The organism is Staphylococcus sp. GDY8P45P (genome assembly GCF_017892745.1).
GTDB classification, from domain to species: domain Bacteria; phylum Bacillota; class Bacilli; order Staphylococcales; family Staphylococcaceae; genus Staphylococcus; species Staphylococcus cohnii.
Map to the genome: position 1 here is coordinate 288,358 of NZ_JAESLS010000006.1, position 57,671 is coordinate 346,028.

Here is a 57,671-nt window from a genome sequence, read left to right on the forward strand (position 1 = left end):
TTGCAATCTCTCAGCTTCATCATGCCATGTTTCATTAGATGGATCTATTTCCAGTAATTGTTTTAAGATTTGTTGAGCTTGTTCTATATAACCAATTTCAACTAAATAGAAATAATAATCACTTAAAAATGCTGATTGCGTTCTCATAGTTGGATAAGCTAATTCAAAGAAATGTTGAGCTTCTTTATCTCGCTCTTCTTGACCTAATGCATGTGCTAAGTGCCACATAAATACTGGATCCAAATCTTCTTCATCTGCATATTGTAGTAAGCCAATAATTGACTCGTAATCTTCTTCTTGTCTATAGAAATCACTTAAGATTAATAGTGGTTCCTGATAAGCATTGTCTACATCTAATGCTTGTAGTAGTAATTGAACACCTTCATTAGCATCTCCGTGTTCGATTTGAATACTTCCTGTTGATACCATTAATTCTTTATAAAATTGACTCAATCTCAATCCTTCTTTACCAATTTCAATGGCATCTGCGTGATTATGCTCGTTTTCATACAATTGTTGTAGATAAAAGTAGCCTTGTAGGAAATCCGGATCTTTTGATAATAATGTTTGTACTAATTTGATAGCTTCTTGTGTTAAATCATTTTTTTCATAAGCAATCGCTTTTTTGAAGTAACTTTCTGAATCCATTTCATCTTCACTGATTTCATCGAACATCATGATTGCATCGCTATAATTTCCACTTTGCAAGCTACAATCAGCTAAACGTGAGAATAAATTAACATTATTGACCTGATATTCTCCCGTTTCTAGTACCGTTTCATATTCCGATGAAGCACGTAAATATTGTCCATCAAAATAAAGTAATTCTGCCAATGCGAAATGGATGATTGGGTCATTGGGTTCAATATCAATAGCTTCTACTAATTTATCAATAGCTACTTCTAGCATATTTAATTGTTGGTACAAATCTGCTTCTAACATCAAACGTTCCGTAGAAAGTTCAACAGTACTTAAATATTCTAATGCTTCATCCGTTTGGTCTTCCGCGATCAGCCCTTCAATAAAATAAATTAACAGTTCACTTTCATCTGGATATTTATGATAAAGTGTACGAAATACCTCAAGACCTTGCGGCATTAATCCATAATTATATAGTGTTTCACCAAGTATAAAGAGTGCATCATCTTTTGGAGAACTTAACGCGTCATTTACACGTGTATCTAAGTTGTCTAGTTTTTGTAAGTTGATATCATCTATAAGTTTATAGATATCTTCCATACTTTATCCCTCTTTTTCTAATTGTTTAAATTTAGCTAAAAAACCTGGGAAGGAAACATTGACTGCATCAAATTGATCAATCGTTAATGTATCATCAGTTAATAAAGAAGTTACAGCAAGCATCATTCCAATACGGTGATCAGTAAAACTATCCACTGTGGCAGTTTGTTCCAATCTTGATGGATGTATAATCATGCCATCACTTGTTGGTTGCAATGTAAAGCCTAATAAATTCAACATGTTTGCTGTAGTATCAATACGATTTGTTTCTTTGACCTTTAATTCTTCCGCTTCTTTTATAATACTTGTGCCATTTGCTTGAGTACAAAGTAATGCAATAACTGGTAACTCATCAATTGCTCTAGGTACTAACTCACCTTCGATATGGATAGGTTTCATGTTTGGCGTATACTGTACACGTATTGAAGCGGTAGGTTCTGAACCATTAGTTTGATTGAATAAAGTTATATTTCCACCCATTTGTGTCACGATATCAATAATACCTGAACGTGTTGGATTTATGCCAACATTGTGAATTGTAATATCACTGCCTGGTGTTATCAAGCCAGCAACAATGAAATATGCAGCAGAAGAAATGTCGCCAGGTACATGAAAATCAGTGGCAGTAATATGTTTGATACTATTTTCAGGTAATTCAATCGTTTTATCATTGGTAGTGATTGGAATTTGATAATGTTCAAACATCGTTTCTGTATGATTACGCGTAATACCGATTTCAGAAATAGTCGTTTTTTCGTTTGCAAATAAGCTTGCAAATAATATTGCACTTTTAACTTGAGCACTTGCGACTTCCATTTGGTATGTTATGCCTTTAATTTGAGCAGGTTTGATTATTAAAGGTGTATAATTATTATTTACACCTGAAATATTTGCATTCATTAAGGTCAAGGGTTTCATAATTCGATCCATAGGTCTTTTTCCAATTGAAGCATCACCAGATAACACTGTTTCAATACCAAGGCCACACAATAATCCAGCAACTAAGCGTGTAGTTGTTCCAGAATTACCAGTATAGAGTACTTGATGTGGTGTTTGGAAAAAATTATATCCAGGTGAATTAATTTCTATTTTATCTTCTAATATATCTATTTCCACACCTAGCAGACGGAAAATTTCAACTGTACGAATACAATCTTCACCAAGTAATGGTTTATATATCGTTGATTTACCAGATGCTAATGAGCTCAGAATAATAGCTCTATGCGTCATTGATTTATCTCCAGGAACTTCTATATCTCCAATCAGAGGACCTTTTATATCAATTGTTTTACTAATAACCAAATATGCCACCTACTTTTTAATATATGTTTGTAATGCATTAAAGCTCTCTAATAATATGGATTTATCAACATGTTTAACCACAGGGTTACCTAATCCTTCTAATAAAACCATCTGCACCCCTTGCTGATCATTTTTCTTATCTCTTAACATCAATTCATAAAGTGGATCAAAATCGAAGGTATTGATGATATTTAATGGATAATCTAGAGAATTTAAATAATTGATGTAATGTGAAATATCAAAATTTTGATTTAAAATATGATTTGACACAATAAATTGGAATAGGATGCCAATCATTACTGCATGACCATGTGGAATTTTAAATGCATATTCAACGGCGTGACCAAAAGTATGTCCTAAGTTTAAAAATTTACGAACGTTAGATTCTTTTTCATCTTTTACAATGATATTTAACTTAGTCTCTATGCCCTTAAAAAGATAATATTCCATTTCATTTAAGGAAGCTAACGTAGCTTTATCATAAAAATGCGCTTCAATATCTCGTACTGCGTTCGCACTATTTAATAATGCGTGTTTATATACTTCAGCATAACCACTCAATACTTCTGTATAAGGGAGTGTTGAAAGAAAATTCAAATCATAGATAACAGCATTTGGTCTATAAAATGCACCAATCAAATTCTTACCGTGTTTCGAATTGATACCCACTTTACCACCAACACTAGAATCGTGCGCTAATATCGTAGTAGGTACCTGAATAAAATCAACGCCTCTTAATAAGGTAGAAGCTAAAAATCCAGCGAAATCACCTGTGGCTCCCCCTCCTACTGCAATGATACACGTATTTCTGGTCAAATTTTTACTCAATAATGTTTCTATACTTTCGGCATAATAAGCTAGAGATTTTGTGGTTTCACCTGATGGAACCATCAGCTTGTGTGCATCGTATTCAGATGTAATAAATTCTAATGTGTCATCCCATTTGTTTGCGATTTCGGTATCAACGACAAGTACAATATCTTTATAATTTTCAATAAAATGACGTAGATCCTTTAATGCGTTATGTTCTATGAGGATGGGATAATTATTTGTCTCATACGTAGTTTGTAATTTCATAGATATCACCTGGCTAATCTTAAAATTTTAATAAAACTTAGTATTCTATATTCAACAAGCGACGTTCTTCAATTTGTGATTTTAATTGATCGATATGATTACATTGGAATTCTTCTAATAGTGCTTTTGCAAGTTCAAATGCAACAACATTTTCTACTACAACACTTGCAGCTGGAACAGCACAACTATCAGAACGTTCAACAGAAGCTTTAAATGATTCTTTAGTGTTAATGTCTACTGAGTTTAAAGGTTTATATAGTGTTGGAATTGGTTTCATCACTCCATTGACGACAATAGGCATACCATTAGACATACCACCTTCAAATCCACCTAAATGATTTGATCCTCTGTAATAACCATTGGTTGTATCATATAGTATTTCGTCCTGTATTTCACTGCCAGGTTTTTCAGCTGCTTTAAATCCTTCTCCAAAACTCACACCTTTAAAGGCATTGATACTTACGACACCTTGAGCAATTCTACCATCTAATTTACGGTCATAATGGACATAACTGCCGATACCAATTGGCACACCTTCAATAACAGTTTGCACAACGCCACCAATAGTATCTCCAGCCTTTTTAGCATCATCAATTTTATCTCTCATTTGTTGAGCGACGTCATCATTAATGACACGGACATCATTTTTATCAATATTAGATTTAATCGTTTCAAGATCATACTCTAAATCATCTTTAATACCACCAATTTCCATAACTCTACTATAAAAATGAATATCGAGTTGTTTAAGTAATATTTTAGATACAGCGCCAACAGCTACTCGCGCGGCAGTTTCTCTAGCTGAAGAACGTTCTAATACATTTCTTAAGTCTCTATGATTATATTTCATACCACCGATTAAATCTGCATGTCCAGGACGTGGTTTTGTAATCACACGTTTCATGTTTTCTTGATCTTCATCGCTAATAGGGTCAGCACCCATTATTTTTCTCCAATGTTTAAAATCATCATTTGTGACAATAAGCGTGATTGGACTACCAAGTGTATACCCGTTTCGCACACCAGACACAATTTCAACGCTATCTTTTTCAATTTGCATGCGTCTACCTCTACCATATCCACCTTGACGCTTAAACATTTCTTCATTTATATCGGCAACATTAATTTCTAAATTTGCTGGCACACCTTCAATAATTACTGTTAGCTGTGGACCATGTGACTCTCCTGAAGTTAAATATCTCATTATTTACCCACTCCGTTCTTTAGTACTTTAAATGATTATATGTTCCTTATCTTATCATATTCATTTGTTCAAATTAACAGAAAAATTTCAAATAACTAAACTTTATAAGATTTACCTACATTCAACTATAACATCTGGCTAAATTTTAGTAATAACTTAAGATATTAAACGACTTCACTATAGAATGCAATTGCAACTTTTACCCATAGAAAAAACACTTTCGTATCAATTCATATTATTATGAATTCAACGAAAGTGTTTTGATTTTAATCACACGACCAAGAATCGTGTTTTTAACTATCAGCTTTTTATCTATATTGTTGAAAGTATTAAAAGTTAATAACGCATGACATCTTATTTGCATTGGTTTGTCAATTCAAAGACAATTATTCATATAACCAAGCTTCACGTGATTCTGTGAAATCACTTAATTCTTCTGCGTTAAACCAAAGCTTGATTTCTTTATTAGCAGATTCTACTGAATCTGAACCATGAATAATGTTTCTGCCTACAGTCAAACCAAAGTCTCCTCTAATTGTACCAGGTGTAGCTTCTGATGGGTTTGTTGCTCCAATAATGTGACGTGCAATATGTACAGCATCTTCACCTTCTACAACCATTGCAAATACCGGTGCAGAAGTAATAAAATCTATTAAATTACCATAGAATGGTTTATCTGTATGTTCAGCGTAATGTTCTTCTGCAAGCGATTTTGGTACCGTCATTAGTTTAGCACCTACAAGTTTTAGTCCTTTACGTTCAATACGTGAAACGATTTCACCTATCAAGTTACGTTGAACCGCGTCCGGTTTAATCATTAAAAATGTTCTTTCCATTGTGTGTTTATCCCCCTGTTAATGATGTAAGTTTTATAAAAATATAAAACAAAATATTATAATGTCTTAAAGCACATTATAATATTAACAGTTAATTTAAGCGCTTTCAATGCTTTTCACACAATTATCCGTTTCTTTTTCCTACTTTTTTAATAATTTTTTTAAATATAGGTTTTGCTTCATCTCTTTCTAGCTGATCAATAAGATGTAAGGCTTTATCTAAATATCTATCACTGATTGCTTGCGATTGGTTTATGACATCAGAATGTTTAATTGTTTGAATACATTCATCAAATAATGATTGATCACTGTTAGGGCCAAGTTGTTCAATTTTTGATTTGAACTCAGGATTTTTACGCATTTCTAACAATACTGGTAAAGTTAAGTGACCATTCATTAAATCACTGCCTACAGGTTTTCCTAATTTTTTTTCAGAACTAGTAAAATCTAGAATATCATCTACGATTTGAAAACTCATCCCAATATAATGTCCAATCATTTTTAAATTACGAACTGTTTTGGTATCGGCGTGTGAAGCAATTGCGCCAACTTCTGTTGATAATTGTATGAGTAAGGCTGTTTTGCGATTGATTCTTCTTAAATAATTTGTAATTGTTTGATTTGCATTAAATTGATCTTGAAATTGATACAATTCACCCATACATACTTCAACAATAGCACTAGATATCACTTTATGTACTCGATTATCTTCTATATTTGAAATATATTCTAAACCGACTGCTAATAGAAAATTACCTGTAAGGATCGCAGTATCCTGATCCCATTTTTTAGCAATAGTTAAGCTACCGCGACGTTTATCACTTTTATCAATGACATCATCATGTACTAAAGTAGCCATATGTATTAATTCAAGTGCAACAGCTACACGATATACATCTTCATTCATTTCTTCACCAAATTGACTACTTAAGATTACAAAGGCAGGTCTTACACGTTTACCACCTGATGAAAACAAATGATAAGAAGCATCTTCTAAGATTTGATCTTTACTTATTAATGCTTCTTCTAATCGTTTTTCAATTATTTTAATTTCATTATTCATATTTAACTTTGACACAGTCATCACCTTTGGTTGTTTCATTTTATTTATAGCCTAGGTGCATCGCTGCAACGCCACCAGTGAAGCTACGTACCTTTATATTACTAAATCCTGCTTGTGAAAATAAACGTTTCAATTTTTCTTTATCTGGAAAATCAAAAGTGGATTGTTGTAACCATTCATATTCATCTTTTGATTTCGCAAATATTTTACCGAATATAGGCATAATAAATTTAAAATATAATTTATAACACTGTTTGAATATTGGTGCAGTTGGTTGGCTTGTTTCTAAACAAACAACCATACCACCAGGCTTTAATACTCTATTAAGTTCCTTAAGTGTTGCTAAATAATCAGGTACATTACGCAAACCAAAGCCGATTGTGACATAATCAAATTCATTATCTTCAAACGGTAAATTCATTGCATCACCATGAATAAGTTGGATGTTTTGCATATCCGTTGTCTTCTTTTTCCCTTCTTCAAGCATGTTCTCGCTAAAATCTACACCTATCACTTCACCAGAAGGACCGACTGCCTTGCTTAAAGAAATGGTCCAATCGGCCGTGCCACAACAAACATCTAATGCTTTGCTACCGTCTTTGACATTCATTTCTTTCATTACACGTTTTCTCCATGTTTTATGTTGTTCAAAGCTAATGATGTTATTTAAGCGATCATACTTTCCAGAAATATTTTGAAAAACGTTATGGACTTGTTCTTTTTTTGCTTTATTATCTGTCATCATTGATTACCTCTTTTTTAATAAATTTCTGATTTAATTTCATCTAAAAATGTAGTTAATTCATCTTTTGAATATTTCTTTAAATACGAAGGATGATTTTCTAATATGTTTGCTAATAATTTTTGGTTTATATTTACTGTTTCTATATTTGGTACGTATCGATTGATTGTTATAAGTGGAAATTTATTTTCTATCATTAAAATATAATGTCCAATTTTTTCTCTTGGAATCACTCCATTATGGATTGAAGATTTCATTTCGTTAATTTCAACAATCGCTGAACTAATTTGCTTTTGAAAAATTGGATCATGTAACTTCGCTAATAATGTATAAAAGTGAGCGCTTAGTAAATCACCAATTAATATGGCTTTCTTAGAGGATAAATTTTTGGAAACCTCATCTAAATGACGCATCGCAGTATCTATAGTGAGGCAAGCTAATTTAGCATCTTCAGGTATATCATAAGAATCAAGGATTTTTGCTAATACTTCATTTATATAAATAGCGTCATAATGATGTATACCTTTCAAGCGTTGGGTAATTTGTTTTTCAAAAATACTTAATGTCGTTTCCATGTTCACACCTCACGTTATTATCAATATACATATTAACATTATATAAGGAAAATTAAAATCAACGGTTTTCAAACTGATAAATATATACGTTTTATGTATTTTGTGAATAATAAAAATTATTCAAAGAAATGAATTATGTTTTGTTAATTATTTTAAAAAGCTCTTAATATCATATCATCATATCGAATGATACCATATTAAGAGACATAGTTTACAATCTATTTTTATTTGCGTTTAAAAGTTTTTACCAAAAGAAAAAAGCCCCTGTAACAAGGGCTTCACTTGTAAGTAAAGAATTATTTAACTGCATCTTTTAAAGCTTTACCAGCTTTGAACGCCGGTACTTTGCTTGCAGGGATATCAATTTCTTTACCAGTTTGTGGATTACGTCCTTTACGAGCAGCACGTTCACGTACTTCGAAATTACCGAATCCAATTAATTGTACTTTTTCACCTTTAGAAAGTGATGTTTGAATTGATTCGAATACTGCATCTACAGCTAAACCAGCTTCTTTTTTAGTTAAGTCAGCTTGTTCAGCAACAGCATTGATTAAATCTGTTTTGTTCATTATGAATTCACCTCCCCTAGGGTTTATAATGATAACTTAATATCATTATGGTATGACTTTAACACAACGAATACTGCAACTGCAATGATTTATGTGTAAAAAACGTTGAATTAATAGGATTTTAATATCAAATTGTTATATATTTGCTAAAAAGTGTAATACTTCTATCTTATTCAGCTTTTTTGCCACGTTCCATTAAATCTTTTACGCTTTCATCGACAGGTTGGTTTTCAAATAAAACTTTGTATAATGCAGTTGTAATTGGCATATCAATATTGTGTTCTTTTGCTAAATTATAAACTGATTTTGTCGTGTATACACCTTCAACAACCATATTCATTTCTTCCAATGCTTTGTCTAAGGATTTACCCTCACCTAATTTATAACCAAGTGTATAATTTCTAGAATGTGTAGAGGTACAAGTTACAATTAAATCGCCAATACCACCCAAACCTAAAAATGTGAGTGGATCTGCACCTAATTTTTCGCCAAGTCTACTTATTTCAGCTAAACCTCTAGTCATTAATGCCGCTTTAGCATTGTCTCCGAAACCCATTCCTGAAATCACACCGCTTGCAACAGCTATAATATTTTTCAAAGCACCACCCAATTCTACGCCAACTAGATCGTCATTAGTATAAACTCTTAAATAATCGTTCATAAATAAATCTTGAGCTAGCTTACTCACCTCTGTTGATTTAGAAGAAGCAGCCACTGTAGTTGGTTGTTTGATGACAACTTCTTCAGCATGACTTGGCCCTGATAATACACCAATACCTGCATTATGTTCAGGGCTGATTGAGTCTTCTAACATTTCAGAAACACGTTTATAAGTGTCGTTTTCTATTCCTTTAGCAACATGGATAAAGGTTTTTTTCGATGATAAATGTGAATCTATTTCACTTGCAACTTCTCTCATCGCTTTAGTAGGTAAAGCCATGAGATATACATCTGAATGTGTTACTGCTTTATTTATATCAGTAGTTGCGTTAATTGATAACTCAAGTTGTGCATTTTTAAGATATTTTGTGTTTGAATGTAATTCATTTATTTCTTTAACAGTCGTTTCATTTTTTCCCCACATTAATACTTGGTGTCCATTTTCAGCTAAGACATTTGCTAATGCCGTACCAAAACTCCCCGTACCAAAGACAGTTATATTAGACATGTAACCCCTCCATTTATTAATTTCTTCTTCTAGATATGATGTGTACAGGTGTACCTTCAAATCCAAAGGCAGCTCTTATTTGATTTTCAAGATAACGTTTATAAGAAAAATGCATTAATTCTACGTCATTTACAAATACAACAAATGTAGGAGGCTCTATTGCAAGTTGTGTAGCATAAAATACGTTTAATCGACGTCCTTTATCTGTTGGTGTAGGATTCATAGAAATTGCATCTGTGATAACTTCATTTAATGTTGAACTTTGAACACGTTTTTTATGATTTTCACTAGCTTCTAGAATATATGGGAATAGTGTAGATAATCTTTTCTGTTCTTTAGCTGAAACAAATGCGATTTGTGCGTAATCTAAGAATTGAAATTCTTTACGCACTTCGTCTTTAAATTTCTTCATTGTGTTTGTTTCTTTATCTACAGCATCCCATTTATTGACAACTATAACAATCGCTTTTCCTTCTTCATGCGCATACCCAGCGACACGCTTATCTTGTTCTATAATGCCTTGTTCTGCATCAATTACTACTAAAACAACGTTTGATCGTTCTATCGCTTTAAGTGCTCGTAAAACTGAGTACTTTTCTGTATTTTCATATACTTTACCTTTTTTTCGCATACCAGCAGTATCAATAAGGACGTAATCTTGATCATCATAGCTATATTCAGTATCAATAGCATCTCTAGTTGTCCCAGCAACATTTGATACGATAACACGATTTTCACCTAATATGGCATTAACTAAACTTGACTTCCCAACATTAGGGCGACCAATGATTGATAAACGAATTGTATCTTCGTCATATGGGTCTGGTTCTTCTTCTTTGAAGTTTTTAACTACTTCATCTAATAAATCACCTAATCCCAAACCATGTGAACCTGAAATAGGATAAGGATCTCCGAAACCTAGTGAATAAAAATCATAAATTTCATTACGCATTTCAGGATTATCAACTTTATTCACAGCTAATACAACGGGTTTTTTAGATTTATATAGCATTTGAGCTACCATTTCATCACTTTGTGTTAAGCCTTCTCTAACATTTACCATAAAAATAATGACATCAGCTTCATCTATGGCAATTTCTGCTTGTGCTCTTATCTGTGTTTGGAATGGCGCTTCACCTATTTCAATACCTCCAGTATCAATGATATTGAAATCATGAGTTAACCATTCGCCTGATGAATAAATTCTGTCACGAGTCACACCTGGTGTATCTTCAACAATAGAGACACGTTCACCTACGACTCTGTTAAAAATTGTAGACTTTCCAACATTCGGTCTTCCTACAATAGCAACTATAGGTTTAGTCATAACTAACTTCCTCTCTTTTTTAATCTCTATAATTCTATCATACGGGGTAAGTATTTCAAAAGAAATTATTAATGAAACCATTTAAATGATTTCCATTAAATACAATTACTTAATTGATTGATATGGACACTAAAAAAATAAATCTTGCCCTAACATAATATAGGACAAGATTTAGATTTGGTCTTATGATAACTATTAAAACTTAATATCTTTAAGTTTATCTCCGAAAACATCACCAAGTGTTGGATTGTCTTCATCTTCATTATTATCTAAATACGATTGCGTTGTTTCATTATCACTTTCAGCAACGTTTTCATCAGATAGTGTTGCTTTAATAGAAAGTGAAATACGTTCATTATCAATATCGACACTGAGTATTTTAACACTGACAACTTGTCCTGGTTCTAACACTTCACCAGGTGTACCGATGTGTGAATGACTGATTTCTGAAATATGAACTAAACCTTGAACTCCAGGTTTGATTTCAACAAAAGCACCAAAATTTGTAAGTCTGACAACTTTACCTTCTATTACATCGCCTTCATTGACTTCTCCTTTTAATGATTCGAATGGGCTTGGTAACGTATCTTTAATTGATAATGAAATACGTTCAGAATCTTTATCAACAGATTTTACCTTCACTTTTACTTGATCACCAATTGAGACAACATCTTCTGGTGATTTAACATGTTCATGTGATAATTCAGAAACATGTACAAGTCCATCTACGCCACCGATATCGATAAACGCTCCAAAGTTTGTTAAGCGTGCAACTTTACCTTCTATTACATCGCCTTCATTAAGATTATTTAGTAAGTCATCTTTTTTCTCCGCATTTTCTAATGCTTCTACAGCTTTACGACTAAGAATGACGCGATTATTTGCTGGATCTAGTTCTTCAACTTTTAATTTTAGAACTTGACCTTCAAAATGAGAGAAATCTTCGATGAAATCGGTTGAAATTAACGAAGCTGGTACAAACCCTCTTTGACCAACATCTACTACCAAACCACCTTTTACAACTTCAGTGACTTTAGCTTCGATAATTTCATCATTATCTAATTTTTCTTGTAAAAATTCATATGACTTTTCAGTTTCTAATTGACGTTTAGATAAGATATAAGTACCTGTCTCATTTTCTTCGTCATATTCCACTTTTGTAACATATGCACCGATTTCGTCACCAACTTTAACAGCATCACTCGGATTATCAATATGATGTGTTGAAAGTTGACTTATAGGGATAATACCGTTAAATTTACCACCGTTAACATGTACAATTACTTGTTTTTCTTCAATCTCTTGAATTTCACCAGTAACTTTATCCCCTTCTTTAATTTCGTTAATCATTGATTCATTGAATTCTTCAGTCATCTTGTCTGCCTCCTTATTACACTACATATTTATAACATCTTATAATTTGACAGAATTGTCAAGAAATTCCACTTTATAGTGAACACTCTAATTCCATACATTTAAAAATATTAATTGATACTTATCATGTAGACAATAGTTTTAATATCAATAGCAATTTACATTGACTTATATGTAGTACAAATTTTAAAAATCTACTACAATAATATACCCTAATTTTGATATTTTATAACTTTTTTACATTATTTTAACAAAAAGACAAAAAGAATAACAAATTGACCATGCATGCTTAATTATTTAAATTTTTTCTACTAATGTTAAAATTTTATCAGTAACTTCTTCGATACTCATACCAGTAGTGTCAATTGTTATTGCATCATCAGCTTTTTTCAATGGAGATATTTCTCTATTCATATCATAGTGATCACGCTCAGAAATTTCTTTTTTTAATTGTTCTACTGTTGATTGAATCCCTCTGATTTCATTGTCCTTTTGACGACGTACAGCACGTTCTTCCACAGAAGCAATCATATATATTTTTAAATCAGCATCAGGTAAGACAACAGTACCGATATCTCTTCCGTCCATTACGATTCCTTTTTGCTCTGCCAATTCTTGTTGTTTTTCAACTGCAAATGAACGCACTGATTCTTTTGAAGAAACATAGGAAACATGATTCGTTACATCATTTTCTCTTAAATAATCTGTAACATCTTGGTTGTCTAAAATAATTCTTTGCCCTTTTTCTTCATCATAAGTTAATGATAGCTCCGTTGACTGAACAAGTTCAGAAAAATTTTCAGTTTTATTTAATTGTAAATATTTATAAGTAATAGCACGATACATTGCACCAGTATCTACATAAACCATAGACAATTTGGCTGCCACAAGTTTTGCTATTGTACTCTTACCTGCGGCTGCAGGTCCATCAAGTGCGATATTTATTGGTTTCATTTTAGTAACCCTTCCTTGTTGTTTTATAGATATTATTTTATCATAAATATGTATTTTATAAATAGGAGGAATGCACACATGAAAAAACTTCTTGTCATACATACTGGTGGTACGATTAGCATGTCACAAGATGAATCAAACAAAGTTGTTACAAATACGGATAATCCAATTTCGAATCATCAAAATATTATTAATAAATATGCTGATGTAACTGAAATAACACCTTTTAATGTACCATCTCCACATATGAATATTGAGTATGTAGAAACATTAAAGCAAATTATTAACCAATCTGAAAAACAAGATGACTATGATGGTTATGTGATTACACATGGCACTGACACGCTAGAAGAAACGGCGTATTTATTAGATTTAACAGTGGATACCTCGAAACCAATTGTAATCACAGGTGCGATGCGTTCCTCTAATGAAATTGGTGCAGATGGATTATATAACTTTTTATCAGCAATTAGAGTTGCAATAAGTGATGAATCATTAAATATGGGGGTTATGGTGGTATTTAATGATGAGATTCATACAGCTAGAAATGTTACGAAAACACATACTTCTAATACGAATACTTTTCAAAGTCCGAATCATGGTCCTTTAGGTGTGATTACAAAACAAAGTGTACAATTTCATCACAGACCATTTGATCATTTAGTACTGACTGAAATAAATCAAACTTTAAATATCCCCCTTGTTAAAGCATATATGGGGATGAATAGTGATGTATTATCTTTCTACAGTGAAAAACAAGTGGATGGCATTATAATTGAAGCACTCGGACAAGGTAATTTACCTCCGACATGTTTAGAAGGATTGAATCAATGTTTAAGTAATCATATACCAGTCATACTTGTATCTAGATCTTTTAATGGCATTGTTGGCCCAATTTATGCCTATGAAGGTGGCGGAGCAACATTAGAGGAAAAAGGCGTTATTTTCTCTAACGGATTAAATGGACAAAAAGCGAGACTGAAATTATTAATCGGTTTAAGTAATCATTTAACGTTTGAACAATTGAAAAAGTATTTTGAAGCTCAGTTATAAAATAAAAAAAGAGTTGAGATAAGTAATATTGGATTTTTAGAATATTGAAGGAATTCTAAAATAATAATCACTTATCCAGCTCTTTTTTTTATATTATGACTCTAAAGGTGTTTGTTTTTTAGATAAAATATTTTGTGTAATGATGCCACCATGATATTTACCGTTTTCAATGAAAATCGTATTAGCATCATTCCCTGCTGCAATTACACCAGCAATATAACAATTTTCAACATTTGTTTCATAAGTTTCTTTGTTATGAACCGGTGCTGTACCATATTCATTTTCATTGATTTCAATTCCAATTGATTCTAAGAAATTATAGTCAGGGTGATAACCAATCATTGCAAAAATATAATCGTTAGGAATCTCAATTACTTCCCCATCTTGCTCATAAATAACACTGTCTTCAGTTATTTTTGTGACGTCAGCATTAAAAGCCATGTTTATTTTTTCATGTTTCACTAATGATTCAAAGTTAGGTAAAATCCATGGTTTAACTGCTTTTGGATAGTCAGAACCACGATAGATAACTGTGACATGTGCACCAGCTTTTTCTAATTCCAATGCTGCATCTACTGCTGAGTTTTTGCCACCGATGATAACAACATTTTGATCGAAATAAGGATGTGCTTCTTTAAAGTAATGTTTTACTTTTGGTAGTTCTGCACCTTCTACTTCTAAAGTATTATGTTGACCATAATAACCAGTAGCTACAGTTAGAAATCGACACTGATAAACATCTTTCGTAGTAGTAAGTGTAAAACGATTATTAATTTTTTTAACAGTAAGGACTTCTTCGAAAGCATTGATACGTAGTTGATGATGTTTAACAACTTCTCTATAATACACTAATGCTTGATTTCGACGTGGTTTGCTTTCTTCTACAATAAACGGAATGTCACCGATACTTAATTTATCACTTGAAGAAAAGAATGTTTGATGTGTTGGATAGTTATAAATAGCATCCACGACATTTCCTTTTTCAATTACTAATGTATCAATCCCTTTTTTCTTTTGTTCGATAGCGGCACTTAAACCACATGGTCCACCGCCAATGATTATACTTTCTACTGTTTGCATAGTATTTGTCCTCCTTTTACCACCCATTTATTATACCAGTAGATTTTAAAAAACCAAGTGATAGAATTTGAAAATTTGTTTACAATAAAAATTAATTCATTGAAATTAGCACAATACAAAAAGGACTAATCCATTTGATAAGGATTAGTCTCAGGCTGTCGACAAAGTCTCCGACTTTGTTGGCAGTTTTTATGCATGCTTTCCGCGGGCACTGCCTTAGCCTATAGTCTTCGGCTAGTGCTATTCCCGCAGGAGTCGGCATAAATCACTGTCAATATTATAATATATGTAAATTAAACAGTGATGTTATTTATGCTGTTGAATAAATCAATCAATAAAAGAGAGCAAGATTAAATAATTTCTTTTTCTGAATTTGTCTCTAATAATCATTTATTACGTAAAGTCGATGCGATATTAGATTTAAATTTTGTATATGAACTTGTCGAAGATAAATATTGTCTTGATAATGGTAAACCATCAATAGATCCAGTTGTTTAGTAATAATTATACAAGTCGTTTTCATGATGCAGATTTATTTGAACAAATATTTGAGAAAATACTAAAAATAGCTATCAAAAAGAAATCTATTAGATCAGTCATTTTTATTTATTGATTTTATGCATATTAAAGTAAATGCAAATAAGAATAAATACACCAAAAGAATTGTGAAAAAAGATACGCCCCACTTGCAGAAAGAATTGGACAATGAAATAAATAAACAAAGACGAGCACTAAGAAAAAAGCCATTAAAAAGTAAAAACAAGGAGGAAAATAAAACAAAAAAGTTAAGCACAACTGATCCAGAAGCCGGGTACTACGCTAATTTGTGGTGCCATGAATTTAATAAATCGCATTGCGACTAGTAAAAGTACCAGTAATGGTCTGAAAGACTACTACTATTTTGAAAAAACTATATAAATAGAAAATAAACAAACCCTTCGCAAATTAATGTGAAGGGTTTGTTTACGTTCAGTAACTAATCCATTTGATAGGGATTGTCCTTTTATGGAAATGGGCTTGATATTCAAGCTCATTATATTTGTACAGTGTGAATGATATTATTGAGGGATAACTAATTGTTGTCCATTATGAATATCATTACCTTGTAAACCATTGGCTTTTCTGATTTTTTCTACATTTTCAGGAGAACCACTTCCATAATATTGGATAGCTATTCTGTATAGGTTTTGACCATTTACAGTATGTGTTTGTTGTCCTGAATTGTTGTTTGAAGATTGATTGTTTTGTTGATTGTTTTGGCTGTTAGTTGCTTGGTCTTGATTTGCTGAATCATTACCTTGATTCGTAGCTTGGTTATCTTGTTGAGACTGATCGCTTTGACCACTTTGTGCATTTTGATCACTTTGATTACTTTGATTGCTTTGGTCTGATTCAGTAGCTTGATTTTGGTCGCTAGTAGCAGCATCATCAGAATTAGAATCAGTTTGATTTGAACTATCATTATTATCTGATTCAGCGCTATCGTCACTGTTTTTATTTGCTTTATCACTATCAGCATCTTTGTCTTTGTCTGAATCTTTCTTGTTGTCTTTATCTGAGTCAGCATTTTTATCTTTATTATCAGCTACTTTTTTATCGTCGTTGCTGCCACTATCATCATTATTGCCAGTTAGTGCCATACCACCAAAAATTCCAATTGCTGCTAAAATTAAAATTGCTGCTATAATAGGCAATATTTTTCCGAACAAGCCGCCTTTTTTCTTGTTATTATTGTTATCATCATTATTATTATTATCGTTGTTATTGTTACCGTTGCCATTATTTCCACCAGAGCCGTTGCCATTTGAATGTGCAGCTTTTGCTCCTGCAGCACCAGCACCAGCTGCGGCTGCTCCGCCAGCTACGGCAGCACCTTTTTTCTTGTTCTTATTGTTATCATCATCATTATTATCGTTGTTATTGTTATCGTTGCCATTATTTTCACCAGAGCCGTTGCCATTTGAATGTGCAGCTTTTGCTCCTGCAGCACCAGCACCAGCTGCGGCTGCTCCGCCAGCTACGGTAGCACCTTTTTTCTTGTTGTCTTTTTGCTCTTTATCTTTTTCAGATTTAGCACTAGTTTCTTCAGTATGTTGATCTTTATTATTAGATGCACCTACGTCTGTGCTAGCACCACTTTTTTCTTTATCTTTTGTTGATGTGATATCATCTTTTGAATCAACAGATTCGTCTTTTTTGTCATGATGTTTTTTAGTGGCATAAGCACCAGCACCAGCAGCTGCCGCTCCACCAGCCACGGCAGCACCTTTTTTCTTATCGTTTTTATCTTCAGATTGGTTGTCGTTATGTGTTTCGTTATCACTATCTTTTTCACTTCGATTTTGATTTATATTATTACTTTCTGAAGGGTCTTGATTCTTATTGATTTCATCTGTATGAGATGATGAATGTGTGTCTTGTTGTTGTTCATCATCTATTTGACTTGATTTATCATTATTTTCATCAACAGGTGATTGGTTTCCTTCATTTTGATGTGTTGCCGTATCTCTTCTACGTTGTCTTCTTTGAGCATTTCTAGGAGGGAATTGTTCGTCTTTTTTATCAGAAACTTCCTCTTTTACGTTGTCAACGGAATCGTTAACATAATCCTGTACATCATCTTGATGTTCTTTTGGATCAATAGATTGACGATTTTTCTCAAAATCATCTTTGAAATTATTATTAGACAAATTCATCATCCTTCCGTCATTTAATTTTAGTATATACTGTTTTACCCTAAAAGGTAGTATATATGTATAAATTTTATATGAAAAATAAATAAAACTTTAGTGTATATCTCGTATTATAGCTTGATTGAAAAAGTGAAGTAAAGCATTTATCTTTTATTTGAATATATTTTGTAATTTTTCTTTATAATCCATTTTTCTTTTCACTTTTTTACTATTAATTATATGAATTGATTTTAATTCTGAGTCATTATCGCAACACTGTGTTGGTTTAGATGTTAAATTTTCACCGAAAAATTCTATCATATATGCTCTGCGACATTGATCTAAGTTTTTATAACCTAACATTCGATAATAACCTCGTTGTTTTCGTTCAAAAGCTGCTTTGAAAATAGCACGCAATTGTTCAATTTTATAATAACTACTAAGAACGTCTAATATTTCATTTTTTTCAGGTGGTAAAAACATACCTAATTCAAATGAACTCACATCTTCTTCTGTAATGATATCGGCAAAGAGTAACGTTTCTAATAAATAGCTGTCATCTGGTTGATAAAGACTGATTGCTTGGCTTGACTTACCATCACGTCCTGCACGTCCAATTTCTTGCATATAACTTGATGGGCTCGTAGCTAAATGAAAATGTATGATTGTTCGAATATCTTTTTTATTAATCCCCATACCAAAAGCGCTCGTTGCTACAATAATGGGTATTTCATTATTTATAAACTGATGTTGTACTGTATGTCGTTCTTGATAGGTTAAATCACCATGGTATATTCCTGTTAAAAAGCCATATTGGTAAATTGCTTTGGCTAAAGTCAGGCACATTTTTTTAGATGAAACATAAATAATTGTTGGTCCTGATTGTTCTAACATTGGAAGTAGCCATTTTAACTTTCCGTGATCATCTTCGAAATTTTTGTGAGATAATGTAATATTCTCTCTATTCGTTGTTGTTTTCACAACAGTAAATGTTTTATTTAACATGTGATTTAAGTCGTATGTTAAATATGGTGGTGCTGTAGCAGTCAAAGCAAGTATGTTTGCTTTAGGAAAATGATTGATAATTTTCCCTACAAGGGCATAATGTGGTCTGAAATCATAACCCCATTCAGACAAGCAGTGTGCTTCATCTAAAACAATTAACCCTAAATCCAAACTTTGTATAAGTTTAAAATTATGTGGTTGCAACAAAAATTCAGGACTTAAAAATATAAAGCGACTATGTAGCAAAGATTGTATATTTTGTTTTTTTTCATTTTCATCTAATCCTGAATGGATACATGAAACGTAATGCTCGCCTTGAAGTTTTAATTGCATGACCTGATCATCCATTAAAGATATTAATGGTGAGATGATGAGCGTTGGTTTTTGCTTAATATAGGTTGGTAATTGATAACATAGACTTTTCCCGCTACCAGTAGGCAATATACCCAAAGTATTTTTATCATTTAATACATGTTCTATAATTTCTTGTTGCCCAGGTTTAAATGTATCAAAACCAAACCATTTTTTTAATTCATGATGCAACATTTAAATCACCTCTTTCATAACCGATGATTAATAGTTTTATTTCAAAGTAATTTAATTTTGGAAATTTTTCTTTGTAGTTTCTTAGTCTTTCGCTACGATTTTCTACATAATAACTTAAAAAATGTGTATACGACTTCTCATTGATAAATGTATCGTAGTGTGATAAATATCCTTTGATAAATAATTCTAGTATATGATCTTCGATTGTATTTGGTTTTACATTTTGCATCTTGGCTAATTGTTTAAAACTGAGCCCTTTTTTTATACCATTGTATGTTTCTTCTGTTTTAAAAAGTAAAGTAGGTAAAATAATCAATTGACTTAAAATAGGATATTTAGTTACATTTTCTAATTCAAACATCATTATTACTAAATCATTCATTTCAAGTACAAACAAATGTTGTTGGGAAATGTCTTCTATTAAGCTAACTTGTTGTCTTGTATACATGCTTTCTTTATATCCTTGTAAATAGTAATGTAAGTATGTTTTATTATTCTTTTCCGTAATTGAAGAAAATAAAATATTTAATTCGTTATTTAATTTGAATGATATGTCCTTATTTTTAAAGTTGTTATATACTTTTTTCACTCTATATTGAATTGTACTGTTGTGCGTTACAGGTACAAATTGAAATGAATCATGTGCGATATTCGAAATTGTTTGGGTTAATAATTGAATTGCCTTAAAAGTATTTAATAAACTATCGTATGTATACCTTGGATGAGTACGAATTAATTGCGTATCATCAACATCTTGTGTTTCATTTTGAGCATATCCAACAAATGATGGATATTTTAAGTTTGGTAAGCTATGATACAATGATAATAGCTGTTGACTACAGGCGTCAAAAAAGGTTTGATGGGACTTTTTGCCTGTGATAATATTATATATGCTTTTTTCTGTTTTGTAATTATGTGCTTGCGTTCGTGTAAAGTGAATTAAATTATACATGTGTGCTCCCTCATTTTATAAAACAAAAACATTTGAAAAAATTTAAAACAGTAACTACAATACTAATTGTGTTATTAGTGTAGCATGTTTGTTAAAGGAGGCGAAGAGTTTGGCTAAATATACAATTGTTGATATGGATACATGCATTGCATGTGGTGCTTGCGGTGCTGCTGCCCCTGATATATATGATTATGACGATGAAGGTATCGCATACGTTATACTAGATGATAACCAAGGTACTGCGGAAGTACCAGAAGAATTATATGAAGACATGGAAGATGCATTAGAAGGTTGTCCTACAGATTCTATTAAAATTGAAGAGGAATCTTTTGACGGCGATCCTTTAAAATTTGAATAATAAAATTAATCAAATAGATGTTCATTTTTGAATGAATTTAATTTATATAAGCTCAGTGTATTCATTGTATTAATGAAAATGCTGAGCTTTTATATTAGGAAAATGCAAACATTATGCAGATAATCATTTGGAAATGAACGAGTAAAGCTTTGTACATAAATCTTATTTTTTTAATATTTTACGATTTTGATCGTGCATGCTTGCCTGGGGATATGGTTCGAGCCAGTAGTCTCTCACTCATATCTTTCCCCTCGGGCGTCAGCACGATGCAAAATCTCTATAAGTGATGTGTTTTAATACAATAAAAAAGCCTCGTATTATTTAACTTGTACAACTAATAGAAAGTCATATTTTTAATTAAACAAAAGATATAACTTAAAATGAATACACATGCATGATGGATGAGTCCATTTTATATAAAAAACTTACGATTTTGACTGTGCATGCTTGCCTAGGTATGGTTCGAGCCAGTAGTCTCTCACTCATATCTTTCCCCTAGGCGTCAGCACATTACAAAATCGTTATGAATGAGGCGTTTAAGCACAACAAATAAAGAGACATTATAAATGGTAATAACTTCCTTCAAGTTTCAAATTTATCAAAATCTTTTAATAACGAAAGAAGCTGAGATATTAAATTTATCTCAGCCATTCTCGAGTCTTTTATTCTTATTTGTTTCATATTTTTAGACTTAAACGTGTAATTAACTATTAGTTAAGTAAAATTTTTTCCAAACGTTTGAATAGTAGCATAAATATTAAAGAAATTATGATACCTTTTATTATGTTAAAAGGTATAACACCTGAAACTATAACAATTTTAATATTTTCAACTACATTAGTTAAATTCATAATCATGCCATATAGTGGTAATAAAACAAAATAGTTTAAAATACTTAAGACAATAGTCATGACAATTGTCGCTATAGCAAATCCAATAATTTGTGTTTTGACAGTATGTTTATTTTTAATAATATAAAAAGCACTTAAAATAAAGCTGGCACCAGCTAAGAAATTAGCAATGGGGCCCACTGGATCACCTATATTAAATAAGAAATTAAGTAAATTTTTTATAAATAATATAATAATACCGGCTACTGGTCCTAAACTAAAAGTTGCTAATAAAGCTGGAATATCACTAAAGTCTAATGTCAAATACGGCGGTAAAAACGGAATTGGAAATTTTATAAACATCAAAATAAATGACACCGCACTTAACATACTTATTGTAATAAGTCGTTTGGTTTGTTGTTGCATATTCAATTATCTCCTTCCATTCATCTTACACAGAAAAGGAGGATTTAATTGCACAACAAAAACCCTCCATCTTCTCCCATCCAGACTATACTGTCGGCTCTAGATTTACACTAGATCAGCCATTTATCTCATTAATAGATAAACGGGTCGCAGGCTTAAATTACTGCCGGTTGGGAATTACACCCTACCCCGAAGATGAATTTGTTAAATTTTATAAATATATCATAGCCTATTACTCAGATAAAAACAATAGACGTGCTCTATTCTAATTAAATGATATTATTTTTAAAAAAGACGAGATTGGAAATCAATATTAAAATATTGATTTCTTATCTCGCCTTTTTCAGCACACTCATGCTTTATAAATATTCATATTTATAAACTAAATCAAATTTAACTTTATACTAATTAATTGATAATCAAGTGTTTTTATATTCATCTGTTGGTTTTGGTAGATTAATTATAAAAGTAGTGCCTTTGCCAAGCTCACTTTTAACGTCAATCGTTCCTCCGTGTTCATCAATGATCATACGACAGATAAACAGTCCTAAACCAGTCCCCTGTTTACCCCGTTTTCGAGCAGTATCAACTTTATAGAAACGATCAAATACTTGTTGTAAATGTTCTGGAGCAATACCAGATCCTGTGTCTGAAATGTATAAGATATTTTCACTTTCTGTTTCTCCATAACTAATTGATATTAAATCACCAGGTTCTGTATATCTGGTAGCATTATCAATGAGATTGGTCAACACTTGTTCAATTCTATCCGTGTCGAAATACCATAATTGATTGTGTGTATTTGGATTTAAATTCATTGTTAACTTTAAATCATTTGCTTGTTTTTGGTATTTTTGTTGCATTCTACTTAGCAGCGGATCAATGGGTTGTTTAACTTTTTCTACAGTTAGTCCTTCAGCATCCATTCGTGCAACATTGAGCAATTCATTTACTAATCGATTTAAACGTTTTGTTTCATCAAGGACAATTGACAAAGATTCATGTATTTCGTCTGGCTCTGTTACAATACCATCAACAATCGACTCTGTATATCCTTGTAATAATGAAATAGGCGTACGCAATTCATGCGATACATTAGCAATAAAATCTTTTTTCATTTGATCAATATTATGCTCATTTGTCATATCACGAATAATAGCCACAATACCACTTCGACCATCAGGTTGAATTTGTTCAATATAACTTGTAATAATGACAAAATAACGTGTGCTAATTTCATATTCTTCGAATTGTGTTTGTTGGGTTTTAAATGTTAATTCGTTTTGACGATCAAGCTTGTCTAAATCGTGAGCATCTAATATCTTTAAAATATTTTGTGCCATCTTGTTTGATATGATTATTTCTTGTTTATCATTAAAGCCAAGTACACCTTCAACCATAGAATTTATTAAACTATCTCTGATATTTTTAGATGAGGATAATGCGTCTATATGTTGTTGTATTTCGGAACTCATCGTGTTAAAAGCACGTGATAATTCTCCAATTTCATCTCGAGAATTAACAGGAACTACTTGAGCATAGTCTCCTTTAGAAACTTTTAATGCTTGTGTTCTTAAATTTCTAAGGGGCTTTGTAATTCGTGATGATAAGAAAAAGGCAAACACAGTTGTAATAGATAAAAAGATTATTGCAATAATTAATATAATGACTGTAATAACATTATTGGTATCTTCTATGGTTTTCAAATCTTGATAGATAAAAACACCACTATATTTACTATTATGAGGACTAGACTCTAGATTTTTAGATGGATAGCCTATTAAAACATAAGTCTTTTGCTGTTTATTCATATCAATTGTCACGTGCTCTGATATCTGTTTTCCTCGATCAAACACTTTTTCATAGTTTTTATTACTTTTAATTTCTTTGAACATCTTTTCTTTTGTCTCATCATTATTAATACTATCCATATGTTTATGGTTCATGATGATGAGTCCTACTGGCCCCTCGATAAGGGATTTACTATGTTTTATGGCAGTTGTTTTATCATCAGAATTCTCAACTAAATGACTTATTCTTTTAGCATCTTCAAGTAATGAATCTTCGGTTTCTTGCGTAAAGTAAGATTGTATAAACGTTATAAGTGCTGCACTTAATAAAATTAAAACTGTCGTTACTATAAAGATTATAGTTAACCACAGTTTTACTACTACGTTATTGAGTCGGTTCATTTTCAGATTTAACCTCGAATTTATAGCCAACGCCCCAAACAGTCTGAATCATTTGGGCAGCTTCATCAGAAACGCGATTTAATTTTTCTCTTAAACGTTTTACATGTGTATCAACAGTACGCAAATCTCCGTAAAATTCATAGTGCCATACTTCTTTTAAAAGTTGTTCACGATCAAAGACTTTATTTGGCGTTTTTGCTAAAAAGATTAAAAGTTCATATTCTTTTGGAGTTAAGTTTACTTGGTTGCCATCTGCTAGCACACGGTGTGCGTCATTATCAATCACAAGATGTTCAAACTCTATTAAATCTCGTGCATGTGGTTCGCTTTGTTCTGTATACGCAACTTGAGTTCTTCTTAATAAAGCTTTGACACGTAAAACCACTTCACGCGGTGAAAATGGTTTTACAATATAATCATCTGCACCGGATTCAAAACCTTCTACGCGGTTTGTTTCTTCTCCTTTAGCAGTTAACATAATAATTGGTGTTTCCTTTTGCTCTCTTAATCTAGATGCCACAGTAATGCCATCCATTTCTGGCAACATTAAATCTAATAAGATACATGCATAATCATGTTCCATTGCCATTTTGTATGCTTCTTGTCCGTCTCTAGCTTCATGAGTTTCAAAAGATTCTCTTTCTAAGTACAATTTTAATAATCGTCTGATTCTATCTTCATCATCGACGATAAGTATTTCGTTTGACATAGGTTCGTACCCTCCCACACTGCTAACTTTCAATTTCAACCATATTATATCATAGGTTGAGCTATAAAAGTGTTTATGAATGAAAAGTTTGTGAAAAAATTATCAATATCAAGTTTTTGTTAAAGTAAAGTCATAATTAATGTCCGTGTTCTGCAATTTGACGTATCGTTTTTACTTCGTGAGGTGTAAGTACGCGACCTTCACCTGCATTGAGTCCTTTTAGATTTAAAGGACCAAATTCTATGCGCTGTAATTTTGATACTTGATGACCAAAGTGTTCAAACATGCGTCTGACTTGTCTATTGCGACCTTCAGTTATTGTAATTTCAACAAGTGTAGTGTTTTTATCTTTATCTTGGTTTTTGACTTTAACTGTTGCAGGTTGTGTTTTTCCATCTTCTAAATTAATACCTTGTTCTAATGCTTTAACTTCTTCACGCATTAGATAACCTTTTAATTTAACTACATATTTCTTTTTGATTTTATAACGAGGGTGTGTCATTAAGTTAGTGAACTCACCATCATTGGTAAGTAAAAGTAACCCTGATGTATCATAATCTAAACGTCCGACTGGATAAATCCTTGTCTTAATTTGTTTAAAATAATCAGTAACGACCTTTCTACCTTTGTCATCTGATACGCTAGTGATAACTTGCGAAGGTTTATAGAAAAGAATATATAGTTTATCTTCTTGTTCTAATTTAATTCCTTCAACTTCTACTGTATCTGTCGGTTTTACTTTAGTACCTAATTCTGTTTCAATTTCACCATTTACTTTTACTTTACCTTCTGTAATTAATGTTTCAGCTTTACGTCTTGATGTATAACCACTATTTGCGATACGTTTTTGTAATCTTTCTGTTTCTTTATTCATTATTATCTCCTTTTTGATTTACTAAATTACTAAAGAAAGCTTCTATTTCTTCGTCTTCTTCATCAGTAGTTGGTAAATCATCTAATTGTTCAATACCAAATACATTTAAAAATAATGCTGTTGTATATAATTGTTGACTTCTGGAATCTTCCTCATCTTTAGCTTCAATTAAACCACGTGCTATTAGAGTTTTGACGGCTCCGTCAGAATTAATGCCTCTAATCATTTCGATATCACTTCGAGATAATGGCTGATTATATGCTATTATCGATAAAGCTTCCATTGCTGCTTGCGATAATTTCATTTTAGATTTTTGTTCTATTAACTTCTCAATGTATTCTGACGCGTCTTTTTTAGTTGTTAAGACATAATGTTCCCCATAATGTTGGATTTCTAAGCCACAAGCGTCATATTCTTTTATTAATGTGTGGAAACTATCTTGGTCAATGTCTAAAATTTCTAGAATTTGTTTTTCTTCAAGTCCTTCATCACCTGCAGTATAAAGTAATGCTTCCAGGATACCTTTATCGTTCAATGCCATAATTAACTCCTCTTAAAATATTAATATCGTCAAAGCTTTTTTGTTGTTCAATATTTACTATTCCAGATTTAGACATTTCTAGTATTGCAAGGAAATGAGTAACAACCATTTCCAATGGTTCAGTAAAATTAAATAAACTAAAAAAGTTGAATGATTCATGTTTTTGTAAACGTTGAGTTACTTGTGAAGTAGCTTGTTGAATTGTAAACGTTTCTTTTCGAATATCGACGGATTTAGGTGTTTGATATTCAACACGATTTTTCACCTTTTGGTAAGCTATGATTAACTCTGTTAAATCAATCGTATTATTAGGATCCCAAGTTTCATTTGATTCTAAGTGCGTTAAATCCGTTGGATGTTTAGAATAATACTTTTCTCTTTCCGCCCTTTTTTCGTTTAAGAGCACTGTGTATTCTTTATAGTTTTGATATTCAATTAATCTCTCAACCAAATTTTCGCGTGGATCATCATCTAAATCGTCAACTTCTTCTGAATGAGGCAATAACATTTTGCTTTTTATCATAAGTAATTCTGAAGCCATAACTAAATATTCACTTGCCACATTAATTTCTAATTGACTCATCGCATGTATATATTGCATATACTGTTCTGTTAAAGATTTCATTGGTATATCATAAATATCAATTTCAAATTTTTGAATAAGATGCAATAATAAATCTAAAGGACCATTAAAGGCATCGAGTTTTACTTCATACATTTTATCTACCTCATATTAGCAAGTTAAGTGCGTAATTCACTAAATTATTATAGCATGTTTATTATAAACATTTAAAATCGGAGTGATATTCATGTTGAAAAATGCACTAAAAGATTTTTATTTTCAATTTCATACAAAGCAACATTATTTTCTTTGTCACGATATTTTAGAAGAAGCTTGGAAAACTAACCCAAATTACAATAAGAATGATGCTGTTGTGAGTCTTATATTGATTGCAACTGGATCTTATCATTACCGTAGACAAAATTATGTAGGCGCCCACAAATCTTTTAATAAGGCATTAAAAGTTATTGAAAACTATGATTCAGCGATTAATATTGGACTAGATATACAACCGTATAAAAGTCTGCTAGTTGGATTAATTAAAGCTGCAAAAAAAGAGAAATCTTTTGAGCCAATTCATCTACCTTTAACAGATACAATGGAACAAATTGTATTAGAACAGTACCCGAATTATGTGCTGACATATTATAAAATTGAAGATGATTATATCATAGACCACCATTTAAAAAGGGATAGAACTGAAGTTGAAGCGGCAAGGAAACGTGCATTACAAGCGCGAAATAGATCAGTATAAACACTTTACTTACGTAGATGATTTGTTACATGCTATGGCATCAATAAAAAAACACAGTCCAGTTATTCAATCGAATAAACCAGTCTGTGTTTATGCTCTTGGATGAAATTCGTTATACATCTTACGAATTTGTGATTTCGAAACGTGTGTATACAATTGTGTTGTTGATATATCAGAATGACCGAGCATTTCTTGTACTGCACGTAAATCTGCTCCGTTTTCAAGTAAATGGGTAGCAAATGAATGTCTTAATGTATGTGGTGTTAAAGTTTTTAATATATTTGCTTTGATACCATTTTGTTTAATCATTTTCCATATCGCTTGTCTCGATAAAGGTTTGCCGTGCATGTTTAAAAATAGTGTATCAGTGACCGTATTTTTTAATAATTGTGGTCTTACCGTTTCTAAATAAGTGTTTAAGTATTCAATCACTGTATCGCCTAATGGCACAATTCTTTCTTTATTTCCTTTACCAAAAACACGTATAAAGCCCATAATTAAATTAACGTCTTCTAATTCAATCTGAATCAGTTCTGATACACGCATGCCGGTAGCGTAAAGTAATTCTAACATTGTGCGATCTCTATAGCCGTTGTTTTTGGATAAATCAGGTGTTTCTAATAGTCTCAGTACTTCATCTATTTCTAAAACATCTGGTAATTTACGATCATATTTAGGTGTTTCTATTAATACCGTTGGGTCTTTTGCTGCATATTTTTCTCTTAATGCAAACTGATGAAAACTACGAATGGTAGAAATGAAGCGAGCTAATGATTTTGAAGATGCGCCTTCATCATGTAAGTGACCCAAACATTCTTGAATAAGTTGTCTATCCACAAAATTAATATGACTAATTTTGTGTAATGTTAAAAATTCATCATATTTCTTTAAATCTCTTCGATATGCACCAATTGTATTTACACTTAACCCTTTTTCTAATTGTATAAATTTCAAATATTCATCTATAATATTTTTCACTGTACTACCTCTATTTCTGAAATAGTATTTTTAAATTTATTTCCCTTTTGCTTGGCATGACGCACAAATACCATGGAATGTTAAACGATGGTCTAATATTTTAAATTCAAATTCATTTTCAACTCTTTCCTCTACACGAGGTAATAAGTCTTCTTCGATTTCTTCTACTTTACCACATTCCATACAAACAAGATGGTGATGAAAATGTTTTGCTCCTTCTTTTCTCAAATCGAATCGAGCAACACCATCTCCGAAATTTATTTTATCTACCACTTTCAATTCTGCTAGCAATTCTAAAGTACGATATACAGTTGCAAGTCCAATTTCAGGTGCTTTGTCTTTAACTTTCAAATAAACATCTTCAGCACTTAAATGGTCTTTTTCATTTTCAATTAAAACTCTTAAAGTTGCTTCACGTTGTGGTGTCAATTTATAAGATGATTGCTGTAATTGTTGCTTCACGCGATTTAATCGTTCTTCCACGGAAGCCTCACTCCCCTACTAATAATTATAATCATTTTAATTTAGTTATGATATATATATATAAAATACCAATAATTGATAAAATTCGCAAGTATTCTCGCACCTTATTTATAATGATTATAATTAAGTAATAAATGTTGTAAAGCAATTATAGTTTTTGCGTCTTCTATTTCTTTATTGTCTAACAAAGTTTTAATTTCGTTCATATCATAATATGCTAATTCTAAAAATTCATCTTCATCTAATTGCATTTTACCTTTTGTTAAATTTTCAGCTATATAAATTGATAATTTCTCATTTGAGAAACCTGGAGAACCATACATTTCAGTTATATGTTCTAATTCATCAGCAATATAACCTGTTTCTTCTTCAAGTTCACGTTTGGCAGCTGAAATTCGTTCTTCACCTTGTTCCAATTTGCCTGCAGGAATTTCTAAAAGTGGTTTTTCACAAGCTTTACGAAATTGTTTCACTAATATCACTTTGTTTTCAGGTGTAATTGGACAAACTGCGACAGCACCATTGTGGTATATCAATTCACGTTTAGAAGTTTGTCCATCGGGTAGTTCAACATCGTGGACTTCTAAATCAATGATTGTCCCTTTATAAATAGAAGTACTATGTAAAGTCTTTTCAAATAGGTTCATAAATAATCACAGTCCTTTTAATTGATTTAAGATATTGTTAAGATGTACTCATTAGTTATTATGGGAATAGCGAATGAACATATACTTGTTTCATTTTGTTATGTATAGATTTAATATTGAAAATCCATCTTACTTTATTACGTCTACGCCCTATTATTCAAGTGTATCGAAAGGAGATAAAACATGCAAAAAAATGTTTTGAAAAGCGGTATAGAAATTTCAGAGTTAGGTTTAGGTTGTATGAGTCTTGGAACAAGTAAGAAACAAGCAGAGCCTATCATTGAACGTGCAATTGAACATGGTATCACGTATTTTGATACAGCTGATATGTATGACAAAGGTGTAAACGAAACAATTGTTGGTGAGAATTTAAAAAAATATCAAAATAGAGATGATATCATTATTGGTACAAAAGTAGGAAATCGTTTAACAGAAGATGGTTCTACAACTTGGGATCCTTCTAAATCTTATATCAAAGAAGCAGTGAAAGGATCCTTGAAAAGACTCGGATTAGATCATTTAGATTTATATCAGTTACACGGTGGTACAATCGAGGATCCAATTGATGAAACAATTAGTGCTTTCGATGAATTAAAGAAAGAAGGTATTATCCGTGCTTATGGTATTTCTTCAATCAGACCTAACGTGATTGATTACTATTTAGAACATAGCGATATCGAAACGCTAATGTCTCAATTTAACTTAATTGATAACAGACCAGAGCAACTTTTAGATGATGTACATGCTAAAAAAGTTAAAGTACTAGCACGTGGTCCAGTATTTAAAGGGTTATTAACTGCTAAAAGTAACAATGTGTTAGATTCAAAATTTAGTGATGGTATTTTTGATTATACTTATCAAGAACTTGGAGAAACAATTGCATCAATTAAAGAAATTGAAAGTAATTTATCTGCACTTACTTTTAATTATTTAACTTCTCATGATGCATTAGGTTCTATCATTGTAGGTGCAAGTAGTACAGATCAACTAGATGAAAATGTAAAAAATTATCAACGTTCAAAAGACATAAGTTTAGAAGCATTAAAAGCAGCGCAAAATCGAGTGAAAAATTTAGAATATACCCAACATTTAAAATAAATCTCTTTTCGTTGTCCTAAAACATGTATGTCTGAGCAAAGATAAAAATATAAATAACTTCTATCAAAGCAAAAACGTCAATTTCTCTTATGATTTTATAGAAATTGACGTTTTTATTTTTATAAAGCTTCATAATCCATGACATTGCTGTCTTCTATTTTAATGCTGTAGTCAAAATGAATATTTCCAAACTTTGAAGAAGTGCTAACCTTTGTTCTTAAATAATGAAGTAAAGTTTTTTTCTATAAACCGTGGCATCAATTGATAAATTTTTAATAAATGGTGCATCCATCTAGGTTGATTGATTTCTAATTTTTTCTCAATTATACCATTGATAATTTGGTTTGCTAATTTTTCAGGGTCAAGCATCATGTCCCTGTATTTTTTGGCAAATTTCATAGATGGATCTGCTTTTTCATGAAATGGTGTCGCTATTGGCCCAGTATTAACAGTCATAATATGATAATTTGGTTTCTCGATACGCAGTGCATTTAATAATTGGTTAAAAGCTGCTTTACTTGCACCATAATGTGCAGCATAACCTTGACTTATAAAGGCAGCTTGGCTACCGATACCTACTATTATTGGATTTTTTGAGAATGCCGGTTGTAGAACTTTCATTAATATATTGAAATGGAGCACATTTAATTTATATGTTTCAAGCATTTCTACAAATGTATGGTCTTCAATAGATTTAAAATACCCAAGGCCAGAACTGTATATAAGTCCATCAATGGTTTGGTATTGAAAGTATTCCTTTAAATCAATGATTTCTTGTTGTGATTGTAAATCGCATTTAATGATATTTAGATGTTCCGTATCATATTGCGTTGCGAATTGTTTTAGTTTATCTGGATTTCGGGCAAGTACAGTAACATATGCTCTTTTAGATAATAATGCTTTTAATATAGCTTTACCTAATCCACTTGTACCACCAGTTAACACAAAATGTTTACCTATCATAGTAAATTCTCCTTGCTTTAAATTCATAGTTTAAGTATATGAGTGTAAACGATATTTTGCCACAGGTCTTTAAAAATTCTTAGCCATAATTTAAATCTATGTTAGTATGGAAACATAAAAAGCAAAGAGGAAGTGAAGTCTTCACATGAAACTAGTATTTTATGGTGCCGGAAATATGGCGCATGCAATTTTTACAGGTATTGTTAGTTCTAAAGTGATTGATTCTAATAATATTTATTTAACGAATCGTTCAAATGAAGTTGCATTAAAAGAATATGCTGACGAGTTAGGTGTTAATTATAGCTATGATGATGCAACATTGTTAAAAGATGCAGATTATGTATTCTTAGGAACGAAACCATATGATTTTGATGATTTAGCAGAGCGTATTAAGCCATATATTGCAGAAAAAAATAAATTCATTTCTATTATGGCTGGTTTACCGATAAACTATATTCGTGAAAAATTGGCTTCTAACAACCCAATTGCACGTATCATGCCAAACACAAATGCCCATGTTGGACATTCAGTTACTGGTATTAGCTTTTCTAATAATTTTGGCGCTAAGTCAAAAGAAGAAGTTGATAATTTAATAAACGCATTTGGATCTGCGATAGAAGTTTCAGAAGATAATTTGCATCAAGTTACAGCAATTACTGGAAGCGGTCCAGCTTTTTTATACCATGTCTTTGAGCAATATGTCACAGCGGGTACACGTTTGGGTTTGGAAAAATCACAGGTAGAAGAATCAATTCGTAATTTAATCATAGGGACGAGCAAAATGATAGAACGCTCAGAATTGAGTATGGAACAGTTAAGAAAAAATATTACTTCTAAAGGTGGTACAACACAAGCAGGCCTTAATGCACTTGCAGATCATGATATAGAAGCTATTTTCGAAGATTGTTTACGTTCTGCAGTAAATAGAAGTATTGAATTATCTAACCAAGACAATGATTAAAATTTAAAAAGCTTAAATTATTATAAAAAGTGGGACAGTAATCTAAATTGTAAAATACTACAATTTTTAGAAAACTGCCCCACTTTTCATTTATTAAAATTGCCAAGAATCAAAATCACCGACAAAACTAAATGGTGGTGTATTACTCAAAGCTTTAAGCGATTTACTAATATCGCACACCTCTTCTTTAGTATAACGATTGCTGATATGTGTTATTAAACTATAGTCAACATTTGCTTCTCTCATCAATTCAAAAACGTCATCAATATGGCTATGGTGATAGCTATTAGCTAATGATTTATCTCCTTCTATATATGTACTTTCATGTACCATGATATTTGCATCACGTGCAATTATCATTTCATTTTTACAAGGCATAGTATCTCCAAAAATTGCTACGACTGGGCCTTTAATTGCTTCATCTTTAAAATCTTTAGAGTTATAAATCTCACCTTTGTATTCAAATGTTTCATTGTTTTTTACATCTTGATATTTAGGTCCTGGTTCTAAACCAATGTTTCTGAGCGCTTCAACATTGATTTTACCAGATTTATATGGCGCTTCTACCCTATATCCAAAAGAAGGAATACCATGATTTAACATATGTGCTTCAACATTAAATCCATTGTGATGATAAGAAAGTTGTTCCTCTATTTCAATATAAGTGATTGGATAATTTAATTTTGATTCTGATAAAGTTAAAGTAGTTTCTATATATGATTTAATACCTTTTGGACCAATAATAGTAAGAGGCTTATCTTCGCCCCCTTGAAAAGATCGACTTGTGAGTAACCCAGGTAAACCAAATATATGATCACCATGCATATGCGTAATAAAAATGTGATCTACTTTTCCTAATTTGATTGAATGGTGTAATATTTGATGCTGTGTGCCTTCACCAACATCAAAAAGCCAAATGCTATTGGAGTATGGTTCCAAATTTAATGCAATCGCTTGGGTATTTCTTTCTTTAGTTGGCAGACCAGCACTTGTCCCAAAAAACGTAATTTCCATGCATATGCCTCCTCTTCTTGTTCATATTTTATCATATAAAAGTATTAAAAATATAATAAAATATGATATTACAAGCAAAATTGTGGGAAGATACTGGTGTATTGGTCTATAATAAATACAGATTTAATAAAGAATTGAGGTTTTGATCTTGAATACTAGAAATAAAGATATCCCATGCTTAATTACAATTTTTGGAGCAACTGGTGATCTTAGTCACAGAAAATTATTTCCATCATTATTCCATTTATACCAACAAGAAAATTTGAATGAGCACATTGCAATCGTTGGAATTGGTAGAAGAGACTTAACAAACGATGATTTCCGTAGTCAAGTGAAGTCGTCAATTCAAGAACACGTTAAAGATACTAAACACCTAGATAAGTTTATGGAACACGTATTTTATCACAAACACGATGTAAGTGACGAAGCAAGTTATCAATCACTATTAGAATTCAGTAATAAATTAGATCACGATTTCCAATTACAAGGTAATAGACTCTTTTATTTAGCTATGGCTCCAAATTTCTTTGGTGTTATATCTGATTATTTAAAATCTTCTGGATTAACAGATACAACTGGTTTCAAACGTTTAGTTATTGAAAAACCATTTGGTTCAGATTTAGAATCTGCTGAAAAATTAAATGAACAACTACGTCGTTCATTTAAGGAAGAAGAAATTTACCGTATTGACCACTATCTTGGTAAAGATATGGTGCAAAATATTGAAGTACTTCGTTTTGCTAATGCAATGTTTGAACCATTATGGAATAACAAATATATTTCAAACATTCAAGTTACTTCTTCGGAAGTACTTGGAGTTGAAGACAGAGGTGGCTACTACGAATCTAGTGGTGCATTAAAAGATATGGTCCAAAACCATATGCTGCAAATGGTTGCTTTGCTAGCAATGGAAGCACCTATAAGTTTAAATAGTGAAGATATCAGAGCAGAAAAAGTTAAGGCTTTAAAATCATTACGCAAACTAGAACCTGAAGAAGTTCGTCAAAACTTTGTTCGTGGTCAATATGATGAAGGCATCATAGAAGGACAGCAAGTTAAAAGATATAGAGATGAGGATCGTGTTGCAGAAGATTCTACAACGCCAACTTTTGTTTCTGGTAAACTAACCATTGATAATTTTAGATGGGCTGGCGTACCGTTCTACATAAGAACTGGTAAACGAATGAAGAGTAAAACGATACAAGTAGTCGTCGAATTCAAAGAAGTTCCAATGAATTTATACTATAAAACAGATAAAAAACTAGATTCCAACCTATTAGTTATTAATATTCAACCAAATGAAGGTGTTTCTTTACACTTAAATGCTAAAAAGAATGTACAAGGCATTGAAACTGAGCCAGTTCAACTATCATACGCAATGAGTGCACAAGATAAAATGAACACAGTGGATGCTTATGAAAATTTATTATTTGACTGTTTAAATGGAGATGCAACTAACTTTACGCATTGGGAAGAATTAAAATCAACTTGGAAATTTGTTGATGCAATACAAGAAGAGTGGAACCAAAATGAACCAGAATTCCCTAATTATACAGCTGGAACAAATGGTCCATTAGCGAGTGATTTACTATTGAGTAGAGATGGCTTCCACTGGTGGGACGATATCCATTAATCAACTTTTTAAAAATAAGGCAATGATACAAGTTTCAATCTGAGCTTGTGTTGTTGCTTTTTTATTATTCCTTATTTGTGTTATGATTTAGACTATTGATTAAATCATTCATATACAATTTTAGGATGTTTACATTTTACCCTATTTAATATTTTTGAGATGTAAGTCACATGAAAATGATGTAAAATAGAATTAATCAACAATGATTCATAACATTATGTATAGAAAAGTAACGAGGTACATAATCATTTGTATTTCGTTATAATTTAGGAGTGAAAGTTTTGGACGTTATCAAGCAAATCCAACAGGCAATTGTATATATTGAAGATCATTTGCTAGAGCCTCTACATTTGCAAGCACTTAGTGATTACGTTGGTCTTTCACCATTTCATATTGATCAATCATTTAAAATGATTGTAGGTCAATCACCAACAGAATATGCAAGGTCAAGAAGGTTGACTTTAGCAGCACAAGACATTTTAAGTGGTTCAGCTCGCTTGGTAGATGTTGCAAAAAAGTATAGCTATAAAGACGCTAATGATTTTGCTAATGATTTTAGTGATTTTCATGGTGTTTCTCCTATTCAAGTCAATACAAAACGAGACGAATTAAAATTGCAATCAAGGCTTTATATTAAACTTACTACTACAGAACGTGCCCCTTATGCGTACCGTTTGGAAGATACACAAGGTTTGTCTTTAGTAGGTTATGCTAAGTTCTTAAATTCAGAAGAAATTGATAACCCTTTTAAAGTGCCTGATTTTTTAGAGGATTTATTAATTGACGATAAAATTAAAGAATTACAACGATATAATGATACGAGTCCACATGAACTCTTTGTGGTTAATTGTCCGCTTGATAATGGAATGGAAATTTTTGTTGGCGTACCGAGTGAAAGATATCCTGCGCACCTTGAAAGTCGTTTCTTACCTGAAAGACAATATGCTAAATTTAATTTACAAGGTGAGATGGATTATGTAGTCAATGAAGCGTGGTATTATATAGAGACTAGCCTTCAAATGACTTTACCCTATGAACATAATAGTTTGTACGTTGAAGTTTATCCATTTGACATTTCATTCGATGATCCATTCACTAAAGTTCAATTATGGATGCCTGTTGATCAAGAACAATATGACATATTAGAATAAAACCATAAAAATACGCTTAAACAATATATAGCGAGCAAGCAAACATATTTTTATATAAGTTGCTTACTCGCTATATTTTTGTTAGTTAATCATTATCTTAATTGCTAGATAATTGTTTCTAAAGTTTAATTACAAATGCTTCGTATGGTTGTATATTTTCAAAATCAATCGTGTTATTTTTGTAGTTATGTAGTAATATGTTTTCTTCTAGGAAGCTTGCATCAAAGGATAATGCAGCTTTTTTATTTGTTAAATTACCAACAATTAGTACATATTGCTCATTTAATTCTCGTGTATATGCAAATATTTGGTTATTTTTTGAATCAACCAAATTAAATTCACCATATGTAAAAACATCATGAGATTTTTTTAACTTTATTAAAGCTTTATAGAAATTTAATATTGAATCTGGATCTTTTTGTTGATGTGCAACATTAATGTTTTTGTAGTTTGGATTTACAGGAAACCAAGGCGTTACATCTGAAAATCCTGCAAAGTAAGAACTATTCCACTGCATAGGCGTTCTAGAATTATCTCTATTTTCTTTTTTATGCTTATCTAATAGTTTTGAGACATCGCCACCTTGTTGTTTGACAATTTCGTATTCATTGACCACTGCAACATCATTAAAGGTTTCAATATCATCAAATGGATAATTGGTCATACCAATTTCTTGACCTTGATAGATAAATGGTGTGCCTTGCTGCAAAAAATATACGACTGCATGACTTGTAGCAGATTCAAACCAATAATGAGTATCATCACCCCAAGTTGATACACGTCTTGGCTGATCGTGATTTTCAATAAACAATGCATTCCATCCAACATTTTCAAGTTTCTTTTGCCATTCATTGAGTACATTTTTATATGCATTGACGTCAAATTTAACATCGCCTGAATTCCACAAGCTTAAATGTTCAAACTGAAAAATCATATTGAATTTGCCAGTTGTCTCACCTACCCAAGGTTCAGCGTTTTCTGGACTAACACCATTTGCTTCTCCTACGGTCATAATATCATAATGACTTAAAGATTTATCTTTCATTTCTTGTAACCAAGTTTGTATGCCAGGCTGATTCATATCTACTTCAAAAGCCGGCGCATAAACTTTTCCTTCTGGTAGTTTTAAGTCACCAGCTTCAAATGTTTTTTTAATATGTGTTATAGCATCTACTCTAAAACCATCTATACCTTTATTAAACCACCAATTCATCATTTCAAAAATAGCATTTCTGACTTCTTGGTTTTCCCAGTTTAAATCTGGTTGCTTTTTACTGAATAAATGAAAATAATATTGACCTGTTTGTTCATCAAATTCCCATGTAGATCCATTAAATATACTTTCCCAATTATTTGGCTCCGATCCATCTGGTTTCGGATCTCTCCATATATACCAGTCACGTTTAGGGTTATCTTTACTTGATTTTGATTCTATAAACCATTGATGTTCGTCTGATGTATGATTAACGACTAAATCTAATATTAACTTCATATCTCTTTGGTGTACTTCATCTAATAATTGATCAAAATCGTCCATTGTTCCAAACTCATCCATGATATCTTTATAGTCACTTATATCATAGCCATTATCATCATTTGGCGATTTATACATTGGGCTAAGCCAAATAACATCAATTCCTAAATCATCTAAGTAATCTAACTTTTCTATCACACCTTTTAAATCTCCGATACCGTCGCTATTAGTATCATTAAAGCTTCTTGGATAAACTTGATAAGCGATTGCTTCTTTCCACCATTCCCTTTTCATATATATCCCCCTTTAAAGTTATTGAATTTGTTAAATCCTATCAATATTTATATCTAAAATTTTAACTATGAACAATCATGTCATATAAATATAGCATGAAAAATAGTATCAATGTTTAAACTGTCATAGGTTAATACAATATTAAATATAATAGACTTAATCACATATATTAATAGATTAATTAATGTACGTATAAAAGTCAAAATTTTAGCGCAATCGCTTACAAATGAATATATTTATTATTTTTGAAAAAGCATATAGATAATTGATAAAACAATATAATGTTAAAAAATTAGTAACTTATATTAATAATTATTACTCGAAAGCAAGTGAAATGGGAGAAACAACAATCTCATGTTTAAAATATTAAGATAACTTTATGAAAATGCTTTCTATTTTGACTATGCATGCTTGACTGGGGATATGATTTACATAATCCGAATCTGTAGTATCTATCTCTTAACACACCACTACGCGTCAGTAGGTTACAAAACGTAGAAATTATTATGTATTTATAATACGAGAAAAAACACTTCCGTATAAATTCATTTTTTATTATGAATTCAACGAAAGTGTTTTAATTTCACTCCATTATTTGAAGTTATTATATAATTTAAAGTCTGAATTGTGTATATCTCTGACAATTTTTAGGTCTTCTAAGTTAGTTATTCAAAACTGACCATTATAATATATCTAAATTATTCTTCAATCCATTGTGTATGGAAAATACCAGAACGATCTTTACGTTCATAAGTATGTGCACCAAAGTAATCACGTTGTGCTTGGATTAAGTTTGCTGGTAGATTTTCTGAACGATAACTATCATAGTAGTTAATACTTGCAGAAAAACCTGGTGTCGGAACGCCATTTTGTACGCCTGTTGCAACAACGTCACGTAAAGCTTCTTGATAATTCGTAACGATATCTTTGAAATAAGGATCTAATAGTAAGTTTTGTAGATCACTATCATTATCGTATGCTTCTTTAATTTTTTGTAAAAATTGAGCACGGATAATGCAACCTTCACGCCATATCATAGCAAGTTCACCAAGTTGAAGGTTCCATGCATTGTCTTCACTAGCTTTTCTCATTTGAGCAAAACCTTGTGCATAAGAACAAATTTTACTCATGTATAGTGCTTTACGGATTTTTTCAAGGAATGCTTCCTTATCACCTTCAAATTTTGCATTTGGTCCATTTAATTGTTTTGAAGCATTTACACGTTCTTCTTTAATTGAAGAAATAAAACGAGCAAATACTGACTCAGTGATAATTGTTAAAGGTATTCCTAATTCTAAAGCATTTATAGATGTCCATTTACCAGTACCTTTTTGGCCAGCTGTATCTAATATTTGTTCAACTAATGGACCATTCGTTTCATCATCTAATTTATTGAAAATATCACCAGTAATTTCTATTAAATAACTTGATAATTCACCAGCATTCCAATCTTTAAATGTTTGAGCAATATCTTTATGTGACATACCTAGCAAGTCTTTCATCATTGCATAACTTTCTGCAATTAATTGCATGTCAGCATATTCTATACCATTATGAACCATTTTAACGTAATGACCAGCACCATTTGGACCAATATAAGCTACACATGGTGCACCATCTTTTGCTTTTGCTGATATAGCTTCTAATATATGACTCACTTTATTAAAAGCTGCTTCTTGTCCGCCGGGCATAAGTGAAGGTCCAGTCAATGCACCAACTTCACCGCCAGATACACCCATACCAATAAAGTTAACACCACTTTCAGCTAAAGCTTTGTTTCGTCTGATTGTATCTTGATAATTTGTATTACCGCCATCAATTAAAATATCGTCATCATCTAATAATGGTAATAGAGTATCAATTGTTGCGTCTGTCGCTGTACCAGCTTTTACCATTAATAAAATTTTACGGGGTTTTTCTAAGGAATTTACAAATTCTTCCATTGAATATGTTGGATGTATGTTTTTTCCTTCAGATTCTTTTACCATTTCATCTGTTTTTTCTGAAGAACGGTTAAAAACTGATACGCTGTATCCGCGTGATTCAATATTCCAAGCAAGGTTTTTACCCATTACGGCTAAACCTACTACACCTATTTGTTGTGTCATTTAACTAACCTCTCTTATTAAAGTTTTCTAGTACATTGTATCACAAAGGTATCTTTAGATTCACTTAATCAGTTTATAGATTGTTTAATAACCACATCGTTGATACTTAAAAGTTGATTAGCTAACTGATTTAAAGATTTAATTGATATTCTTTCTTCTGTAGTGTGAATGTTTTCATAACCGACACCTAAAATGACTGTAGGTATACCAAGTTGATTGATTATATTACCATCTGATCCGCCACCAGCAATGACGGTATTTGCTTCTAAACCTAAAGATAAAGCGCTAGATTTTGCTATAGAAGTAACCGTTGCATCATCAGAAATTTTAAATCCTGGATAACTTTTGATGATTTCTACTTCTGCATGACAATGATACTTTTTTGCAGTTGTTTCAAATACAGATTTCATATGATTCACTTGTTTGATAATACTTTCATCTGAATGCGAACGTGCTTCTGCATTTAATGTTACTTTTTCAGCCACAATATTGGTAGCTGATCCACCTTCAAAGCGACCGATATTAGCTGTAGTATATTCATCTATTCGACCTAAGTTCATCTCACTAATTGCTTTTGCTGCTACATTAATTGCGCTAATCCCATGGTTAGGCGTACTGGCGTGTGCTGTTTTTCCAAATATTGTGGCATTCAGTTTCATTTGTGTTGGCGCACCTACTACTCTTGTACCGACTGGAACACTTGCATCAATCGCAAAGCCATAATTTGCATCTAGTAAAGTTTTATCTATAGCTTTCGCACCCTCTAAACCTATTTCTTCTCCTACAGTTAAAATAAATTGTATTTGACCATGAGGCAAATTTTGTTCGTTAATGACACGGATAAATTCTATAATAGCTGCTAAACCTGCTTTATCATCTGCGCCTAAAATTGTAGTTCCATCTGAGTATATGTATCCATCTTCTTTTACAGTTGGTACAATTTTTTGACCTGGTACAACTGTATCCATGTGACTTGTAAAATATATTTTCTCAAGATGCTCAAAATTTGGAGTAGCCTTTAATGTGCATATTAAATTATTAGCACCTAATGCTTCATTTTGAATACTCGCTTTGTCTTCGCTGATATCTATATTTTGTTGCTCCATCAATTTTTTTAAATGGTTTTGTATAGTTTGTTCATTTCCACTTTCTGAATCAATTTGAACGAGTGTTAAAAATGTCTCTAATAGACGTTTTTCATTTATCATATTTATCCCCTTTTCTATAATCACAATTTATTTTAGTTTACATAAGTTTAAAGTTTAGTAAAACAAATATGTTTATACGTGTTAGACTTGTTATGTTATAATATACATTGATAAAATAAAGATACTTAAAATTATTGTGGATGCTTCAAAGTACAATAATGATTAATAAAACGCATTGGATATATTATGGAGGAATAAAGATTGAATAACAATAAAGTGCTTAGATTTATAATTGTAGTTATGTTGGTAGCAGTAGTACTTGCATTAATCTTGACAAGTATAGTTCCTTTAACGAATTAAAATCAAAGCTTAACTTTTAAAAATTTTTGTCTATCGGATTGAGACATAAATCCGTTAAAAATAGCACTTAGGTGATTTAATTCATTTCATCTGAGTGCTTCTTTTTTATTCCATACTTCGTATTGTAGGCTCACTTTCTTAGGCGACAGCTTCAGCCTGTAGTCTTCAGCTTGTCCTGTTCCCTCAAGCGTCTCGCCAAAATACGTGGCATTTATATGTGTTTGTCACGACATGTTAATGAAATCGTTGAAACTATCCCTGCAAATGTATTCGATGTATTCAAACATCATCGTGGTAATACATCATATCATCAACCGTAATCAAAACAATAATGAAAAAGGCAATTTCTATGTTATTTCAATAGAAATTGTCTTTTTTCAATAGTCCAAGAACTTTATATCACAAGCTCTTTTTCTGTACAATTTTAATTAAAATGGCCTAGGTATAAAGAAAATAGATGTCATTCTCTTACCTAGGCCAAGGTGATTATTATTTATGCTTTCTATGAAAAAATTGTTGATTTTGTATCTTTATGTAATTTTAAGGATCCAAATTGTGATTTAACTTCTAAATATTCTTCTAATTCATTGAGTAGTTGTTTAATACTTGCTCTAGTTCTAAATGAAGCATGTGTTTTTGGTAACTCTAATTGTTCTAACTCTATTTTAATTTCATAGAGAGAATGCAATCGTAACACTGTATAGTCATTACTATTTACGTTATGAGCCACTTCCAAAAATAAACTGCTGATTTTAGTTAACAGCATATCTTTCGTTTCAATGTTTTGTATCATTTTAGACATTCTTTCAAGTAGTTCTAACTGCTCTTCTCTCATATCAAAATAATGATAGTAAGAATTTTCATTACGTACGAAATGATTTTTAACATCTCTAAATGCAATTGATTTTGCCTTTTGAATCGTAAGTTGTAACTGGTTGAAAGAAATATTTAATGAAGCATTGGGTTCTTTACAATTATTACTAAATGTTTCAAAAATTGTTGTAAATTGATTTTCTATTTCTTCTTTATATTGTTTAAGTTTAAAGTCTAGGCTAGGCATGATTAAATTCATTATGAATGCAATACCAAGACCCACAATTAATAATAAAATTTCATTGATAAACAAGTGCATGTCAATCACTTCAGCATTAAATACATGCAGCAAAATGACACAACTTGTAACTACGCCTTCCTGTACTTTGAATACAACAGTGAGCGGTATAAAAAATAATACGATTAGACCTAAAATAATAGCATTTTGACCGAAGTAACTGAAAGCTATTGACCCTATTATAAGGATTAATATACAAGATACAAATCTTGATATAATCGCTTGAAGTGAATGCACTTTGGTATGTTTAATACAAAGCACTACTAAAATGGCACTAGAAGCAAAATTATCTAATCCCATTAATTTAGCAATGATAATTCCTAGTGCCATACCTACAGCAGTTTTAATTGTTCTGAATCCGATTCGATATGGATTTAATCGCATCATCGGTGTCAACCTCTATCTTTCATCACAATAAGTATCAAATAAATTTTGTAATTGATTAATAACGTCCATCACATCATGGCCTTCGATTTGATGACGTTCTATCATTTGTGTGATTTCACCATTTTTTATTAATGCAAATGATGGGCTTGATGGTGCGTATCCTTTAAAATAATCTCTTGCTTGTTGTGTAGCTTCTTTGTCTTGTCCAGCAAACACTGTCACTAGTCTGTCTGGTAATTTATCATAATGTAAAGCGTGCGTAGCTGCTGGTCTAGCAATCCCACCAGCACAACCACAAACTGAATTAACCATAACAAGTGATGTACCTTCTTGACTTAACACTTTATCAACTTCATCTGCTGTTGTTAATTGTTCATAACCCGCTTCCTCAATTTCATTTCTTGCTTGGCTTACTACATCATTCATATATAAATCAAAATTTAAATCCATATTCAAATCACCTTTCATTATCAATTTATTAATTTCATTTTACTAATATATAGACAATAGTTCAACATGTGTGTTTAATGAGAAAGTAAGTTCGCTTTTCGTGAAATGCTTGAACAATAGTTATTTAAAAAAATAAGTTAGAAATCAAAATAATCAAATTTGATTTCTAACTTACCATTTTCATATAAATTACCATTTGTTTATACTATAAAAACTAGTAAATACTTGTATTTTCTATAGAGTATTGCTCAATTCTTGTTTTAACGAAATTCATAAATCTACCTGCTTGCAAACCATCTAATATACGATGATCAATAGAAATACATAGATTAACCATGTGTCTAATAGCTATCATATCATCAATAACAACGGGCTTTTTGATGATGGATTCAATTTGCAGTATAGCGGCTTCTGGGTGATTGATAATACCCATAGATGATACTGAGCCAAATGTACCAGTATTATTGACCGTAAATGTACCACCTTGCATATCTTCAGATTTTAATTTTTTATTACGTGCTTTTTGTGCTAAATCATTTATTTCTCTAGCAATGCCTTTTAAAGATTTTTCATCTGCATTTTTGATTACAGGAACATATAATTTTTCTTCATCAGCTACTGCAATTGAAATGTTGACATCTTTATGCATAACTATTTCGGAATTTTGCCAACTACTATTGAGTAAAGGATATGCTTTTAATCCTTCTGCAACCGCCTTTACAAAGAACGCAAAATAAGTAAGGTTATAACCTTCATTTTCTTTGAAACTATTTTTATGATAATTTCTTGTTTTAACTAAGTTTGTAGCATCTGCCTCAACCATCATCCAAGCATGTGGGATTTCATTAACACTGTTCACCATATTTTCAGCTATTTGTTTGCGAACACCATTTACTGGAATTGCAGAGCCAGGAGATGGTTCGTTATATTGAACTTGCTTATTGACTTTAGGAGAGTCTTTAGGAGCGATGATTTCTGAACCTAGTTTATTAGTACCTTCTTTGATTACTTTCTCTATATCTTTTTTGGTTACTCTACCTTCAAAGCCAGTCCCTTTGACTTGTGAAAGGTCGATTTGATGTTCAGACGCAAGTTTAAATACTACCGGTGAAAAGCGTCCGTTATTTTTCGGAAGATTATCTGACGCATCAGTCGTGCTATCATTTACATTAGAGGAATTAACCATAGTTTGTGTTGATTCTGATGTATATTCATCTTGTTCATTTGTAGTATTATTATCGGTGTTTTCATTAGATACTTCTTCCTCAGTATCTAAATAACAAATTACTTCACCTACTTCTACTGTTGTACCTTCCTCCACAATAATTTCGCGGATTGTACCAGCGTATGATGAAGGCACTTCTGCAGTTACTTTATCCGTAATAACCTCACAAAGTGGGTCATACTCTTCTACTTTATCGCCTACTGAAACGAGCCATTGTTCTATTGTGCCCTCATGCACACTTTCTCCGAGTTTAGGCATTTTTATTTCCATCATTGTGCCTCCTTAAAATTCTGCGAGTTCACGCATTTTAATTTTTATCTTATCTGGATTAATCATAAACTCATCTTCGAGTGTTGGTGCAAATGGCATTGAAGGAACATCTGGTCCAGCAAGTCTCATTATCGGTGCATCTAAATCAAACAGACAATTTTCAGCAATAATTGCAGCAACTTCAGATATGATACTACCTTCTAGGTTATCTTCAGTGACCAATAAAACCTTACCAGTTAATTTAGCTCTCTCAATAATCGTTTCTTTATCTAAAGGATAGACTGTGCGTAAATCAACTACTTCAACATTTATATCATCTTCAGCAAGCATATCAGCTGCTTGAATACAGTAATTGACACATAGTCCATAAGTAAATACAGTAATATCGTCGCCTTCACGCTTAACATCAGCTTTACCAATCGGAACTGTATAATACGATTCTGGCACTTCTTCTTTAAGTAAGCGATAAGCTTTTTTATGTTCGAAATATAATACTGGGTCATTTGATTCGATTGAAGCTAATAATAAGCCTTTCGCATCATATGGTGTGGACGGAATAACAATTGTGAGCCCCGGCGTAGAAGCAAAAATGGATTCAACACTTTGTGAATGATAAAGTGCACCATGTATGCCTCCACCAAATGGAGAACGAATAGTAATAGGACAATGCCAATCATTATTAGAGCGGTATCTCATTTTTGCTGCTTCACTCATAATTTGATTCGTTGCAGGTAAAATATATTCAGCAAATTGAATTTCTGCAACTGGTCGTTTACCTAACATAGCAGCACCAATACTAGTACCCACAATATTCGATTCTGCAAGTGGTGTATCTAACACTCTTGCTTCTCCATATTTTTGCTGTAAACCTAATGTGACACCAAACACGCCACCTTTTTTACCAACATCCTCACCTAATACAAAAACGTCATTGTCTTTTTCCATTGCTTGATCTAGGCCTTGATGAATTGCTTCTAAATAAGATAATTTAGCCATTATTTAAGCTCCCTTCTTCGTAGACATATGTGTAAGTTTCTTCTGGTGATGGATAAGGAGCTTTTTCAGCTTCTTTTGTTGCTTGATTTACAATCTCTTTATGTTCTTTTTCTATTTCATCCAACCATTGTTCATCAATGATACCTTCTTCTAATAAAAAAGATTTGAATTTTAGGTTGCAGTCTAATGATTTTAACCCATCACGTTCTTCTTGTGTACGATACTTGTCATCATCATCTGATGAGTGTGCAGTCATTCTTGTACACATTGCTTCGATTAATGTCGATCCCTCTCCATTCAATGCGCGTTCTCGTGCTTCTTTCATTACTTTATACATTGCTATTGGATCATTACCATCGACATGCTCGCCATGCATACCATAACCAATAGCACGATCAGATAATTTTTCTGCACCATATTGTAGCGTGTCGGGTACTGAAATTGCATATTTGTTGTTTTCAATCACGCAAATAAATGGAAGATTGTGAACACCAGCAAAATTGAGACCTTCATGAAAATCACCTTGGTTTGAACTACCTTCTCCCACAGTTGCCATAGCAATATTAGGCTTATTATCCATCTTTAATGCTAATGCAGCACCTACAGCGTGTAATATTTGTGTGCCAACAGGAGAACTTTGTGATAATATACCTTTTTCTCTTTTTCCAAAATGAGAAGGCATTTGTTTCCCACCGGAATTTATATCATCACGTTTACCGAATGCAGCTAGCATTGAGTCTAATGCTGTCATACCCATATAAGTTACAAACGCTAAATCTCTATAATAAGGTGAAGATATGTCTCCCTCATGCATAGCATATGCCATACCTATTTGTGTCGCCTCTTGCCCCTGGCAGCTTATGACAAATGGGATTTTCCCAGCACGGTTTAAAAGCCACATGCGCTCATCTATTTTACGACCTAAGTCCATCCATTTATACATGGTTTGTAAGTCAGACGCTTCAAGTCCAACTGATTTATAATCAAACATCTTATTTCCTCCTTATTTAAACATGAATCGATCTGTTTTCAACTTTTAAGCCTAACTCCATTAACACTTCAGACAGCGATGGATGAGCATGAGTAGTTAATCCAAGTTCTAGAGTGGAGCCATTCATAAATTGCATTAATGATACTTCATTAATTAATTCTGTTACATGTGGACCAATCATATTAAGTCCAAGTACAGTATCATTATCCTGATCGATTATGATTTCACAAAAGCCATTTTGATTTGTAACATTTTCTATAACAGCTTTGCCGATTGCTTTAAACGGAACTTTAAAGGCTTTTGCATTAAGCTTATTAGATTTTTCTTGTTCTAAATTTTGCCCAATACTTGCAACTTCAGGTTGCGTATAAACACATTTTGGCATTTTATCATAGTCAACTGATATTGGTGAAGCATCAAACATATGGTCAATTGCTGTTATGCCTTCTTTGGATCCTACATGTGCGAGTTGTAATTTACCGATACAATCACCTGCAGCATATATATGTTTGTCTTCAGTTTGTTGATATTCATTTACAATTATATGATTGGCATCTGATAATTTTATTTTTGTATTATTTAAGCCAATATCATCCGTATTGGGCTTTCTACCAATTGCGACTAAGCATTTTTCAAAATGAGTCGTTTCATCATTCAATAAAATATTGATACCAGAGTCTTCAATTGAAACTTGTTCTTTTGATAGTTGTGTATTTTCATAAAATTTCACACCACGTTGTATTAAATCATTTTTTAATGTATTTGCGATGGATTTACTTTCAGTCGGTAAGATTCGTTTACCTGCTTCTATGACAACTACTTCAACCCCAAAATCCGTCATTAAAGATGCGAATTCTAAACCTATGACACCTCCACCAATGATCGCAAGTGATTGGGGTAATTTATCTAGTTTTAATATATCGTCACTGGATAGCACAGTGTTTCCATCAAATGGTAAAAAGGGTAAAGGCATTGGAGATGAACCGGTACAGATTAATACATTATTATTTGGAATTAATTCTGATTCACCATTTTCGTATTCTACTGAAATAGTACCGCTTTGAGGTGAGAAAATAGATGGACCTAATATTCGTCCCACCCCATTAAATACATCAATTTTATTATGATTCATAAGTTGTTCAACACCTTTGAACATTTGTTGGACAACTTCATTTTTACGTGCTTGAATTCGTGAAAAATTTAATTTAAATGCATCTACATCTACACCAAATCCACTCGAATTTGCTACTGTTCTTAATACATCAGCTGATTTCAAAAGTGCTTTTGTTGGTATGCATCCTTTATGTAAACATGTGCCGCCTAAAAGTGACTTTTCTACAAGTGCAACTTTTTTCCCTAATTGAGATGCTCTAATTGCTGACACATACCCAGCAGTGCCCCCACCTAAAATTACTAAATCATATTTTTCGTCTGCCATATTTTTACTCCTAACTGTAATCTTAGTACTATGTCAATAATCATATTTAAACAAAAATTTAGCAAAGTAATTGAAAATCAATATACAATATAAAAATCAAATTCATAACAAATTTTAATTTTTTATTAAACTAAATTGTTTGATATTAATTATTTTAAACATGCGAATAAAATCACCTTTGAGTTTTAAAAGTGATTTCAATGCGTGTTTTTAAAATTTCTAAAATCCTTTATTTTTCAAATGCTTTAATTTTATATTTTAAAAGAATTGTCTAGATAATGAAATATTGATGGTTACTATGATTACAATAAGTCTTTTATAGAAAAATCGTATGCTTCATACTTTATTTAAATACAAGCGCAAAAGAAATAGTTTTCTATTAATTTATATCCTTTACTATCTTACATCAAAATTCAATATTATAAAATTAATAACCTAAATAATAGTGTAAAAATTCAAATATAATTAGAAGTTAAATTTATTTTGTGATTTCAAAGCAAGTAATAAAGAGTTTAATTTATTTTGTTTACTTTCTGTCCTAGATGTGAAAACAATAGGGAATTTTGCTCCGAGTAACAAACTAGAAACAGAAGCATTTCCAAAATAAGTTAAAGATTTTAACAATGCACTCCCAACATCTATATTGGAAACTAGAAGTGCATCAACGTTACCAGCAATACTAGATGTATTATTTTTTTCAATTGCTCTTTTTTTACTGATTGCATGATCAAAAAGAATGGGTCCGTCTATTTTCGCATCTGTATCTGATGTTCGATTGAAAATATTTTTTAATTTTTCAGCATCTATAGATGACAAAATCTTTTTAGATGCTTGTTCTACTGAAGATAATAAACCTATGTTAAATTCATCATAACCTAGTGCTTTGCTGAAAGTAGTTAAATTTTTAATGATTTGTTTTTTTTCTTCAATTGTCGGAGCTACATTATATGCAACGTCACTAATCATTAACGTTTTGTGATAATTAGGAATACTAAAGCACGCAACATGATTTAAAAAGCCATATTGATCTATAAAGTTTTTATTGCTTAAAACAAAAGAAATCATTGATGTGGCTTTCATTTTTCCTTTCATTAAAACAGTAACTTTTCCTTGTGATAGATCTTCTGAACATTGTTTTAGTAATTGGTAATCACTTGAAAATGTTAGCACATGAATCCTATTCAAGATTTGGGGTTCTAAATCAAAAGAACGTATGATTTCCGTAGTGTCTTGGGTATCATAAATAAAAATATCTATGTTAGTTAATTTTAATGCTTTAACTAATACTGCTATCATTTTTTCATCATTTGCATATAAAACCGCTACATTTCCAGTCATTGTTTCACATGGTTCAACTAATTGTTGGAATCGCATAAAATCAACATCCTTCACTGATTATTTATCAAATTCAGCTAGCACTAAAAATAACAATAATGAATTTAAATTTTTATTATAAATTGTGATTCTGTTCTATCATTTCCTTAGCATTTTGTTTGGTTAATTTTGTCACAGTAGCGCCTGAAATCATTCTCGCTACTTCATCGATACGCTCTTCTCCTGTCAATTCTTTAACTTGTGTTGTTGTTCTTTCATCATCTGTATTTTTACTAATAAATAAATGATGGTCACTCATTGATGCAACTTGTGGTAGATGCGAGATGCATATCACTTGAATGTGTTCAGCCAGTCCTTTCATTTTTTCTGCCATTTTTTGAGCAGCCTTACCAGACACACCAGAATCTACTTCATCAAATAAAATGGCTGTTTGGCCTCTAGTTTTTACAAAGATAGTTTTTAGCGCTAACATAATTCTGGACAATTCTCCTCCAGAAGCTATTTTATTTAAGCTTTTTAAAGGTTCGCCTTTATTTGGACTGATTAAAAACTCTACAAATTCTATACCTTCTCGATTAGGTGTGTCTAATGGTTTAAATGAAATTTCTAAATTAGCATCGTTCATCTGCAGGTTTTGGATTTCATCTACAATATGATTACGCAAAGATTGAGCGACAATTCTTCTTTCTTGTGATAACTTTTCCCCTAATTCCATAACATTTTTATATAAATCATCTATTTCTTGACGTAATTGAGCTGTACTTTCTTCATAATTTTCAATCTTATTAATTTCGTCAGCCATTTTATCTTGATACATAATAAGTTCATTGATATCTTTACCATATTTACGCTTTAAACTATTTAATAAATTCATCCTAGATTCTAATTCATTTAAATATTGTTCATCAAATTCTGTATTCGTTAAATCATCGTATAATTGATGTTTAGCGTCCTCAAGTGTGTAATAAAACTGGTCGACATCTTCTTTTAGTTCATCGTATTTTTCTGGTAAAATTTCACTGATTGATTGTAATTGATGACTCAATTCGTATAAACGGTCTGTAATAGCATGCTCATCCGTTAATGTAATATGTGCATTGTTTAACGCTAAACTTAGACTTTCGGAATTTTGAATACGTTTGATATCGGTTTCAAGTTGTGGGACTTCGTTTTCAATAAGATTCGCTTCTTGTAATTCATCATATTGAAATTTCAACAAGTCTAACCTTTGTAATAATGCTTGATCAGCAGACTCTAAATCGGCTAATTCTTTTTTCTTAGCTTTATATTTATCAAAAGTATCAACATACGATTCAAGTAGCGTTTGATATGTATTTTCAGCATAACTATCTAATAAATGTAAATGATATTTTTGTTTTAATAAAGTTTGTGTTTCATGTTGGCCATGTATATCTAGTAATTCTTGCATTATTTTTCGCAAATCTTGTAAAGTAACTGTTTGATTATTAACTCTACAAATACTCTTACCAGAGCTGAATATTTCTCTTTTTACTAATAAAAAGTCCTCATCTATATCGATTGATAAATCATGAAGTATTGAAATGGCTTCTTTACTATTATCAATATCAAAGATACCTTCAATCACTGCTTTTTTCTCACCGTGTCTAACATAGTTTGATGATGCACGCATGCCAATTAGTTGCCCAATTGCGTCTATAATAATTGATTTACCAGCACCAGTTTCACCACTTAAAACAGTTAAGCCATCACCAAAATTCACTTCTAATTCATCTATAATTGCGAATTGTTTAATCGATAAGGTTTGTAGCATTCATAATCACTTCCTTATACTTATAATAAATTAAAGATACGCGTTTTAATTTTTTCGCTTGCAGATTCATCTCTGCATATAATTAAACAAGTATCATCACCACAAATTGTGCCTAGCACTTCATCCCAGTCTATTTGATCTAGGATTGCTCCAATTGATTGAGCGTTACCAGGTAATGTTTTAAGTACTAAAAGATTTCCTGTACCATCAATGTTTACAAATGAATCCATTAAATAACGACCAAGTTTTTCTAATGGATGATATTTTCTGTCATTAGGTAAACTATAAACATATTGACCAGAAGGTGTAGGTACCTTAATTAATTGTAATTCTTTAATGTCACGAGAAACAGTTGCTTGAGTTACATTTAACTCATATTCATTTAAACGCTTTACCAATTCATCTTGTGTTTCAATTTTTTCATTAGATATAATTTCTCTTATTTTAATATGTCTTACTGATTTTTTTGCCATGTGTAGCACCTCTATAAACGAATATTTATACAATGATTTTAACACATGGATGATGATACTACTACTAAAGTTAATCTAATTGAAATACTTTTATTCACTGTTATATATACTGCTTGCCTATTTTCTTAGATTGTTTAATATTGCACATACTTCTATTTTATACTGCTAATACTGTTACAATTTTAGTAGCAAATGAATATTTATTTATAAAATTATAAATTCTTATAAATAAAAAATCATGCTACGATCAGTAGCATGACTTAATATTTGAAATAATATAAAAGTATCAAAAACAGTTAATAAGTTTTTTTAAGATTCTCTATTATTAAATAATTCAATTATAAATTTTAGATTACTTGTGTCATACTGCTCAGGTAAACGAGCTAAACAAGCATATGCAGATTCAGTATGTGACTTTAACTTCTCTTCTGCACCATTTTGTCCTAACAATGAAACGTAAGTACTTTTATCATTTTCGATATCACTACCTGTAGCTTTTCCTAGTTTTGCTTCATCACCGTAAATATCTAATAAATCATCTTTTATTTGGAACATTAATCCTAAATGTTCACTATATGATTCCAATAAACTGGCGACATTGGTTTCGGGCTCAGCAATATCTACTGCAGCCATTACAGCAAATTTTAATAACGCTCCTGTTTTAGCATGATGTATATGTTCTAAAGTATTCAGGTCTACTGCAGATCCTTCACCTTCGCTTTGCATATCTAGCGTTTGACCGCCCACCATACCTAAATGTCCACTTGCAGATGACAAGCGCTTGATAAGTTTTACTTTAACATCATCTTTCAGATTGTCATCATTAATAATAATATCAAAAGCTTTTGTGAGCAATGCGTCACCAGCAAGTATTGCTTTCCATTCACCATACACTTTATGATTTGTCAATTTACCTCTTCGATAGTCATCATTATCCATTGCAGGTAAATCATCATGAATAAGAGAATACGTATGTACCATTTCTAATCCAAGTGCTGAAGAATAGCCAAGTTTGTAATCCTTTGCTAACATGTCCAGTGTTAATAAAAGTAAAACAGGCCTAATTCGTTTGCCACCTGCTTCTAACGAATATCTCATACTATTTTCTAAATCTGTATTTAGTGATGAATTCGGAATTGATTTTTGCAATAATTTATTTATTTCATCAGTTAAATTGTCAATTTTATGATTCATCATGATTTTCTTCCTTTTCAGTTTCTTCATCGCCTTCAACATTTTCTTCAGACATAAGTTCATTCACTTTTTTTTCAGCATTTTTCAATGTTTCATCACAATTTGCTGATAATGTCATACCTCGTTGATATAAGTTTAAAGATTCTTCTAAAGAAACATTTTCATTATCTAATTTTTGAACTATATTTTCTAATTCTTTCATCATTTCTTCAAAACTTTGTGATTTATTCGTCATCATTACACCTTACTTTCATAACTTGTGCATCAACAGAACCGTCTTTCATTGTTAATACAATATTATCATTTTCAGTTAAATCACTCGTGCTCGTTACTATCTTATCCTCTTTATTCACAATCGTATAACCACGTAACATTGTATTGGTTGGACTAAGATTATTCAAATTCTCTATTTTATTAGTTAAATTATTTCTTTGTTTTACAATGAGGTGATTCATTAATTTTACAAGATTCGTTTGTTGTTGATTGATCGTTGTTTGTTCTCTCTGAATACTTTGTTTGAAATGTTTTAAGTTGAAATTCTGTTTTATTAATTGCAGTTTTTGTACCTGTTGATTAACTTTAAAGTTTATTGCTAAATTAAGTTGTTTTTCTAAATCATCACGTTTTTGAATCTGTTGATCATATAACAAAGTTGGCGTTTTAAATTTATAGTATGAAGCAACATGTTGTAGATACTGTTTTCGATGTTGAATTTGTTGTTTCATAAACCTAGTTAGAGAAAATTTTTGTTGTTGAATATATTGTCTTAATTCATATTGATCAGGTGTAGCCATCACTGCTGCTTGTGTAGGTGTTGCTGCACGTGCATCTGCTACGAAATCACTAAGTGTAAAGTCTGTTTCGTGACCTACTGCTGATATAATTGGTGTTTCACATGTATAAATCGCTTTTACAACATCTTCTTCATTGAAGTTCCATAAATCTTCTATAGAACCACCACCACGCCCAATTATAATAGTATCTACATTTAACTCATCAGCTTGTTTTATTTTTTCAATGATATCATGCTTAGCCTGCTCACCTTGTACTAAAGTATTAATTTGAATTTGTTCAACTAAAGGATATCGACTATTGATAGTTGTATGGATATCCCTTATTGCTGCACCAGTACCTGCAGTCAACACAGCAATTTTTTCAGGAAACTTAGGAATCATTTTCTTGTGGTTTTGATCAAAATACCCATCTTTAGTTAATTTCTTTTTTAATTGTTCTAATTTTTGATATAAATTACCAATGCCATCTATATGCATTTTATTAACATAAACTTGATAATTGCCACGTCTTTCATATACAGAAACACGTGCTTCTAAAAGCACTTCGTCACCTTCTTTAGGCTCGAAGTCAATTTTTGAAGCATTTCCTTTAAACATCATTGCACTGATTACACTATTTTTATCTTTAACATTAAAATAAAGATGACCACTACTATGTTTTTTAAAGTTAGAAAGCTCGCCTTTGAGCAATACATTTTGTAGGTGTGGATCCTGATCAAATTTATATTTAATATATTTAGTTAAAGCTGACACACTTAAATAATCTGACATATTATATCACTCTTTTATTCAATATTACTTAATACACCATTGATGAACTTATAATGATCATCATCACTAAATTGTTTTGCTAATTCAACTGCTTCATTGATGATTACTTTTTGTGGCGTTTCGCTATTTAACAACTCAAAAGTTGACATTCTTAATATGATACGGTCAGATTTTAATAACCTATCGATCGTCCAATCTTTTAAATGTGGCGCAATTTTGTTATCTAACACAGATTCATGATCTTTTACACCAGTAACTAGCCAATTAATAAAATCAAATTCTAAATCTGGATTATCATCTTTAATAAAACTAATTGCTTCATCAATCGTTAAATCACTATTTTTCATTTCTAATTGAAATAGTGTTTGAAAGGCTTGTGTTCTTGATTCTTTTCGACTCATTATAAACTCCTTTTAGCATTGTACGCTTTATGACTAATATAAAATAGAATTTTGTTAATCACTTGATTATGGAACTCCTGTTTTATGACTACATTAAAGTCATAGTGCTATTTTTAATTTGTAGATACGATATGTGTAATGTGAACATTAATTTGACTTGGTATGATGGTTGTCATCGTAGATAATGAGTTATAAATGGCATTTTGTATTTTTCTTGCAGTTTCTGAGATATTAATGCCGTATGAAAATGAACAATAAACATCTATATGAATACCATCATCTTTTGTATCTACTTTAATGCCACGTGCTAATTGTTTTTTTGTAACTTTTTCAACACTTAAGTCTTTAATTTCTTTAAAGTGGCCTTCTAAGCCTTTTATTTCTGAGGTTGCTATACTAGCTATAACAGTCAAAACCTCAGGTGCTATTTCTATTTTTCCTAAATTGGAATGTGATGATTCTGCTACTTTGACCATTTCACAAACCTCCTATTTAGATTATTCATCCATTATATTATATGTTTCTAAGAAGTTAGTATTAAATTTACCACTTCTAAATATATCGTTATTTAAAAGTCGAATATGGAACGGAATTGTAGTGTCAATTCCTAATACTAAATATTCACCTAACGCTCTCAATCCAGTCATAATTGCTTCATCTCTCGATGGTTCATGAACAATTAATTTTGCTACCATAGAATCATAATATGGAGGGATTGTATAATTAGTATAACATGCTGATTCGATTCTTACTCCAAAACCACCTGGTGCTAGATACTGTGTAATCTTTCCTGGTGAAGGCATAAAGTTTTTATATGGATTTTCGGCGTTAATCCTAAATTCGATTGCGTGTCCTTTGATTTCAATATCTTTTTGTGTGAATGGTAATTTTTCACCCATTGCAACTTTAAGTTGCAGTTTTACTAAATCAATACCAGTTACCATTTCTGTAACGGGATGCTCTACCTGAATACGCGTATTCATTTCCATGAAATAAAATTCATTAGTGTTTAAATCATAAATGAATTCAATAGTACCAGCATTTTCATAATTAACAGCTTTTGCTGCTCTTACTGCTGCATTACCCATTTCTTGTCTTTTAGCATCAGTTAAGATTGGAGATGGTGCTTCTTCCACAAGTTTTTGCATACGTCTTTGTATTGTACAATCTCGCTCTCCTAAATGGATGACGTTACCATAACTATCTCCCATCACTTGTATTTCAATATGTCTAAAGTTTTCTATAAATTTTTCAAGATACAAGCCACTATTACCAAAAGCAGTTTCTGCTTCTTGTTGCGTCATTTTGAAGCCAGTTTCCAATTCTTTTTCATCACGTGCGACACGTATACCTTTACCACCACCGCCTGCAGTAGCTTTGATAATAACAGGATAACCTATATCTTTTGCAATTTTCTTAGCTTCTTTAATGTCTTTAACTAATCCTTCACTGCCAGGAACTACAGGTACTTCAGCACGCTTCATTTCTTCTTTAGCTACGTCTTTAATACCCATTTTTTGAATTGATTCATAACTTGGACCAATAAATTTAAGTTGACAAGCTTCACAAAGTTCAGCAAAATCGCCATTTTCTGCTAAAAAACCATATCCAGGGTGAACACCATCACATCCTGTAGAAGTCGCAATGGATAAAATATTAGGGATATTTAGGTAAGAATCTTTAGATTGAGTGGGACCGACACAATATGCTTCATCAGCAATTTGAGTATGTAATGCATCTTTGTCTC

General features: G+C 31.6%; 54 protein-coding genes, 1 pseudogene and 1 riboswitch (2 of these 56 only partly in view). Of the genes and pseudogenes, 9 read left to right on the forward strand and 46 right to left on the reverse strand.

Annotation, left to right across the window (positions count from 1 at the left end; genetic code table 11):
* From KA873_RS06085 to cmk, 13 genes are all read right to left on the reverse strand, one after another.
* Positions 1–1,239, reverse strand: the 5' portion of a protein-coding gene (locus KA873_RS06085) for a tetratricopeptide repeat protein (protein ID WP_107384493.1). It extends 9 nt beyond the left edge of the window; 1,239 of the gene's 1,248 nt are visible here — the first part of the coding sequence; its start codon is at positions 1,237–1,239; its stop codon lies beyond the left edge, outside the window.
* Positions 1,240–1,242: 3 nt separating this feature from the next.
* Positions 1,243–2,541, reverse strand: a complete 1,299-nt coding sequence (gene aroA, locus KA873_RS06090) for a 3-phosphoshikimate 1-carboxyvinyltransferase (protein ID WP_107504969.1) — start codon at positions 2,539–2,541, stop codon at positions 1,243–1,245.
* A 9-nt stretch (positions 2,542–2,550) separates the two neighbouring features.
* Entirely contained in the window at positions 2,551–3,618 is a 1,068-nt protein-coding gene (gene aroB, locus KA873_RS06095; RefSeq protein WP_107504970.1) for a 3-dehydroquinate synthase, read from the reverse strand.
* Positions 3,619–3,655: 37 nt separating this feature from the next.
* Positions 3,656–4,822, reverse strand: coding sequence for a chorismate synthase (aroC, locus tag KA873_RS06100; protein ID WP_107504971.1), 1,167 nt, complete (start codon positions 4,820–4,822; stop codon positions 3,656–3,658).
* Positions 4,823–5,208: 386 nt separating this feature from the next.
* Positions 5,209–5,658: a nucleoside-diphosphate kinase gene (gene ndk / locus KA873_RS06105; RefSeq protein WP_019468918.1), complete on the reverse strand. Its 450-nt coding sequence runs from the start codon at positions 5,656–5,658 to the stop codon at positions 5,209–5,211.
* A gap of 124 nt (positions 5,659–5,782) precedes the next feature.
* On the reverse strand, positions 5,783–6,736 hold the full coding sequence (locus tag KA873_RS06110; protein ID WP_181187624.1) for a polyprenyl synthetase family protein: 954 nt from the start codon (positions 6,734–6,736) through the stop codon (positions 5,783–5,785).
* Between the two features lie 25 nt (positions 6,737–6,761).
* On the reverse strand, positions 6,762–7,463 hold the full coding sequence (locus KA873_RS06115) for a demethylmenaquinone methyltransferase (protein ID WP_107384503.1): 702 nt from the start codon (positions 7,461–7,463) through the stop codon (positions 6,762–6,764).
* Positions 7,464–7,480: 17 nt separating this feature from the next.
* Positions 7,481–8,038, reverse strand: a complete 558-nt coding sequence (locus KA873_RS06120; protein WP_107384497.1) for a heptaprenyl pyrophosphate synthase subunit A — start codon at positions 8,036–8,038, stop codon at positions 7,481–7,483.
* 296 nt (positions 8,039–8,334) lie between these two features.
* Complete coding sequence (locus tag KA873_RS06125; protein WP_019468914.1) at positions 8,335–8,607, reverse strand: HU family DNA-binding protein; 273 nt, start codon at positions 8,605–8,607, stop codon at positions 8,335–8,337.
* Positions 8,608–8,776: 169 nt separating this feature from the next.
* Entirely contained in the window at positions 8,777–9,775 is a 999-nt protein-coding gene (locus KA873_RS06130; protein ID WP_107504972.1) for an NAD(P)H-dependent glycerol-3-phosphate dehydrogenase, read from the reverse strand.
* A 16-nt stretch (positions 9,776–9,791) separates the two neighbouring features.
* Complete coding sequence (der, locus tag KA873_RS06135; RefSeq protein WP_210140190.1) at positions 9,792–11,102, reverse strand: ribosome biogenesis GTPase Der; 1,311 nt, start codon at positions 11,100–11,102, stop codon at positions 9,792–9,794.
* Positions 11,103–11,297: 195 nt separating this feature from the next.
* Positions 11,298–12,476 carry a 30S ribosomal protein S1 gene (rpsA, locus tag KA873_RS06140; RefSeq protein WP_107384499.1) on the reverse strand — a complete coding sequence of 393 codons (1,179 nt, stop codon included), beginning with the start codon at positions 12,474–12,476 and terminating at the stop codon, positions 11,298–11,300.
* A 297-nt stretch (positions 12,477–12,773) separates the two neighbouring features.
* A complete protein-coding gene (gene cmk / locus KA873_RS06145) occupies positions 12,774–13,430 on the reverse strand; it encodes a (d)CMP kinase (RefSeq protein WP_107386677.1) in 657 nt (218 codons plus the stop codon).
* 78 nt (positions 13,431–13,508) lie between these two features.
* Between cmk and KA873_RS06150 the strand changes: the two genes are divergently transcribed.
* Entirely contained in the window at positions 13,509–14,483 is a 975-nt protein-coding gene (locus tag KA873_RS06150; protein ID WP_107386676.1) for an asparaginase, read from the forward strand.
* 93 nt (positions 14,484–14,576) lie between these two features.
* Here KA873_RS06150 and ypdA read toward each other — a convergent pair whose 3' ends face one another.
* Entirely contained in the window at positions 14,577–15,563 is a 987-nt protein-coding gene (gene ypdA, locus KA873_RS06155) for a bacillithiol disulfide reductase YpdA (protein ID WP_107384502.1), read from the reverse strand.
* A 411-nt stretch (positions 15,564–15,974) separates the two neighbouring features.
* Here ypdA and KA873_RS13750 point away from each other — a divergent pair, with 411 nt between their 5' ends.
* Positions 15,975–16,061, forward strand: a complete 87-nt coding sequence (locus KA873_RS13750; RefSeq protein WP_481906410.1) for a hypothetical protein — start codon at positions 15,975–15,977, stop codon at positions 16,059–16,061.
* A gap of 560 nt (positions 16,062–16,621) precedes the next feature.
* Here KA873_RS13750 and ebpS read toward each other — a convergent pair.
* The 3 genes from ebpS to KA873_RS06170 form a co-directional block, all read right to left on the reverse strand.
* Positions 16,622–18,259: an elastin-binding protein EbpS gene (gene ebpS, locus KA873_RS06160; protein ID WP_210140191.1), complete on the reverse strand. Its 1,638-nt coding sequence runs from the start codon at positions 18,257–18,259 to the stop codon at positions 16,622–16,624.
* 147 nt (positions 18,260–18,406) lie between these two features.
* Positions 18,407–19,786: a RecQ family ATP-dependent DNA helicase gene (locus KA873_RS06165; RefSeq protein ID WP_119517909.1), complete on the reverse strand. Its 1,380-nt coding sequence runs from the start codon at positions 19,784–19,786 to the stop codon at positions 18,407–18,409.
* Positions 19,773–20,738: a helix-turn-helix domain-containing protein gene (locus tag KA873_RS06170; RefSeq protein WP_107385254.1), complete on the reverse strand. Its 966-nt coding sequence runs from the start codon at positions 20,736–20,738 to the stop codon at positions 19,773–19,775. Before KA873_RS06170 ends, KA873_RS06165 begins: the two co-directional genes overlap by 14 nt.
* Before the next feature lie 109 nt (positions 20,739–20,847).
* On the opposite strand from KA873_RS06170, the gene KA873_RS06175 reads away from it, so the two are divergent.
* Complete coding sequence (locus tag KA873_RS06175) at positions 20,848–21,096, forward strand: ferredoxin (RefSeq protein ID WP_019468351.1); 249 nt, start codon at positions 20,848–20,850, stop codon at positions 21,094–21,096.
* A 710-nt stretch (positions 21,097–21,806) separates the two neighbouring features.
* Here the strand turns inward: KA873_RS06175 and KA873_RS06180 are convergent.
* From KA873_RS06180 to KA873_RS06205, 6 genes are all read right to left on the reverse strand, one after another.
* Complete coding sequence (locus KA873_RS06180) at positions 21,807–22,352, reverse strand: ECF transporter S component (RefSeq protein ID WP_107386628.1); 546 nt, start codon at positions 22,350–22,352, stop codon at positions 21,807–21,809.
* Between the two features lie 64 nt (positions 22,353–22,416).
* A riboswitch (FMN riboswitch) is annotated at positions 22,417–22,553 on the reverse strand.
* A gap of 218 nt (positions 22,554–22,771) precedes the next feature.
* The gene (locus KA873_RS06185) at positions 22,772–24,544 is read right to left on the reverse strand and encodes an ATP-binding protein (RefSeq protein WP_107505323.1); all 1,773 of its coding nucleotides are present in this window, start codon (positions 24,542–24,544) and stop codon (positions 22,772–22,774) included.
* A complete protein-coding gene (locus KA873_RS06190; protein ID WP_107505324.1) occupies positions 24,528–25,253 on the reverse strand; it encodes a response regulator in 726 nt (241 codons plus the stop codon). The genes KA873_RS06185 and KA873_RS06190 overlap by 17 nt, the downstream gene beginning before the upstream one ends.
* A gap of 136 nt (positions 25,254–25,389) precedes the next feature.
* Entirely contained in the window at positions 25,390–26,127 is a 738-nt protein-coding gene (locus KA873_RS06195; protein WP_107385273.1) for a pseudouridine synthase, read from the reverse strand.
* Entirely contained in the window at positions 26,120–26,668 is a 549-nt protein-coding gene (scpB, locus tag KA873_RS06200) for an SMC-Scp complex subunit ScpB (protein ID WP_107385274.1), read from the reverse strand. The genes KA873_RS06195 and scpB overlap by 8 nt, the downstream gene beginning before the upstream one ends.
* Positions 26,652–27,386, reverse strand: coding sequence for a segregation and condensation protein A (locus KA873_RS06205; RefSeq protein ID WP_107385275.1), 735 nt, complete (start codon positions 27,384–27,386; stop codon positions 26,652–26,654). The genes scpB and KA873_RS06205 overlap by 17 nt, the downstream gene beginning before the upstream one ends.
* A 94-nt stretch (positions 27,387–27,480) precedes the next feature.
* On the opposite strand from KA873_RS06205, the gene KA873_RS06210 reads away from it, so the two are divergent.
* Entirely contained in the window at positions 27,481–27,984 is a 504-nt protein-coding gene (locus KA873_RS06210) for a DUF309 domain-containing protein (RefSeq protein ID WP_107385277.1), read from the forward strand.
* A gap of 90 nt (positions 27,985–28,074) precedes the next feature.
* On the opposite strand, the gene xerD is transcribed toward KA873_RS06210, so the two are convergent.
* From xerD to KA873_RS06225, 3 genes are all read right to left on the reverse strand, one after another.
* Entirely contained in the window at positions 28,075–28,962 is an 888-nt protein-coding gene (gene xerD / locus KA873_RS06215) for a site-specific tyrosine recombinase XerD (RefSeq protein WP_107505325.1), read from the reverse strand.
* A 36-nt stretch (positions 28,963–28,998) separates the two neighbouring features.
* Positions 28,999–29,445 (reverse strand): ferric iron uptake transcriptional regulator, encoded by a 447-nt coding sequence (gene fur / locus KA873_RS06220; protein WP_019468360.1) that lies wholly within the window; start codon positions 29,443–29,445, stop codon positions 28,999–29,001.
* Between the two features lie 104 nt (positions 29,446–29,549).
* Entirely contained in the window at positions 29,550–30,092 is a 543-nt protein-coding gene (locus KA873_RS06225; protein ID WP_107517937.1) for an NUDIX hydrolase, read from the reverse strand.
* A gap of 183 nt (positions 30,093–30,275) precedes the next feature.
* Between KA873_RS06225 and KA873_RS06230 the strand changes: the two genes are divergently transcribed.
* Entirely contained in the window at positions 30,276–31,190 is a 915-nt protein-coding gene (locus KA873_RS06230) for an aldo/keto reductase (protein ID WP_107386442.1), read from the forward strand.
* A gap of 204 nt (positions 31,191–31,394) precedes the next feature.
* Here KA873_RS06230 and KA873_RS06235 read toward each other — a convergent pair whose 3' ends face one another.
* A complete protein-coding gene (locus tag KA873_RS06235) occupies positions 31,395–32,153 on the reverse strand; it encodes an SDR family NAD(P)-dependent oxidoreductase (protein WP_107385120.1) in 759 nt (252 codons plus the stop codon).
* Between the two features lie 145 nt (positions 32,154–32,298).
* Here KA873_RS06235 and proC point away from each other — a divergent pair, with 145 nt between their 5' ends.
* Positions 32,299–33,114 carry a pyrroline-5-carboxylate reductase gene (proC, locus tag KA873_RS06240; RefSeq protein ID WP_107504954.1) on the forward strand — a complete coding sequence of 272 codons (816 nt, stop codon included), beginning with the start codon at positions 32,299–32,301 and terminating at the stop codon, positions 33,112–33,114.
* Positions 33,115–33,207: 93 nt separating this feature from the next.
* Here proC and rnz read toward each other — a convergent pair whose 3' ends face one another.
* Positions 33,208–34,128 (reverse strand): ribonuclease Z, encoded by a 921-nt coding sequence (gene rnz, locus KA873_RS06245; protein ID WP_107504955.1) that lies wholly within the window; start codon positions 34,126–34,128, stop codon positions 33,208–33,210.
* Positions 34,129–34,276: 148 nt separating this feature from the next.
* Between rnz and zwf the strand changes: the two genes are divergently transcribed.
* A complete protein-coding gene (gene zwf / locus KA873_RS06250) occupies positions 34,277–35,761 on the forward strand; it encodes a glucose-6-phosphate dehydrogenase (RefSeq protein ID WP_107504956.1) in 1,485 nt (494 codons plus the stop codon).
* Between the two features lie 281 nt (positions 35,762–36,042).
* Entirely contained in the window at positions 36,043–36,912 is an 870-nt protein-coding gene (locus KA873_RS06255; protein ID WP_107504957.1) for an AraC family transcriptional regulator, read from the forward strand.
* A gap of 118 nt (positions 36,913–37,030) precedes the next feature.
* Here KA873_RS06255 and KA873_RS06260 read toward each other — a convergent pair whose 3' ends face one another.
* From KA873_RS06260 to KA873_RS06270, 3 genes are all read right to left on the reverse strand, one after another.
* Positions 37,031–38,680, reverse strand: coding sequence for a glycoside hydrolase family 13 protein (locus KA873_RS06260; protein WP_107504958.1), 1,650 nt, complete (start codon positions 38,678–38,680; stop codon positions 37,031–37,033).
* Positions 38,681–39,378: 698 nt separating this feature from the next.
* Positions 39,379–40,788, reverse strand: coding sequence for an NADP-dependent phosphogluconate dehydrogenase (gene gndA / locus KA873_RS06265; protein ID WP_107385326.1), 1,410 nt, complete (start codon positions 40,786–40,788; stop codon positions 39,379–39,381).
* Between the two features lie 68 nt (positions 40,789–40,856).
* Positions 40,857–41,996, reverse strand: a complete 1,140-nt coding sequence (locus KA873_RS06270; RefSeq protein WP_210140192.1) for a M20/M25/M40 family metallo-hydrolase — start codon at positions 41,994–41,996, stop codon at positions 40,857–40,859.
* Between the two features lie 210 nt (positions 41,997–42,206).
* On the opposite strand from KA873_RS06270, the pseudogene KA873_RS06275 reads away from it, so the two are divergent.
* Positions 42,207–42,296: pseudogene (locus KA873_RS06275) on the forward strand (hypothetical protein); the annotation flags it as partial.
* A gap of 502 nt (positions 42,297–42,798) precedes the next feature.
* Here KA873_RS06275 and KA873_RS06280 read toward each other — a convergent pair.
* The 15 genes from KA873_RS06280 to accC form a co-directional block, all read right to left on the reverse strand.
* A complete protein-coding gene (locus KA873_RS06280; protein ID WP_107385023.1) occupies positions 42,799–43,794 on the reverse strand; it encodes an aromatic acid exporter family protein in 996 nt (331 codons plus the stop codon).
* Between the two features lie 12 nt (positions 43,795–43,806).
* Positions 43,807–44,244, reverse strand: coding sequence for a bacilliredoxin BrxB (brxB, locus tag KA873_RS06285; RefSeq protein WP_107385022.1), 438 nt, complete (start codon positions 44,242–44,244; stop codon positions 43,807–43,809).
* 214 nt (positions 44,245–44,458) lie between these two features.
* Positions 44,459–45,739, reverse strand: a complete 1,281-nt coding sequence (locus KA873_RS06290) for a dihydrolipoamide acetyltransferase family protein (RefSeq protein WP_107504959.1) — start codon at positions 45,737–45,739, stop codon at positions 44,459–44,461.
* 12 nt (positions 45,740–45,751) lie between these two features.
* Positions 45,752–46,735 carry an alpha-ketoacid dehydrogenase subunit beta gene (locus KA873_RS06295; RefSeq protein WP_107385020.1) on the reverse strand — a complete coding sequence of 328 codons (984 nt, stop codon included), beginning with the start codon at positions 46,733–46,735 and terminating at the stop codon, positions 45,752–45,754.
* Positions 46,728–47,726, reverse strand: a complete 999-nt coding sequence (locus tag KA873_RS06300) for a thiamine pyrophosphate-dependent dehydrogenase E1 component subunit alpha (protein ID WP_107386594.1) — start codon at positions 47,724–47,726, stop codon at positions 46,728–46,730. The genes KA873_RS06295 and KA873_RS06300 overlap by 8 nt, the downstream gene beginning before the upstream one ends.
* Before the next feature lie 16 nt (positions 47,727–47,742).
* Positions 47,743–49,164, reverse strand: a complete 1,422-nt coding sequence (gene lpdA / locus KA873_RS06305; protein ID WP_107504960.1) for a dihydrolipoyl dehydrogenase — start codon at positions 49,162–49,164, stop codon at positions 47,743–47,745.
* A gap of 465 nt (positions 49,165–49,629) precedes the next feature.
* Positions 49,630–50,538 carry a phosphate acyltransferase gene (locus tag KA873_RS06310; RefSeq protein ID WP_107385017.1) on the reverse strand — a complete coding sequence of 303 codons (909 nt, stop codon included), beginning with the start codon at positions 50,536–50,538 and terminating at the stop codon, positions 49,630–49,632.
* A 76-nt stretch (positions 50,539–50,614) separates the two neighbouring features.
* A complete protein-coding gene (gene recN, locus KA873_RS06315) occupies positions 50,615–52,291 on the reverse strand; it encodes a DNA repair protein RecN (protein WP_107385016.1) in 1,677 nt (558 codons plus the stop codon).
* 20 nt (positions 52,292–52,311) lie between these two features.
* Positions 52,312–52,764, reverse strand: a complete 453-nt coding sequence (ahrC, locus tag KA873_RS06320) for a transcriptional regulator AhrC/ArgR (RefSeq protein ID WP_019468379.1) — start codon at positions 52,762–52,764, stop codon at positions 52,312–52,314.
* Between the two features lie 309 nt (positions 52,765–53,073).
* Positions 53,074–53,961 carry a polyprenyl synthetase family protein gene (locus tag KA873_RS06325; RefSeq protein WP_107505164.1) on the reverse strand — a complete coding sequence of 296 codons (888 nt, stop codon included), beginning with the start codon at positions 53,959–53,961 and terminating at the stop codon, positions 53,074–53,076.
* On the reverse strand, positions 53,948–54,193 hold the full coding sequence (locus KA873_RS06330; RefSeq protein ID WP_107385149.1) for an exodeoxyribonuclease VII small subunit: 246 nt from the start codon (positions 54,191–54,193) through the stop codon (positions 53,948–53,950). Before KA873_RS06330 ends, KA873_RS06325 begins: the two co-directional genes overlap by 14 nt.
* Positions 54,183–55,523: an exodeoxyribonuclease VII large subunit gene (gene xseA, locus KA873_RS06335; RefSeq protein ID WP_107385148.1), complete on the reverse strand. Its 1,341-nt coding sequence runs from the start codon at positions 55,521–55,523 to the stop codon at positions 54,183–54,185. Before xseA ends, KA873_RS06330 begins: the two co-directional genes overlap by 11 nt.
* 14 nt (positions 55,524–55,537) lie before the next feature.
* Positions 55,538–55,924, reverse strand: coding sequence for a transcription antitermination factor NusB (gene nusB, locus KA873_RS06340; RefSeq protein WP_019468383.1), 387 nt, complete (start codon positions 55,922–55,924; stop codon positions 55,538–55,540).
* 113 nt (positions 55,925–56,037) lie between these two features.
* On the reverse strand, positions 56,038–56,400 hold the full coding sequence (locus tag KA873_RS06345; protein ID WP_071560408.1) for an Asp23/Gls24 family envelope stress response protein: 363 nt from the start codon (positions 56,398–56,400) through the stop codon (positions 56,038–56,040).
* A gap of 21 nt (positions 56,401–56,421) precedes the next feature.
* A protein-coding gene (gene accC, locus KA873_RS06350) for an acetyl-CoA carboxylase biotin carboxylase subunit (RefSeq protein WP_107385147.1) crosses the window boundary here: on the reverse strand, positions 56,422–57,671 show its 3' portion. It continues 100 nt past the right edge of the window; the window shows 1,250 of its 1,350 coding nt (coding positions 101–1,350); its start codon lies off the right edge, out of view; its stop codon occupies positions 56,422–56,424.

Bases quoted from the DNA above. Each gene is read 5' to 3' on its own strand.
- aroB (WP_107504970.1), bottom strand. From the start codon at position 3,618: ATGAAATTACAAACTACGTATGAGACAAATAATTATCCCATCCTCATA.
- aroC (WP_107504971.1), bottom strand. From the start codon at position 4,822: ATGAGATATTTAACTTCAGGAGAGTCACATGGTCCACAGCTAACAGTA.
- ndk (WP_019468918.1), bottom strand. From the start codon at position 5,658: ATGGAAAGAACATTTTTAATGATTAAACCGGACGCGGTTCAACGTAAC.
- KA873_RS06115 (WP_107384503.1), bottom strand. From the start codon at position 7,463: ATGACAGATAATAAAGCAAAAAAAGAACAAGTCCATAACGTTTTTCAA.
- KA873_RS06120 (WP_107384497.1), bottom strand. From the start codon at position 8,038: ATGGAAACGACATTAAGTATTTTTGAAAAACAAATTACCCAACGCTTG.
- KA873_RS06125 (WP_019468914.1), bottom strand. From the start codon at position 8,607: ATGAACAAAACAGATTTAATCAATGCTGTTGCTGAACAAGCTGACTTA.
- KA873_RS06130 (WP_107504972.1), bottom strand. From the start codon at position 9,775: ATGTCTAATATAACTGTCTTTGGTACGGGGAGTTTTGGTACGGCATTA.
- der (WP_210140190.1), bottom strand. From the start codon at position 11,102: ATGACTAAACCTATAGTTGCTATTGTAGGAAGACCGAATGTTGGAAAG.
- rpsA (WP_107384499.1), bottom strand. From the start codon at position 12,476: ATGACTGAAGAATTCAATGAATCAATGATTAACGAAATTAAAGAAGGG.
- cmk (WP_107386677.1), bottom strand. From the start codon at position 13,430: ATGAAACCAATAAATATCGCACTTGATGGACCTGCAGCCGCAGGTAAG.
- KA873_RS06150 (WP_107386676.1), top strand. From the start codon at position 13,509: ATGAAAAAACTTCTTGTCATACATACTGGTGGTACGATTAGCATGTCA.
- ypdA (WP_107384502.1), bottom strand. From the start codon at position 15,563: ATGCAAACAGTAGAAAGTATAATCATTGGCGGTGGACCATGTGGTTTA.
- ebpS (WP_210140191.1), bottom strand. From the start codon at position 18,259: ATGAATTTGTCTAATAATAATTTCAAAGATGATTTTGAGAAAAATCGT.
- KA873_RS06165 (WP_119517909.1), bottom strand. From the start codon at position 19,786: ATGTTGCATCATGAATTAAAAAAATGGTTTGGTTTTGATACATTTAAA.
- KA873_RS06170 (WP_107385254.1), bottom strand. From the start codon at position 20,738: ATGTATAATTTAATTCACTTTACACGAACGCAAGCACATAATTACAAA.
- KA873_RS06180 (WP_107386628.1), bottom strand. From the start codon at position 22,352: ATGCAACAACAAACCAAACGACTTATTACAATAAGTATGTTAAGTGCG.
- KA873_RS06185 (WP_107505323.1), bottom strand. From the start codon at position 24,544: ATGAACCGACTCAATAACGTAGTAGTAAAACTGTGGTTAACTATAATC.
- KA873_RS06190 (WP_107505324.1), bottom strand. From the start codon at position 25,253: ATGTCAAACGAAATACTTATCGTCGATGATGAAGATAGAATCAGACGA.
- KA873_RS06195 (WP_107385273.1), bottom strand. From the start codon at position 26,127: ATGAATAAAGAAACAGAAAGATTACAAAAACGTATCGCAAATAGTGGT.
- scpB (WP_107385274.1), bottom strand. From the start codon at position 26,668: ATGGCATTGAACGATAAAGGTATCCTGGAAGCATTACTTTATACTGCA.
- KA873_RS06205 (WP_107385275.1), bottom strand. From the start codon at position 27,386: ATGTATGAAGTAAAACTCGATGCCTTTAATGGTCCTTTAGATTTATTA.
- KA873_RS06225 (WP_107517937.1), bottom strand. From the start codon at position 30,092: ATGAACCTATTTGAAAAGACTTTACATAGTACTTCTATTTATAAAGGG.
- KA873_RS06230 (WP_107386442.1), top strand. From the start codon at position 30,276: ATGCAAAAAAATGTTTTGAAAAGCGGTATAGAAATTTCAGAGTTAGGT.
- KA873_RS06235 (WP_107385120.1), bottom strand. From the start codon at position 32,153: ATGATAGGTAAACATTTTGTGTTAACTGGTGGTACAAGTGGATTAGGT.
- proC (WP_107504954.1), top strand. From the start codon at position 32,299: ATGAAACTAGTATTTTATGGTGCCGGAAATATGGCGCATGCAATTTTT.
- rnz (WP_107504955.1), bottom strand. From the start codon at position 34,128: ATGGAAATTACGTTTTTTGGGACAAGTGCTGGTCTGCCAACTAAAGAA.
- KA873_RS06260 (WP_107504958.1), bottom strand. From the start codon at position 38,680: ATGAAAAGGGAATGGTGGAAAGAAGCAATCGCTTATCAAGTTTATCCA.
- gndA (WP_107385326.1), bottom strand. From the start codon at position 40,788: ATGACACAACAAATAGGTGTAGTAGGTTTAGCCGTAATGGGTAAAAAC.
- KA873_RS06270 (WP_210140192.1), bottom strand. From the start codon at position 41,996: ATGATAAATGAAAAACGTCTATTAGAGACATTTTTAACACTCGTTCAA.
- KA873_RS06280 (WP_107385023.1), bottom strand. From the start codon at position 43,794: ATGATGCGATTAAATCCATATCGAATCGGATTCAGAACAATTAAAACT.
- brxB (WP_107385022.1), bottom strand. From the start codon at position 44,244: ATGGATTTAAATTTTGATTTATATATGAATGATGTAGTAAGCCAAGCA.
- KA873_RS06290 (WP_107504959.1), bottom strand. From the start codon at position 45,739: ATGGAAATAAAAATGCCTAAACTCGGAGAAAGTGTGCATGAGGGCACA.
- KA873_RS06295 (WP_107385020.1), bottom strand. From the start codon at position 46,735: ATGGCTAAATTATCTTATTTAGAAGCAATTCATCAAGGCCTAGATCAA.
- KA873_RS06300 (WP_107386594.1), bottom strand. From the start codon at position 47,726: ATGTTTGATTATAAATCAGTTGGACTTGAAGCGTCTGACTTACAAACC.
- lpdA (WP_107504960.1), bottom strand. From the start codon at position 49,164: ATGGCAGACGAAAAATATGATTTAGTAATTTTAGGTGGGGGCACTGCT.
- KA873_RS06310 (WP_107385017.1), bottom strand. From the start codon at position 50,538: ATGCGATTCCAACAATTAGTTGAACCATGTGAAACAATGACTGGAAAT.
- recN (WP_107385016.1), bottom strand. From the start codon at position 52,291: ATGCTACAAACCTTATCGATTAAACAATTCGCAATTATAGATGAATTA.
- ahrC (WP_019468379.1), bottom strand. From the start codon at position 52,764: ATGGCAAAAAAATCAGTAAGACATATTAAAATAAGAGAAATTATATCT.
- KA873_RS06325 (WP_107505164.1), bottom strand. From the start codon at position 53,961: ATGATGAATCATAAAATTGACAATTTAACTGATGAAATAAATAAATTA.
- KA873_RS06330 (WP_107385149.1), bottom strand. From the start codon at position 54,193: ATGACGAATAAATCACAAAGTTTTGAAGAAATGATGAAAGAATTAGAA.
- xseA (WP_107385148.1), bottom strand. From the start codon at position 55,523: ATGTCAGATTATTTAAGTGTGTCAGCTTTAACTAAATATATTAAATAT.
- nusB (WP_019468383.1), bottom strand. From the start codon at position 55,924: ATGAGTCGAAAAGAATCAAGAACACAAGCCTTTCAAACACTATTTCAA.
- KA873_RS06345 (WP_071560408.1), bottom strand. From the start codon at position 56,400: ATGGTCAAAGTAGCAGAATCATCACATTCCAATTTAGGAAAAATAGAA.